The following is a 43,253-nucleotide window of genomic DNA, read 5'->3' on the forward strand; positions in this document are numbered from 1 at the left end:
TCGTTCCGATCGCGATGGAAGAAAAGCTGCGCTTCGCCATCCGCGAAGGCGGCCGCACCGTCGGCGCCGGTATCGTCGCTTCGATCGTCGAGTAATTAGCGGCTGGGCCACCAGGCCCAAGGAAAGGATAGGGACGCCGATCTGGGTGTCCCTCTCGATCTTTGAAACCGGTGGCCCGCTAACGTAACTGAAGGTAAGTCGTGTCCCTCAATGGTGACACGCGGATAACAGACACAAGGATAAAGTCGAATGAACGGCCAGAATATCCGCATCCGCCTGAAGGCGTTCGATCACCGGATTCTCGATGCCTCCACGCGCGAGATCGTATCGACGGCGAAGCGCACCGGTGCCAGCGTCCGGGGCCCCGTTCCGCTTCCGACCCGCATCGAGAAGTTTACGGTCAACCGGTCCCCGCACATCGACAAGAAGAGCCGTGAACAGTTCGAGATGCGCACGCATAAGCGCCTTCTCGATATCGTTGACCCGACCCCGCAGACGGTAGACGCGCTGATGAAGCTCGATCTCGCCGCCGGTGTCGATGTTGAGATCAAGCTCTGAGACCTCGGGTCTTCGGGCTGAGTGAGAAGGATTGAACCGATGCGTTCAGGTGTGATTGCACAGAAGGTGGGAATGACCCGCGTCTATAACGACGCCGGCGAGCATGTCCCGGTAACGGTACTGCGCATGGAGGCCGTCCAGGTCGTTGCCACGCGCACTGTCGAAAAGAATGGCTATACCGCAGTTCAGCTCGGTGCCGGCCAGGCGAAGGTGAAGAACACGTCGAAGGCGATGCGCGGCAACTTTGCCGTTGCCAACGTCGAGCCGAAGGCCAAGGTCGCAGAATTCCGCGTGTCGGAAGATCAGCTGCTCGAAGTCGGCACTGAGATCAAGGCGGGTCACTTTGCAGCCGGTCAGCTCGTCGACGTGACGGGCACGACGATCGGTAAGGGTTTTGCCGGCGCCATGAAGCGCCACGGTTTCGGCGGTCTGCGCGCCACGCACGGTGTGTCGGTTTCGCACCGCTCGCACGGTTCGACCGGCTCGCGCCAGGATCCGGGCAAGGTTTTCAAGAACAAGAAGATGGCTGGTCACATGGGCCAGACGCGTGTCACGACGCAGAACCTGGAAGTGGTTTCGACCGACGAAGATCGTGGTCTGATCCTGATCAAGGGTGCTGTTCCTGGTTCCAAGGGTGCCTGGATCATCGTGCGCGACGCCGTCAAGTCGGCCGCGAAGTAAGGGAGCCAGATCAATGGAATTGAACGTCAAGACCCTCGAGGGAAAAGACGCCGGGAAGGTTTCCCTTTCGGACGCGATTTTCGGCCTCGAGCCCCGCGAAGACATTCTCGCCCGCGTCATCCGCTGGCAGCTTGCCAAGAAGCAGCAGGGCACGCACAAGGCTAAGGGCCGCGCTGAAGTTTCGCGCACCGGCGCCAAGATGTACAAGCAGAAGGGTACGGGCCGCGCCCGCCACCATTCGGCTCGCGCTCCGCAGTTCCGCGGCGGCGGCAAGGCTCACGGCCCGGTCGTGCGCAGCCACGAGCATGATCTTCCCAAGAAGGTTCGTGCACTCGGCCTTCGCCATGCCCTTTCGGCCAAGATCAAGGCCGATGACGTCATCGTCATCGACAACCTGGTTGCCACCGAAGCCAAGACCAAGGCTCTCGCGTCCGTTTTCGAGACGCTCGGCCTGACCAACGCCCTCTTCATCGGCGGCGCAGAGCTTGATGGCAACTTCAAGCTCGCAGCTCAGAACATCCCGAACATCGATGTTCTGCCGATCCAGGGCATCAACGTTTACGACATCGTGCGCCGCGGCAAGCTCGTGCTTTCCAAGGCTGCGGTTGAAGCGCTAGAGGAGCGATTCAAGTGACCGATCTTCGCCACTACGATGTGATCGTCTCCCCGGCGATCACCGAAAAGTCCACGCTGGTATCCGAAAACAACCAGGTTGTTTTCAATGTCGCCAAGCAGGCGACGAAGCCGGAAATCAAGGCTGCTGTCGAGGCGCTGTTCGGCGTCAAGGTTACGGCCGTCAACACTCTGCTGCGCAAGGGCAAGACCAAGCGGTTCCGCGGTTTCGTCGGCAAGCAGAAGGACGTGAAGAAGGCTGTCGTAACCCTGGCTGAAGGCCAGACGATCGACGTCTCCACCGGTCTCTGAGGTATAAGAAAATGGCATTGAAAACATTCAATCCGATCACCCCGAGCCAGCGCCAGCTGGTCATCGTCGACCGCTCGGCCCTCTACAAGGGCAAGCCGGTCAAGGCGCTGACGGAAGGTCTGACCAAGAGCGGCGGTCGTAACAACCTCGGTCGCATCACCGCCCGCTTCATCGGCGGCGGTCACAAGCGCACCTATCGTCTGATCGACTTCAAGCGTCGCAAGTTCGACGTCGAAGGCACCGTCGAGCGTATCGAATACGATCCGAACCGCACGGCGTTCATCGCGCTGGTGACCTATGCTGATGGCGAAAAGGCTTATATCCTCGCTCCGCAGCGCCTCGCTGCCGGTGACAAGGTCATCGCTTCCGAGAAGGCTGTTGACGTCAAGCCCGGCAACACCATGCCGCTGCAGTTCATCCCGGTCGGCTCCATCATCCACAATGTGGAAATGAAGCCGGGCAAGGGTGGTCAGATCGCTCGCTCCGCCGGTGGCTACGCACAGCTCGTCGGCCGCGACCAGGGCATGGCGATCCTTCGCCTGAACTCCGGTGAACAGCGTCTCGTCCATGGCTCCTGCCTTGCTTCGATCGGCGCCGTCTCCAACCCGGATCACGCCAACATCAACGACGGCAAGGCCGGTCGTACGGTTTGGCGCGGCAAGCGTCCGCATAACCGCGGCGTCGTCATGAACCCGGTCGACCATCCGCACGGCGGTGGTGAAGGCCGCACCTCTGGTGGTCGCCATCCGGTGACACCCTGGGGCAAGCCGACCAAGGGCAAGCGCACCCGGTCGAACAAGTCGACCGACAAGATGATCATGCGCTCGCGTCATCAGCGTAAGAAGTAAGAGAGGAAGTCTCCAATGGCTCGTTCAGTATGGAAAGGTCCGTTCGTTGACGGCTATCTTCTCAAGAAGGCTGAGAAGGTTCGTGAAGGCGGACGTGCAGAAGTGATCAAGATCTGGAGCCGTCGCTCCACGATCCTGCCGCAGTTCGTCGGTCTTACCTTCGGCGTCTACAACGGCAGCAAGCATATTCCGGTCAGCGTCAATGAAGACATGGTCGGCCACAAATTCGGTGAATTCTCTCCGACCCGCACCTACTACGGTCACGGCGCGGACAAGAAGGCGAAGAGGAAGTAACAATGGGCAAGGCAAAAGCCGAACGCCGGCTGAAGGACAACGAGGCGCAAGCAGTCGCCCGCACGCTCCGCGTCAGCCCCCAGAAGCTCAACCTGGTTGCTGCGGCTATCCGTGGCAAGAAGGTCGAGCGCGCACTCGCTGAGCTGGAGTTCTCCCGCAAGCGCATCGCAGGCGCCGTCAAGAAGACGCTCGAATCTGCGATCGCCAATGCCGAGAACAACCACGATCTCGACGTCGACTCGCTTGTCGTCGCCGAGGCCTATGTCGGCAAGTCGATCGTCATGAAGCGTTTCCACGCTCGTGGCCGTGGTCGCGCGTCGCGCATCGAAAAGCCCTTCGCGCACCTGACGATCGTCGTTCGTGAAGTGCAGGCAGTAGAGGAGGCCGCATAATGGGTCAGAAAATCAATCCAATCGGTTTCCGTCTTGGCATCAACCGTACCTGGGATAGCCGCTGGTTCGCGGACAATGCCGAGTACGGCCAGCTGCTGCACGAAGACCTGAAGATGCGCAAGTTCGTCATGAGCGAACTGAAGCAGGCCGGGATCTCCAAGGTGGTCATCGAGCGTCCGCACAAGAAGTGCCGCGTCACGATCCACTCGGCACGTCCGGGCCTCATCATCGGCCGCAAGGGCGCAGACATCGACAAGCTCCGCAAGAAGCTGTCGGACATGACGAATTCGGAAACGCACCTCAACATCGTCGAAGTGCGCAAGCCCGAAGTCGACGCGACGCTGGTCGCTCAGTCGATCGCCCAGCAGCTCGAGCGCCGCGTGGCTTTCCGCCGCGCCATGAAGCGCGCCGTTCAGTCCGCGATGCGTCTTGGCGCCGAAGGCATCAAGATCACCTGCGCCGGCCGTCTCGGCGGCGCTGAAATCGCCCGTACGGAATGGTACCGCGAAGGTCGTGTGCCGCTGCACACGCTGCGCGCCGACATCGACTACGGCACGGCTGAAGCAGAAACCGCATTCGGCATCTGCGGCATCAAGGTCTGGATCTTCAAGGGCGAAATCCTTGAGCACGATCCGATGGCTTCCGAGCGCCGTGCGATGGAAGGTGACGCCCAGGGTCCGGCAAGCCGTGACCGTGACCGCGACAGAGACCGTCGCCGCGACAACGCTTGATAGCGCGCGTGGCAGAGAAGTTCGGAGAATAAGAAAATGTTGCAGCCAAAGCGTACCAAGTACCGCAAGCAGTTCAAGGGCCGCATCAAGGGCGTCGCCAAGGGCGGTTCTGACCTGGCATTCGGCGAATTCGGCCTGAAGGCTCAGGAACCCAACCGCGTCAACGCGCGCGAGATCGAAGCGGCCCGCCGCGCGATCACGCGTTATATGAAGCGCGCCGGCCGTGTATGGATCCGCGTGTTCCCGGACGTTCCGGTAACCGCAAAGCCGACCGAAGTCCGTATGGGTAAGGGTAAGGGCTCCGTTGAATACTGGGCATGCAAGGTCAAGCCCGGCCGTATGATGTTCGAGATCGACGGTGTCAGCGAAGAAATCGCCCGCGAGGCGCTTCGTCTCGGCTCTGCCAAGCTCTCGGTCAAGACGCGCTTCGTTCAGCGCATTGCAGAGTAAGGGATTGAGCTCATGAAAGCCTCAGATGTTCGCGGGTTCACCGCCGACCAACTCAAGGACGAGCTTGCCAAGCTGAAGAAGGAGCAGTTCAACCTGCGCTTCCAGAAGGCGACCGGCCAGCTCGAAAAGTCCTCGCGCATCAACGAAGTCCGCAAGGACATCGCCCGCGTGAAAACCATTGCCCGCCAGAAGGCGGCAGAAGTTAAGGCCTAAAGGAAGAAAAATATGCCGAAGCGCATCCTGCAGGGCGTCGTCGTTGGCGACAAGAACGAGAAGACGGTAGTGGTTCGTGTCGAGCGTCGTTTCGCTCACCCGCTGCTCCAGAAGACCGTTCGTCGTTCCAAGAAGTACAAGGCCCACGACGAGAACAACCAGTACAAGATCGGCGATACCGTATCCATCGAGGAATGCGCGCCGATTTCCAAGGACAAGCGTTGGACGGTGATTTCCGCCCAGGGCAAGTAACAGAATTTTGTGCGAGGCCTTGCGTCTCGCCGAAATATCTGTATGAAGCAGCGTCAGAACGCTCGAATGCCGGGCGTTCTTTTGCTTTGAGCGCACGGAAGGTCCCGTTCGGGAAACCACCCTGGCACGATCGATCCCGCGCTATTCAGCTATTGCCGCGTCTGTGTTGCCGTCATGGCAGCTCGGCCGGCGAAAATTTTCATAAGCCGGAGTAGGGGGCTAGCCCAACCATTCCGGTAAACCAAGAAGGCGACCTGATATGATTCAGATGCAAACAAACCTCGACGTCGCGGATAATTCCGGCGCACGTCGTGTCATGTGCATCAAGGTGCTGGGCGGCTCGAAGCGCAAGTATGCCTCGATCGGCGACGTCATCGTCGTTTCGATCAAGGAAGCGATCCCGCGCGGCCGTGTGAAGAAGGGTGACGTGATGAAGGCGGTTGTCGTTCGTACCGCCAAGGATATCCGTCGTCCGGATGGCTCCGTCATCCGCTTCGACACCAACGCAGCAGTCCTCATCGACAACAAGAAAGAGCCGATCGGCACCCGTATCTTCGGACCGGTTCCGCGCGAACTTCGCGCCAAGAACCACATGAAGATCATCTCGCTGGCTCCCGAAGTACTGTAAGGAGCGAAGCGATGCAGAAGATTCGTAAGGGCGACAAGGTCGTCATGCTCGCTGGCAAGGACAAGGGCCGCACCGGCGAAGTTGTCCAGGTCATGCCAAAGGAAGATCGTGCCGTCGTTCGTGGCGTCAACGTCGTCAAGCGCCACCAGCGCCAGACGCAGACCCAGGAAGCCGGCATCATCAACAAGGAAGCCTCGGTTCACCTGTCCAACGTTGCAATCGTCGACAAGGACGGTAAGCCGACCCGCGTCGGTTTCAAGGTTGTTGACGGCAAGAAGGTCCGTGTGGCCAAGCGTTCTGGAGAAGTGATCGATGGCTGAGGCAAAATACGAGCCACGGCTCAAGAAGGAATATGTCGAGCGCATCCGCAAGGCGATGCAGGAGCAGTTCTCCTACGCCAACGAGATGATGATTCCGAAGCTCGACAAGATCGTGATCAACATGGGTGTTGGCGAAGCGACCGCTGACTCGAAGAAGCCGACGGTTGCTGCCGCCGACCTCGCAGCGATCGCCGGCCAGAAGCCGGTCATCACCCGCGCACGCAACTCTATCGCAGGCTTCAAGGTCCGCGAACAGATGCCGATCGGCGCCAAGGTTACCCTTCGCGGCGCCCGCATGTACGAGTTCCTGGACCGTCTCGTGAACATCGCGCTCCCGCGCGTTCGCGACTTCCGCGGCCTGAACCCGAAGAGCTTTGACGGCCGTGGCAACTTCGCCATGGGCATCAAGGAGCACATTGTGTTCCCTGAGATCAACTACGACAAGGTTGATCAGATGTGGGGCATGGACATCATCGTTTGCACGACGGCGACGACCGACGACGAAGCACGGGCTCTTCTGAAAGAGTTCAGCTTCCCGTTCCGTCAATAACCGTAACGACGAGCGTAGAAAAGGAACCTGACATGGCGAAGACAAGCGCAGTTGAAAAGAACAAGCGCCGCCGTACTACGGTCGCCAACCAGGCCGCTAAGCGGGCTGCGTTGAAGGCGATCATCATGAACCAGGCTCTTCCGATCGAAGAGCGGTTCAAGGCCTCGATCAAGCTGGCATCCCTGCCGCGCGATGGATCGAAGACCCGTATTCGCAACCGTTGCGAAGTCTCGGGGCGTCCGCGCGCATATTACCGTAAACTGCGCATGTCGCGTATCGCGCTGCGTGAACTCGGCAATCTCGGCAAGGTGCCGGGCATCGTCAAGTCGAGCTGGTAAGGAGCAGGTTACATGACAATGACTGATCCGTTGGGCGATATGCTCACCCGCATCCGCAACGGCGCTTCCCGCCGCAAGTCGTCGGTCTCGACGCCTGCGTCCAAGCTCCGTGCGCGTGTTCTCGATGTCCTGCAGTCCGAAGGCTACATCCGTGGCTATTCCGTTGTCGATTTCGGCAATGGTAAGTCGGAACTCAGCATCGAGCTGAAATATTATGAAGGCGCATCGGTGATCCGTGAGATCGGCCGTGTGTCCAAGCCGGGCCGCCGGGTTTATGTCTCGGTCAAGTCCATTCCGCAGGTCGCGAACGGTCTCGGCATCACCATCCTTTCGACTCCGAAAGGTGTGATGGCTGATCACCAGGCTCGCGAACAGAACGTTGGCGGCGAGGTTCTTTGCTCGGTCTTCTAAGATCGGGCAGGGGTCTCCATAGCGAACAGACAGGATAGAAACATGTCTCGTATCGGTAAAAAGCCCGTTCAGGTACCTGCTGGGATCACGGCTACGGTCGATGGTCAGAAGGTGACTGCAAAGGGTCCGAAGGGCGAGCTGTTTTTCGTTGCTAACGACGAAATCAGCCTCAAGCTCGAAAATAACGCGGTCGTCGTAACGCCGCTCAGCCAGACCAAGGATGCACGTTCGAAGTGGGGCATGTCCCGCACGATGATCGAAGGCATCTTCAAGGGCGTCAAGGACGGTTTCGAGCGCAAGCTTGAAATCAACGGCGTTGGTTACCGCGCCTCCATGCAGGGCAAGAACCTGCAGCTGGCTCTCGGTTTCAGCCACGACGTGATCTATGAGCCGCCGGTCGGTATCTCGATCGCTGTTCCGAAGCCGACTGAAATCATCGTCAGCGGCATCAACAAGCAGCAGGTCGGCCAGGTTGCCGCCGAAATCCGCGAATATCGCGGTCCCGAGCCTTACAAGGGCAAGGGCGTCAAGTACGCCGACGAGCGGATCGTCCGCAAAGAAGGCAAGAAGAAGTAAGGATCACGCGAAATGGCTAGCAGGAAAGAAGCACTTGCACGTCGTGCCAACCGCGTGCGCCGTCAACTCAAGTCGGTGGCCAATGGCCGTCCGCGCCTGTCGGTTCATCGCTCCTCGAAGAACATCTACGCCCAGGTCATCGATGATGTGGCCGGCAAGACGCTCGCGTCTGCCTCCACCCTCGAAAAGGATCTGCGCGGTTCTCTGAAGACCGGTGCCGATACCGCCGCCGCTGCCGTCGTAGGCAAGCTCGTTGCCGAGCGCGCCTCCAAGGCCGGTGTTACGGAAGTCGTGTTTGACCGTGGCGCCTTCATCTATCACGGCCGCATCAAGGCTCTCGCCGATGCAGCCCGCGAAGGCGGTCTCACCTTCTGATCAGTTTCCGGCCGGATGCTTTTAGCGCCGGCCGGATTTTCGCCGGACCGCAGGCACTCTCCGGAAGGGGAGTGCTGATGCGGTCCACATTTGTTTGCCGATTGCACCCGGAAAAGAAAAAGGAAGAGGACAATGGCACAGGAAAGAAGGCCGCAGCGGGAAGACCGCCAGAGCCGTGAAGAGCGCGATAGCGAGTTCGTCGACAAGCTGGTCGCGATCAACCGCGTCGCCAAGGTCGTCAAGGGCGGCCGTCGTTTTGGTTTCGCAGCACTCGTCGTCGTCGGCGACCAGAAGGGCCGCGTCGGCTTCGGCCATGGCAAGGCACGCGAAGTGCCGGAAGCCATCCGCAAGGCAACCGAAGCTGCAAAGCGCGAACTGATCTTCGTACCGCTGCGTGACGGCCGTACGCTGCATCACGACGTTCATGGCCGCCACGGCGCCGGCAAGGTTCTGCTGCGCTCGGCCAAGGTCGGTACCGGCATCATCGCCGGCGGTCCGATGCGCGCCGTATTCGAAACGCTCGGCATGCACGACGTCGTCGCCAAGTCGACCGGTTCGTCGAACCCTTACAACATGGTTCGCGCCACCTTCGACGCTCTGAAGCACCAGGTTCACCCGAAGGACATCGCAGCTCAGCGCGGCATCAAGTATGCAACGCTGCAGGCTCGTCGTAGCGCCTCCGGCAACGCCTCTGAAGAATAAGAGGAGTTTGACAGATGGCCAAGGCTACCAAGAAAGCTGAAGCGAAGACTGTCACGATCGAACAGATCGGCAGCCCGATTCGCCGTCCGGATGTTCAGCAGCGCACGCTGATCGGTCTCGGACTGAACAAGATGCACCGTCGCCGCACGCTGGAGGATACTCCTTCGGTTCGTGGCATGATCCGTGCTGTCCAGCATCTCGTTCGCGTCGTCGACGAGAAGTGAGACGGAGGAAACGCTCATGAAACTTAATGAAATCAAGGACAACGAAGGCTCGACCCACAGCCGCAAGCGTCTCGGCCGCGGTATCGGCTCGGGCTCGGGCAAGACCGGTGGTCGCGGCGTGAAGGGTCAGAAGTCCCGCTCGGGCGTCGCCATCAACGGCTTCGAAGGCGGCCAGATGCCGATCTATCGTCGCCTGCCGAAGCGCGGCTTCAACAACATTTTCGCTTCCGATTTTGTTGTCGTGTCGCTCGGCCGTATCCAGGCGGCAATCGACGCCGGCAAGCTCGACGCCAAGGCGACCGTTGATGCAGCTGCCCTCAAGGCCGCTGGCGTCATCCGTCGCCCCAAGGACGGCGTTCGCGTTCTCGCCGATGGCGAGCTCAAGGCCAAGGTGACGATCGTCGTTGCAGGCGCCTCCAAGCCTGCCGTCGAGAAGATCGAAAAGGCCGGCGGCACCGTGACGCTGCTTTCGGCTCCGGCTGCAGCCGAATAATAATCTGATGATATATCGCCCGGGGTGCTTCACACCGGGCGATTTTGCTCCCATATGTGGGCCTCACAAAAACTTGGCTGGCGCGCCCGCGTCATGCCGGTAAGACTAAAACGAGGGTGAGGCATGGGGTTGCATTGCAATCCGTTCTGAACCCGGTTTTGAATAATTTTCATACTGATTCCGGGGCCGGCCTATCCCCCAGAGACGCCGGAATTGGTAGCGCGGAGAAACGCATGGCTTCTGCAGCGGAACAATTGGCATCCAACCTCAATTTTTCGACCTTTGCCAAAGCCGAGGATTTGAAGAAGCGCTTGTGGTTCACACTGGCAGCTCTCCTCGTCTACAGGCTCGGCACCCATATTCCGCTTCCGGGCCTCAATCCCGAAGCCTATGCCCAGGCTTTCCGCGGCCAGGCAGGCGGCATTCTCGGCCTTTTCAACATGTTCTCGGGCGGCGCCGTTCAGCGCATGGCGATCTTCGCGCTCGGCATCATGCCCTATATCTCTGCTTCGATCATCGTGCAGCTCATGACCTCGGTCGTGCCGGCGCTCGAAAACCTCAAGAAGGAGGGCGAGCAGGGCCGCAAGATCATCAACCAGTATACCCGCTACGGCACCGTCATCCTCGGCGCGCTGCAGGCCTACGGCATTGCCGCCGGCCTTGAGAGCGGCCAGGGCCTCGTCGTCGATCCGGGCTGGTTCTTCCGTGTTTCGACCGTTCTGACGCTGCTCGGCGGCACGATGTTCCTGATGTGGCTCGGCGAGCAGATCACCTCGCGCGGCATCGGCAACGGCATCTCGCTGATCATCTTCGCCGGCATCGCCGCCGGTCTCCCGACGGCCCTTGCCGGCACGCTCGAGCTCGGCCGCACCGGCGCGCTGTCGACCTTCCTCATCCTGCTCGTCATCATTGTTGCGATCGGCGTCATCGGCGTGATCGTTTTCGTCGAGCGCGCGCAGCGCCGGCTGCTGATTCAGTATCCGAAGCGCCAGGTCGGCAACCGCATGTTCCAGGGCGATACCTCGCACCTGCCGCTGAAGCTCAACACCTCGGGCGTCATCCCGGCGATCTTCGCCTCCTCGCTGCTGCTGCTGCCGGCAACGCTTGCGGGCTTTGCCAACACCACGGCTATGCCTTCCTGGGCGACGTCGATCGTCGCGGCGCTGGGCCACGGCCAGCCGCTCTACATGGTGCTCTACGCGGCGCTTATCGCCTTCTTCGCCTTCTTCTACACGGCCATCGTCTTCAATCCGAAGGACACGGCCGACAATCTGAAGAAGCATGGCGGCTTCATTCCCGGCATCCGTCCGGGCGAGCGCACTGCCGAATATATCGACTACGTGCTGACCCGCATCACTGTGATCGGCGCAATCTATCTCGTCTTCGTCTGCATCCTTCCGGAGATCTTGGTGTCGCAAACCGGCATCCCATTATCCCTTGGTGGGACTTCGCTTTTGATCGTGGTTAGCGTAACTCTTGATACGGTTGCACAGATCCAGGGTCACCTGATCGCGCAGCAATACGAAGGCCTGATCAAGAAATCGAAGTTGCGTGGAGGAAAGAGGGGGCGATGAGACTTATCCTTTTGGGGCCGCCGGGCGCGGGTAAGGGAACCCAGGCCCAGCGGATCGTGGAAAAGCACGGCATTCCGCAGCTTTCCACGGGAGACATGCTGCGTGCAGCGGTCAACGCCGGTACGGATGTCGGCAAGCGCGCCAAGGCGGTCATGGACGCCGGCAAACTCGTATCGGATGAGATCGTCATCGCCATCGTTTCCGAGCGAATCGATCAACCCGATTGCGCCAACGGCTTCATTCTTGACGGTTTTCCGCGGACGCTCGTCCAGGCGGATGCCACCGAGGCGATGCTGAGGGCAAAGGGTCTCGGCCTGTCCGTCGTCATCGAATTCCGTGTCGATGATGCCGAACTGATCCGCCGTGTCGCCGGTCGTTATTCCTGCGCACAGTGCGGCAGCGTCTATCACGATAGCGATAAGGTTCCGGCTGCCGAAGGCGTGTGCGACAAGTGCGGTTCGACGCACTTCAAGCGCCGTCCCGATGACAATCCGGAGACCATGACGGCTCGGCTGCAGGTCTACTACAAGGAAACCTCGCCGCTGATCGGTTATTACCATGCCAAGGGCAAACTCAAGTCCGTGGACGGCATGGCAGACATCGATCAGGTGACTGCCGAGGTCGAAAGCATTCTTTCCAAGCTTTAAGGCTTTGAAAATAAACTTGGCGGAACGGTTGCTTTTCAGCAGTGATTCCGCTAAACACCGCGCCAACTCGCGACATTCCATGCGATCGGCGCGGATTTCCCAGGGAAGTCCGGGTGCGGTCGTTTTGACATGTTACGGACGTAAATCTGAACGGGCGGTTCTAAAGACCGCATAACGAAGCCCACTTGCCGGATGGCAACTGGAATGCAAGGAGAACAGGCGTGGCACGTATCGCTGGCGTCAACATCCCGACTGCGAAGCGCGTTGTTATTGCGCTGACCTACATTCACGGGATCGGTCCGAAATTCGCACAGGAAATCGTCGAGAAGGTCGGTATCCCGGCTGAACGTCGTGTGCATCAGCTGACGGACGCAGAAGTCCTTCAGATCCGCGAAGCCATTGACCGCGACTATCAGGTCGAAGGCGATCTTCGTCGCGATACCGCGATGAACATCAAGCGCCTGATGGACCTCGGCTGCTACCGCGGCCTGCGTCATCGCCGCGGCCTTCCGGTCCGCGGTCAGCGCACGCACACCAATGCCCGCACCCGCAAGGGCCCGGCAAAGGCAATCGCTGGTAAGAAGAAGTAATTTCCGGGTAACCGGGGTAGGGAGGCTGGCGGTCTGCGCCGGCCTCTTTTGAGTTTGGAGCGGGACCATATAGGCGCCGTTCCGGTGTAGCCGCTGGCATTACGGCGGTGAAGAGATCAACGAAAGGAATACCATGGCTAAGGAAGCCGTCCGCGTTCGCCGTCGCGAGCGCAAGAATATCTCGTCGGGTGTCGCTCACGTCAACTCGACCTTCAACAACACGATGATCACCATCACCGACGCGCAGGGCAATGCGATCGCATGGTCGTCGGCTGGCGCAAAGGGCTTCAAGGGCTCGCGCAAGTCGACCCCGTTCGCCGCCCAGATCGCTGCCGAAGACTGCGCCAAGAAGGCCCAGGAACACGGCATGAAGTCGCTGGAAGTCGAAGTCTGCGGTCCGGGTTCGGGTCGTGAATCGGCTCTGCGCGCGCTCCAGGCTGCAGGTTTCATGATCACGTCCATCCGCGACGTGACCCCGATCCCGCACAATGGCTGCCGTCCGCGCAAGAAGCGCCGCGTCTGATCATCGCTCTCGTCACCGGTGAGCGCCTGCGCGCTCCCGGTGGTTTTCAAGCTCGGTTGCCACGATTGGATGGTGGCAACGAACGGAAGGCAAACTCATGATTCAGAAGAACTGGCAGGAACTGATCAAGCCGAACAAGGTGGAGTTCTCCTCGAGCTCGCGCACCAGGGCGACGCTCGTTGCCGAACCGCTGGAGCGCGGCTTCGGCCTCACCCTCGGCAACGCGCTGCGTCGCGTTCTGCTCTCCTCGCTGCGCGGTGCTGCCGTCACGGCGGTGCAGATCGACGGCGTGCTGCATGAATTCTCCTCGATTCCGGGCGTCCGCGAAGACGTGACGGACATCGTGCTCAACATCAAGGAAATCGCCATCAAGATGGATGGCGACGACGCAAAGCGCATGGTCGTGCGCAAGCAGGGCCCGGGCGTTGTTACGGCTGGCGACATTCAGACGGTCGGCGATATCGAAATCCTCAACCCCGAGCATGTCATCTGCACGCTCGACGAGGGCGCCGAAATCCGCATGGAGTTCACCGTCAACAACGGCAAGGGCTACGTTCCGGCCGAGCGCAATCGTGCGGAAGATGCTCCGATCGGTCTCATCCCGGTCGACAGCCTCTACTCGCCGGTCAAGAAGGTGTCCTACAAGGTTGAAAATACCCGCGAAGGACAGGTTCTCGACTACGACAAGCTGAACATGACCATCGAAACCGATGGCTCGATCACCGGCGAAGACGCCGTCGCTTTTGCGGCGCGCATTCTCCAGGATCAGCTTGGCGTCTTCGTCAACTTCGACGAGCCGCAGAAGGAAACCGAAGAGGAAGCAGTCACCGAACTCGCTTTCAACCCGGCTCTCCTCAAGAAGGTAGACGAACTCGAACTGTCGGTCCGTTCGGCAAACTGCCTGAAGAACGACAACATCGTCTACATCGGCGACCTCATTCAGAAGACCGAAGCAGAAATGCTCCGCACGCCGAATTTTGGTCGCAAGTCGCTGAACGAAATCAAGGAAGTTCTCGCTTCCATGGGCCTGCACCTCGGCATGGAAGTGCCGGCATGGCCGCCCGAGAACATCGAAGATCTCGCCAAGCGTTACGAAGACCAATACTGAGAAAACAAAAGGCAGGCTCTTTCGGCTGCCTTTCCCCGTCAAACAGCAGGCCGATCGCCTGCATGTGCCAGGAAACGGCAGGCCCATTTAGCGTAAGGGCACCTGCATTAAAGGAGAATAGCAATGCGCCATGGTAAAGCCGGCCGCAAGCTGAATAGAACTGCAAGCCACCGCAAGGCGATGTTCGCCAACATGGCGGCTTCGCTGATTACCCACGAGCAGATCGTCACGACCCTGCCGAAGGCCAAGGAAATCCGTCCGATCGTCGAGAAGCTCGTCACGCTCGGCAAGCGCGGCGACCTGCATGCTCGCCGCCAGGCGATCTCGCAGATCCGCGATGCTGCCGTCGTTTCGAAGCTGTTCGACACGATCGCAACGCGTTACGCCACCCGCAACGGCGGCTACCTGCGCATCATGAAGGCCGGCTTCCGCCAGGGCGACAATGCCGCCATGGCCGTTGTCGAATTCGTTGATCGCGACACCTTCGCCAAGGGCGCAGCCGACAAGGCCCGCGTCGCTGCCGAAGAACAGGCCGTCGCCGCTTAATCTTCCGCTTCGGCGGAAACAAGACAGCCGGGCTGCAAAGCCCGGCTGTTTTTGTTTGTGCGCCGGCGGACAGCCGTCGCTTGATCATTCGATATCTGCACCTCGGCCGTCCAACCGGCGGAAATTGAGATAGGACAGGTCATTGCGCGCAATTATTCAAACTCGCTCTCGAGCGCAGTTCCTGCGTCTCGCAGCCCTGCTTCTTGTCATCGTCCTCGGGCTGGCGCTCCGGCGCTTTGGCTATGCGGCCGATCTGCCCTTCGTCGTCGTCAAATATGGCGGATCGGCGCTCTGGGGCGCGATGGTCTATCTGCTGGTGTCACTCATAGCCACAAGATCACGGTGGGCGGTCATTGCCGTCATAGCGCTGCTCATCGCGATCTCCGTGGAACTGTTCCGCCTCTATCATACGCCCTGGCTCGACGCCTTTCGGCTGACCACGGCGGGCGCCCTGTTGCTTGGCCGGATATTTTCGTTTTGGAATATGCTGGCTTATGCCATCGGCATCGCCGCAGCCTGCGCCTTCGATCCCGCCCGTCGGTGAAGCGTCCTCGGCGGTCGTTTGCGCCTCACGAAGCCGACGCGACTGCGCGATTGCGCGCCCGTCCCTGGCCCTTCTTCCTGTTGCGTGCGATCGGCCGGTAGGAGCGGTAGAGGATGAGCGCGATGATCAGCCCGACATAGATATATTGCTCGAGGTCGAGGATCTTGGTCGAGAGCGCGAAATGCAGCGCTCCGCTGGCGGCAATGATGTAGATCAGGCGATGCAGCCAGATCCAGTTCTTGCCGAGGCGGCGGATCGAGAAATTATTGGATGTCAGCGCCAGCGGAATGAGCATGGCAAGGGCTGCCATGCCGAACATGATGAAGGGGCGCTTCAGCACGTCGTTGATGACGGCAGAGATATCCATCGCCTGGTCGAGCACCATGTAGACGGTGAAATGCATCAGCGCGTAGTAGAAGGTCAGCAGGCCCAGCGCGCGGCGATAGCGCAGATAATTCCAGCCGAAGAGCTCGCGGGCCGGGGACACGGCAAGTGTTGCGATCAGGAAGCGGATCGTCCAGATGCCGAGGAAGAGCTCGAAGGTCTTGACTGGATCGGCGCCGAGCTGATCGGTCGCGCCGAGATAGAAAGTCCAGGCCGCAGGCACCAGCCCGACGACGTAAAGCAGCCAGACGGAGGCGGGTTGCCAGCGCTTGGGGATGGCGAGCGACAGTTCCGCCATCAGAAATTCGCCTTCAGATCCATGCCGGCATAAAGACCCGCCACCTCGTCGGCATAGCCGTTGAAGGGCAGGGTGGGATGGCGGCTCGCACCGAAGAAGCCGCTTTCGCCGATGCGACGCTCGCTCGCCTGGCTCCAGCGCGGATGATCGACATCAGGGTTGACGTTGGCGTAGAAGCCGTATTCCTGCGGATTGGTCACCTGCCAGGTATTCTTAGGCTGCTGGTCGGTGAGCGTGATCTTGACGATCGATTTGATGCCCTTGAAACCGTATTTCCACGGCACGACGAGGCGGATCGGCGCGCCGTTCTGGTTCGGCAGCGTTTCGCCATAGAGCCCGACGGCAAGCAGCGCCAGCGGATGGCGCGCTTCGTCGAGGCGCAGACCTTCGACATACGGCCAGTCGAGCGACTGGAAGAAGCCTTTCTGCCCCGGCATTTCTTGCGGCCGCACGACGGTTTCGAAGGCGACGTATTTGGCGCTGCCGAGCGGTTCCACCTTGTCGAGCAGCGATGCCAGCGGAAAACCGTCCCAAGGGATGACCATTGACCAGGCCTCGACGCAGCGCATTCGGTAGGTTCGTTCCTCGATCGGGAATTCCTTCATCAGCGCCTCGATGTCGAAGGTGCCGGGCTTGTTGACCATGCCGTCGACCTTGACCGTCCAGGGCAGCGGCTTGAAATCGCCGGAAAGAGCTGCGGGATCGCCCTTGTCGAGGCCGAACTCATAGAAGTTGTTGTAGGTCGTGACATCCTTGATCGGTGTCGGCTTCTCGTCGACCTTGTACTTGCTCTGGACGGCGGAAAGCGCTGCCGCACTCGCCTTGCCGGCGCTGTAGAGCGCCACGGCGCCAAGCGCTGCCGCGCCGAGGAATTCACGACGCCGCACATAGATCTGGCGCGGCGTTATCTCCGATGACGCGATCTTCGGTGGGCGATAGCTTGGCATGACGAAACCTCCTGGGCGAATCTCTGAAATATAGTCTTAAACGAACCACCCGCACACTCGGATGAGTGTCTAAGCCTTGAATATTACCGACGGGAAGCCAATTTTTTGTGTTCGGCCGTGATGGAATAGGCTGTAACGAAACATCGCGCCGAACCGTATATGACCGATAGGCTCGTGGCGCTTGGCCGATGGCGTACCGGATTTGAGCTTCCCGGTAGTGACAGCCCCCGTCGATTGGATTAGGACAATTCCAAAAAGCAGCGTTTGCCCGGCCTGCAGGCTCCATGCCGCCCCGCTTCGCCTGATAATTCCGCCACGTTGAGGAAGACACCGATGCCAGCTTACCGTTCCAGAACCACGACCCATGGCCGCAACATGGCGGGCGCCCGCGGCCTTTGGCGCGCCACGGGCATGAAGGATTCGGATTTCGGCAAGCCGATCATCGCGGTGGTGAATTCCTTCACCCAGTTCGTGCCCGGCCACGTGCACCTGAAGGACCTCGGCCAGCTCGTTGCTCGGGAAATCGAAGCGGCCGGCGGTGTCGCCAAGGAATTCAACACCATCGCCGTTGATGACGGCATCGCCATGGGTCATGACGGCATGCTCTATTCGCTGCCCTCGCGTGAGCTCATCGCCGACAGCGTCGAATATATGGTCAATGCCCATTGCGCCGACGCCATGGTCTGCATCTCCAACTGCGACAAGATCACTCCCGGCATGCTGATGGCGTCGTTGCGCCTCAACATTCCCACAGTCTTCGTCTCCGGCGGTCCGATGGAAGCCGGCAAGGTCGTGCTGCACGGCAAGACGCATGCGCTCGACCTCGTCGATGCCATGGTCGCCGCGGCCGACGACAAGATCAGCGACGAAGACGTCCAGACCATCGAACGCTCGGCCTGTCCGACTTGCGGCTCCTGCTCCGGCATGTTCACCGCCAATTCGATGAACTGCCTGACGGAAGCGCTCGGCCTGTCGTTGCCCGGCAACGGCTCGACGCTCGCCACCCACGCCGACCGCAAGCGCCTCTTCGTCGAGGCCGGCCATCTGATTGTCGATCTCGCCCGCCGCTATTACGAGCAGGACGACGTCAAGGCGCTGCCGCGCACGATCGCTTCCAAGCAGGCTTTCGAGAATGCCATGGCGCTCGACATCGCCATGGGCGGCTCGACCAATACGGTCCTACACATCCTTGCCGCCGCCCATGAAGGCGAGGTCGATTTCACCATGACCGATATCGACGCGCTGTCGCGCCGCGTGCCGTGCCTGTCGAAGGTCGCGCCCGCCAAGAGCGATGTGCATATGGAAGACGTCCACCGCGCCGGCGGCATCATGTCGATCCTCGGCGAGCTCGACAAGGGCGGTCTCTTGAACCGTGATTGCCCGACCGTGCATGCCGAGACGCTGGGCGACGCGATCGATCGCTGGGATATCACCCGCACCAATAGCGAGACTGTCCGCAAATTCTATCGCGCCGCTCCGGGCGGCATCCCGACCCAGGTCGCCTTCAGCCAGGAGGCCCGCTGGGACGAGCTCGACACCGATCGCCAGAACGGCGTCATCCGTTCGGTCGAACATCCCTTCTCGAAAGATGGTGGCCTCGCCGTGCTCAAGGGCAACCTTGCGATCGACGGCTGCATCGTCAAGACGGCCGGCGTCGATGAATCGATCCTGAAATTCTCCGGCCCCGCCCGCGTCTTCGAAAGCCAGGATGCCTCCGTCAAGGCGATCCTTTCCAACGAGGTCAAATCCGGCGACGTCGTCGTCATCCGCTATGAAGGCCCGAAGGGCGGCCCCGGCATGCAGGAAATGCTCTATCCGACGAGCTATCTGAAGTCGAAGGGCCTCGGCAAGGCCTGCGCCCTCATCACCGACGGCCGCTTCTCCGGCGGCACCTCCGGCCTGTCGATCGGCCATGTCTCACCGGAAGCGGCCAATGGCGGCATCATCGGCCTGGTGCGTGAAGGCGACATGATCGACATCGACATCCCCAACCGTACGATCAGCCTGCGCGTCAGCGAAACCGAACTTGCCGCCCGCCGCGCCGATCAGGACGCCAAGGGTTGGTATCCGGTCGAAGTCCGCAAGCGCAACGTCACGACCGCGTTGAAGGCCTACGCCGCCTTCGCAACGAGCGCCGATCGCGGCGCCGTGCGCGATCTGAACGCCCGTTGAGGCAACTCAACCGACGACCTGCCGATTAAAAGTCAGCGGCTCTACCAACCGGTCGCTTTCAAAGCGGCCGGTTGATGTTTTTATAGGTCTCGCCGAGTTGCTTCAGCCGCTCGTCATAGGCAGCCTTGATGCAGGTCGCATCCGCCCCGCATTCCTGCCGTTTCTTCAGCCAGGCCGTCTGTTCGTCCTGCAGCGTGCCGCGCGAGCCCATCGCCAGCAGGCCGGAGAGCAGCTCGAAGATCGTCACCATCTTCACGTCGGCATCGTTGAGCGCGCGGTTGTCGCAGATCGCCTTTTCATCCGGCTTCAATTCTCTCGCGTCGCAATCGAAACTGGCCGCCTGTGCCACGGGCGATGCGAGGAGCAGGATCGCAAAGCCGAAGGCTGCCGTCATCATTCTTGTCATCATCATGCATATGTTCCCGTTGGTGCCGTTCAGGCGAGCCTGCTGAGTGCCAGAGCCAGGAAGATGATGCAGGCGAGCCAGACGGCAAGGATGAAGATCATTCCGAGACGACTGGAAGGGCGCTCGATGCGCTTTGCCGCCTCCGTGCGAAGCTCGATCATCACCTCCACCGGCACGAGCCGGATAGCCAGCATGATGCCGAGCGGCACGATCAGGAGATCGTCGAGATAGCCGAGCACGGGAATGAAATCGGGGATGAGATCGATCGGCGACAGCGCGTAGGCGGCAACGGTGCCGGCCACCGCTTTGGCATGCCAGGGCACGCGTGGATCGCGAGCGGCAAACCAAAGGGCCACGATGTCACGCTTCAGTGACTTCGCCCAGAGTTTGGCTTTCGATATCAGTTGCATGGCCAATCTTCCTGAATCAAATTCACAATGACTTCAACCGGTTTCCGAGGCGTCCTCTCGCCTTATTCTTCCATGCTTCCGCCCTCTTTCCTTTCTAGCGTCGGGCCGCAGAACAGGACGATTTTAGGCCGGTCGGCCTAAAATCTGAATCCTGTTCGCAATTAAATAGTTAGAGCATGATGTCGTCCGAAAACCGCTCACATTTTTCGGCATCATGCTCTAAAACGTTCCTCAAGAGGATTCAAAAGGGATACCCATGCAAGGCCTGTTCAAGCGCGCGTCCGTCTCGCTCTTCGCTCTCATGCTCATTCTGCCGGCCGCGGCCCATGCGCAGACTGCAAAGACCGTCCCAGAGAGCCAGATGCAGATGCAGCTCTCCTTCGCGCCGCTCGTCAAACAAACGTCAGGCGCCGTCGTCAATGTCTATGCGGAAAAGATCGTCCAGCGGCAGTCGCCCTTTGCCGGCGATCCTTTCTTCGAGCAGTTTTTCGGCCAGCAGATGCCGAACCGTTCGGAAAAGCAGTCCTCGCTGGGCTCCGGCGTCATCGTCGAGGCGAACGGCACTGTCGTCACCAACAATCACGTCGTCGAAGGCGCCGACGACATCAAGATCGCGCTGTCGGATGGCCGCGAATTCCCTTGCAAGGTGGTGCTGCGCGACGACCGCGTCGATCTTGCCGTCCTGAAGATCGATACCAAGGAAAGCTTCCCGACATTGCCGATCGGCAATTCCGATTCGGTCGAGGTCGGCGATCTCGTGCTGGCGATCGGCAATCCCTTCGGCGTCGGCCAGACGGTGACGAGCGGTATCGTCTCGGCACTGGCCCGCAACCAGGTGGTCAGGAACGAGTTCGGCTTCTTCATCCAGACCGATGCCTCGATCAATCCCGGCAATTCCGGCGGCGCCTTGATGAACATGAAGGGCGAGCTGATCGGCATCAACACGGCGATCTTCTCCCGCGGCGGCGGCTCGAACGGTATCGGCTTCGCCATCCCCGCCAATCTCGTCAAGGTCTTCCTCGCCTCGGCCGATGCCGGCGTCAAATCCTTCGAGCGGCCCTATGTCGGCGCCAGTTTCGATGCCGTGACTTCTGAGGTGGCTGAAGCGCTCGGGCTGAACAAGGCCCGCGGCGCGCTCGTCGTCAAGGTCTCGGAAGGTGGACCGGCGGCCAAGGCCGGGCTGAAGGCCGGGGAAATCGTCACCGCCGTCGACGGCATTTCCGTCGAACATCCGGATGCGCTGCTCTACCGGCTGACGACGGCCGGTCTGGGCAAATCGGTCAAGCTCACCGTCGTCGAGAACGGCCGCGAGGAGCAGCTGCCGCTGTCGCTCGACCGCGCCCCGGAGACCTCGCCGCGCGACCAGCGCACGATCGGCGGCCACACGCCGTTTACCGGCGCCGTCGTCGAGAACCTGTCGCCGCGGGTTGCCGACGAGTTGCGCATGCCGCCGGAATCGGCAGGCGTCGTCGTCTCCGAGGTGAAAGAGGATTCGCCTGCCGCGCGTTTGGGCTTCGAGCCGAAGGATATCATCGTCTCGATCAACGGCACGGATGTGAAGTCGACCAGCGAACTGTCCGAGATCGCCGATAGCGACCCCGGCCTCTGGCGTGTGGAAATCGAGCGCGACGGCCAGCGCATCCGGCAGTTTTTCCGATGAGCAACGATCTCTTCGCGCCGCGTGTTCCGGAGGAGGTCGCCGCCAGGCGGCCGCTTGCCGACCGGCTGCGGCCGAAGACGCTTGCCGATGTCACCGGTCAGGAACACCTGACCGGTGAGGATGGCGTGCTGAAAAGAATGATCGAAAGCGGCTCGCTCGGCTCGATGATCTTTTGGGGGCCGCCAGGCACCGGCAAGACGACGGTGGCGCGGCTGCTTTCGGGCGAGGCCGGGCTGGCCTTCGAGCAGATATCGGCGATCTTTTCCGGCGTCGCCGATCTGAAGAAGGTGTTCGAGACAGCCCGCCTGCGGCGCATGGACGGCCGTCAGACGCTGCTCTTCGTCGATGAGATCCATCGTTTCAATCGTGCCCAGCAGGACAGTTTCCTGCCGGTCATGGAGGACGGCACCGTCATCCTCGTCGGCGCCACCACCGAGAACCCGTCCTTCGAGCTCAACGCCGCTCTCTTGTCGCGGGCCCGTGTCCTCACCTTCAAGTCGCATGACGAGGAGAGCCTGGAGGAACTGCTGAAGCGCGCCGAGGCGATCGAGCAGAAGCCGCTGCCGCTGACCGAGGAGGCGCGCTTCAGCCTGATCCGCATGGCCGACGGCGACGGCCGGGCGGTGCTGACGCTCGCCGAAGAGGTCTGGCGCGCCGCGCGCGAGGGCGAGAGCTTCGATACCGAGGGCCTGACGCGCATCGTCCAGCGCCGTGCCCCAGTCTACGACAAGGCGCAGGACGGGCACTACAATCTGATCTCGGCGCTGCATAAATCCGTGCGCGGCTCGGATCCCGATGCAGCGCTCTATTATCTCGCCCGCATGTTCGATGCCGGCGAAGACCCGCTCTATCTCGGCCGGCGGCTGGTGCGCATGGCGGTGGAGGATATCGGTCTTGCCGATCCGCAGGCGCTGGTGATCTGCAATGCCGCCAAGGATGCCTACGACTATCTCGGCTCGCCGGAAGGCGAACTGGCGCTGGCGCAAGCCTGCATCTATCTCGCCACCGCGCCGAAATCGAATGCCGTCTACACCGCCTTCAAGGCGGCCGGCCAGGCGGCAAAGCAGAACGGTTCGCTGCTGCCACCCAAGCATATCCTCAATGCGCCGACCAAGCTGATGAAGGGAGAAGGTTACGGCGAGGGCTATCGTTACGATCACGACGAGCCGGATGCCTTTTCCGGCCAAGATTATTTCCCGGAGAAGATGGGCCGCCAGACCTTCTACGATCCGCCGGAGCGCGGTTTCGAGCGCGACATCCGCAAGCGGCTGGAATGGTGGGCGAAACTTCGCAAGGAGCGCAATCCGCGCTGACGGGTTTATGCCTGTTGGGTTGGCGAAGGGGGCTCACCCGCCAAGAGCGATCGCTATTGCAACCAGAAGCAACCCGAGAGAAGTCATCGTCATCCCTGCGCGAAAAGGCCTGCCTCCCGAAAATCTCGCCCACGCATAGCCCGTCACAAACAGCAGCATGATGAGAAACAGGTTGCTGACTCTCAGAGCTAGGTGCGCGCTGTCGATGAGAAGGAAAGGGGTCACTGCCGGAATGGAGGTGATCGAGACCAGAAAGAAGACCGCAATGGCGGCACAGAGATCACCTTTCGATAGGGACACCTTCACAGGATCGGCCCGAGATGCAAGCGTCAGGAGTGATCGATAGAGCGTGTCCGCGTCCGCGGCCTTTGCAGAAAACGGTGCTTCTTCGATCGGGAATTCTTTCGCGAGCATCTCAAGCGCCGCAGCTTCGCTTCTGGCGGCTTTAATTTGCCGAAAAAGGCGCAGCCGTCTGCTTTTGTAAAACGTCGTACCCAGAATGAACAACACGGCATCAATGATCCCCCAAGCGACGTTGCATCCGATTGTTGCGACGATCAACTCGTGGACATCTAACCCTTCATCCTCAAAAACGAGCCTTGAACCTACCGTAAATGTCAGCGCCATGATCAATCCGAAAAGGACTTCACCGAGCGCATCGCCGGGATCGATGATATGGGTGATACGACCGATCGGGCTCGAAGTCATGGACTGCCCCCAGGTGATGAAGATCATGGCCCGCTGTTCCTCACGCTCTAGCAGAGCATGAATGAGGAGCCGACTTGCAACTGGCGGCGCGGGGCAAGCCTCGCGACCACAGAACTGTGACCGACGTCGCGGTCTGATTCATTGATCGCAATCAACGATCGGCAGGATTGGGCGTCTCGTGATCACGGTTTTTCGACAGAGCAGCTTCAGCGCTTGCTTTTGCGCGTCCGAAAGATGCGTGGGTGCTGTAAAATTCAGGAGGGCCGCGGCGTCTTCTGATTTGCGGGCGCCGCGATCACCTTGACGGCGGATTCCGCAAGCCCGTGATGGCCCTCCATGTCTACGACGACATGCCAGTGGCCGCTTTCCGGCACGGCGATCCTGATCGGCGATTTGCGCGCCACGCCACCGATATATTTGAAATCGAGAACCTCGGTGAACCGCTGAAAATTCGGTGACGTCATCAGCCGGACATTGTTCACCGCATTCAACGACACCTCGACGATCGTTCCGGCCCGTTGTTCCTTGATATCGTAATGGGTAAAGCGGAAATTCGGTTTCGGCATTGGTCTCGTGACATCTGAAGTCTCTGCGCCAGTATTTTAGCAACATGCCAGTTAAGGAAAGGTTGGAATTGGTCTCTTCGTTCTCCCGCCGGGAAAACGGCAGGAGAACGCGATTTAATGGATATGCGCCGCGCCGCGTGCAAAGGGCATAAATTCGAGCACAATCCCCGCAGCCGCCCTGTGGATATCGGCCAAGCGGCAGTTGCATTCCGAGGCGGCAAAGTGGAGGGCGGCCGCCTCATTGATGAAGCGCCCGCCGACCAGGCCCTCGCGATCGTGGACGATCCAGCGGCCGCTTCTGTCGGGGCCGACAGTGAAGCGTGAAGAAGAGGAGGCCGTTATCATGAGCCAGCCTCAGAGCCAGCCGAAAATGACGTAGAGCTCGACACAGGCAAGCACCACGCCGAAGACGATGAACGCCTGGGCGGTGCGCCTCTCGCGCATCTGCCGGCTGCCGCGCGTGATCCTGTAGGGGCGAAGAGGCCGGAAACCGGAGGACATGAGATTTCGCATGGCTTTTTGACCTTTGCAGTGATGGCGAAAGGCTACTGCCGCTTGCGATAGGAAATCCATTCGGAGAGAGGGGCGAAAATATAGAAATGGCATAAAGGCCGATGGCAGAAATTTCGAAGCGCGGTGTCGGAAACGCATGATCGCCGCCGTCCTTGCGATATCGAAGCAAACATGGGAGCAAGGACATGTCGAAGATGACGCTGATTTCGATGATCGCAACGGCTGCCGCATTCCTGGCCGCACCCGATATGTCAGGTGCTGAAAGTGGAAGGCCTGTCATCGAGGACAATAAGGCCGTAGCGCCGATGGTCAGGAAGGGAAGCGTGCCGGTCAACGGCATCGATTATTACTACGAGATCCGCGGGGAGGGCGAACCGTTGCTGCTCCTTCACGGCGGCCTCGGGCAGATCGAGATGTTCGCGCCGGTCATGCCCATCTTCACCGACCACCGCCAGGTGATCGCCGTCGACCTGCAGGGCCATGGCCGCACGCCGCTCGGCAAACGGCCGATCGAGCTTCCGGCGATCGGCGCCGATCTCGCGATCCTGGTGAAGCAGCTCGGTTACGACAAACTCGACGTCTTCGGTTATTCCTTTGGCGGCGGGGTGGCGCTGAACATGGCGGCGAAAGCGCCCGACCAGGTGCGCCGGTTGGTGATACTCTCTGCACCCTATGCGCAGAACGGCTTCTTCCCGGAGATGCTGCCGCAGCAGGCGGCCGTCGGCGCCGGCATGGCCGAGATGATGAAGGACACGCCGATGTTCCTCTCCTACAAGGCGGTGGCGCCTGACGTTTCCGAATTTCCGAAGCTGCTCGACGCCATGGGCGCGCTGATGCGTGAACCCGCCGACTACAGCGATGCGGTCGCGAAGCTCACCATGCCGGTCATGCTGATCTATGGCGATGCCGACATGATCCGCCCCGAGCATATGGTCGACTTCTATCACAAGCTCGGCGGCGGTCTGCGCGATGCGGGCTGGATGCGGGAAAACATGTCGAAGAACCGGCTGGCGATCCTGCCCGATCTCACCCATTACGAGACCTTCGCCTCTCCCCTCATGGCGAATATGGCAATGACCTTCCTCGATGGCGGCGGCAAGGCGCCGAATTGGGCCGAGCAGGTCGGAAAGTAAGTCAAGGCGGCCGGGTTTCTCCCGGCCTTTCTTTTTCTCCGCAGTCAGCGGCCGCGCTGGTTTTCCCGATCCAATTGCGTCACCAGCGCCAGGATCGTTTCCGAGACTGGGGTCGGAACGGCACTGAGGCGCCCGAGCGCCACCACCATGCCGACCAGCGGCGTGATTTCGAGCGCCTTGCCGCCGATCAGATCCTGCAGCATCGATGTGCGCACGGCGCCGATATGGCGCGATTGTTCGAGCCGCTGCTCGACGGTCATGCTGAAACGCGCGCCCAAGGCCTCGCCGACGGCGCGGACCTCGTTCATCACTTTACCGACTGTGGTCGAAAGTGCCGGATCCGCCATGATGTCGGTCATCAGCGCCCTGGTCAGCGCGCTGATCGGGTTGAAGGCGGTATTGCCCATCAACTTGCTCCAGATCTCGTCACGAATAACAGCCGTCGTCGTGATGTTGAGGCCGGCGTCGGTCAACACCGCGGCGATCGCCTTGAGATCGGCCGACATCTCGCCTGAGGGCTCGCCGAGCACGAAGCGGCCGTTGTTGGCAAGCTGGATCTCGCCGGGATTGATGACCTCTGCCCCTTGATAAGCGACGCAGCCGATCACCCGTTCCGGCCCGATCAGTCGCCAAAGCCTGCCGCCGGGATCGAGCTCGTCGAACTGCAGCTCGGCATGCCGGCTCAGGATATCGCGGTGAAAATACCACCACGGAATGCCGTTGAGGATCATGACGACGCGGGTGCCTTCCTTGAGGAGGCCTGCAATACCTTCGGCAGCGGGTGCCAGCTGATGCCCCTTGAGGCCGGTGATGACGAGATCCTGCGGCGGTAATGTCCTGGGATCGTCGGTTGCGGTGAGGCGGACATTGAGCGACCTTTCCGCACCGGCTTCGCGCAGGCCGAGACCATTGTCGCGGATGGCGTCGAGATGGGCTCCACGCACGACGACGGAGATGATGGCGTCGTTTCCGGCGTGGCTTGCAAGCTTGACGGCGATAGCGCCGCCGAGCGCCCCGGCGCCATAGATGCAGATGGACTTGATGGACATGCTCGCCTCTTCAGGGTGGTGATCGAACCTAGATCTAGGCCATTCCATACGCGAGGCGAACGCTAATTTGCCGCATGCTGCACTTTCCTGCACTCACGGCGCGCAGCCGCCTCATCCCGGAGATCCGGGAAGCAGCGGCTGCCCCACCTTGGTCTTCAGGCCGAGCCTGTTGCCTCGCTTGGAAAATCCGTGGACAAAGCGAGCTGGCGCCAGGCGGCAAGTTCCTTTTCGACGCTGGCGTGTTGCTCCTCGATGACGGCCACCGTATCGCTGCCGAACGGCATGCGCAGCGGCGGATTGGGCGTATTGGCGAGCGTCATGATGCCGGCGGCAAGCTTGGCGGGATCGCCGGGCTGGGTATGGTTGGCATCAACAGCGAAATTGCGCATGTTGCCGGCCGGCGTGCCTTCGTAATCGGCGATGGAGGCAGGGCTGACCGCCAGCGATGTGTCGGCGAGGAAGTCGGTGCGGAAGAAGCCAGGCTCGACGATCGTCACTTTGATGCCGAAAGGTTCGAGTTCGGCGGCCATCGATTCGGACAAGCCTTCGACGGCGAACTTCGTCGAGCCGTAGACGCCCCAGCCGGGATAGCCGAAATAACCGCCAATTGAGGAAAAGTTCAGGATGTGGCCGGAGCGCTGGCGGCGCATATGGGGCAGCACGGCGCGCGTCACCTTCAGCAGACCGAAGACGTTGGTGGCATAGAGCCTCTCGATCTCTTCGGCCGTGGCTTCCTCGACAGCGCCAAGCAGGCCGTAGCCGGCATTGTTAGCGAGAATATCGATGCGGCCGAAGCGGGCGATGCCGGCAGCCGCAGCCTCTTTCGCCTGCGCCTCGTTGGTGACGTCGAGGGCGACGGCAAGCAGGTTCGGGTGGTCGCCCAACTGCTCGGTCACGGTCTTCGGGTTGCGGGCGGTGGCGATGACGGCATCGCCTGATGCGAGGGCTTCTTTGGTCATCAGCGCGCCGAAGCCGCGGGATGCACCAGTGATGAACCAGACTTTCATGACGAATTCCTTTCGAACTATTCGGTTGGCGGTGGCATCTCTGTGCCGACGAGGTGAATTTGACTGAAAATTCGTTGCTGTATAAGATTTGTTATTCTTGAAGCTATGATGAGCTTTATTCAGTAATGCGCGCCACCGAACTCTCCGAACTCGCGGCTTTCGCCGCCGTCGCGCGGCACAAGAGCTTTCGCAAGGCAGGCGAGGAGCGGGGCGTCACTGCGTCCGCGGTCAGCCATGCCGTGCTCAATCTCGAAGACCGGATCGGCATCCGCCTGCTCAACCGCACGACGCGCAGCGTCTCGCTGACGGAGGCCGGCGAACTGTTGATCTCGCATCTTGACCCGGCCTTCGGCGAGATGGCGGCGGCGCTCGATGCGCTGAACCGCTACCGAGACACGCCCTTCGGCAAGGTGCGGATCAACGTGCCGAATTCGATCGGCCCCTTCGTCATCGGCCGCATCATCGGTCCGCTGTTGACAAAGAACCCCAATTTGCAGCTGGAGATCAACGCGACCGATAGGTTGGTCGATATTGTCGAGGAGGGTTTTGATGCTGGCATCCGCTTCGGCGAGCGCGTCACCGAGGGCATGATCGCGCTGCGCATCAAGCCGCGCATCCGTCTGGTCGTCGTCGGTTCGCCCGCCTATTTCGAGACCCGGCCGAAACCGGCGACGCCGCATGAGCTCAAGCGCCATCTCTGCATCCAGAACATGTTTCCATCAGGTGCGCGCTATGCCTGGGAGTTCGAGAAGGATGGCCAGACCGTGAGCTTTCAGCCGACCGGGCCGCTGTCGCTCGACGATCACGAGCTGATGATGCAGGCAGCACTTAGCGGTGTTGGCCTTGCCTATATCTGGGAGCCGCGCGTGGAGAAGGCGATCGCCGGCGGCGAACTGATCCAGGTGCTGGACGACTGGTGCCAGCCGGAGGAACCGCTCTATCTCTACTATCCGAGCCGCCGCCATATGTCGGCGGGTTTCAGGGCTGTTATCGACGCGATAAGAGCGGAGTAAAAAAGGTCGGGATTGGCATCCGTCACCCTTTTGACTCCCATGGGCGAACTGGCCAATGATGCTGCCGTGACCCGCATCATCGGGAGAGGTTGATGAACGATCGGATTTTGTCTGCCGGTAATCGAAGGCTCGCAAGGCGGCTCGGATGTCTGTTGCCTGCGCTTACTGCGATGGCGTTGCTGGCATCCGGCGTGTCTGCGCAGGACATTGGGCCGCAAAGCCAGGCCTCGCGTGAGCAGGTCGAAAAACTCGTCGGCCTTTGGAAGAAACACTTTGCCGGCGCCGACAGCCTGCAGCAGCGGCGGACGGCCTTCAGAACGCTGATGGAGACGACGCCGGGACCGACGCGCATCCAGGTCCGGCAGGTCGATGCCGACGGCGTCGATGCCGAACTGATGTGGCCCGCCCGACTTCATCACCCGATCGGCCAAAGGGTGATCCTCTATATCCATGGCGGCGGCTTTTCCAGCGGCTCCATCCGCACGCACAGCCTGCTTGCCGGCTCGCTCGCCAAGGCCGCATCGAGCGACGTTCTTCTCGTCGATTATCGGCTGATGCCGGAATATGGCTATCCCGCGCAGATCAACGACACGCTGACCGCCTACCGCTGGCTTCTCGACAACGGCTATCGGAGCGAGAACATCATCGTCGCCGGAGACGGCGCCGGCGGCAATATTGCGATCGAGACAGTGCTGCGGCAGATGCAGGTCGCAAAGCCGTTGCCGGCGGCTGTGATTGCGCTCAGCCCCATTACCGATCTTGCCGCGACGGGCGGATCGATGACATCGAATGCCGAAAGCGATCCGCTGGTCGGCAAGGACTGGATCGAGACCTTGCGCAAGACCTATCTCCGCACCCGGTCTCCGACCGATCCTCAGGCCTCGCCGCTCTATGCCGACATGACTGGCTTTCCGCCGCTGCTGCTGCAGGTCGGCTCCGGCGAAGTCCTGCTGGACGATACGTTGCGGCTCGCCGACAAGGCGCGCCAGGCGGGGGTGGACGTCACCACCGAGGTCTGGCCGGGCATGCCGCATCAATGGCAGCTGTTTCCCTCGCTGCTCGACGATGCCGACCGATCGAGCCAGAACATCGCCGAATTTGCGATCCGGCATTTTGCGGACAAACCACAGGAGTAGGGCCGCAGGGGAATAGGGGGCGCAGGAGCAGGCGCCCTCGGTCATCGCATCATTGCGATGTGCCACGAGACGGTGAGGGCGCCAGAGGCCGCTCCACCTCCCGGCCGACGCTGAGTGTCTTTCGCATATTCGGCTCCAGCCGCTCGATATAGGCGTGGTCGGGTGCAGCGCCCAGCGCATCCAGCATTTTCGAGAAGAAACACCGGGCCGCGGCCGCAGCCGTGACGTCGAAGACATCGGCATCGCTCAGTCCGTGTTTTTTCAACCCGTCTATATCCTGCTGGGTGACCGACGTCGCATCGCGCGCCACTTTGGCGGCAAAGGCCATGATCGCGCGTTCGCCGGCATCGATCGGCGCCTTGTCCGTCTCGTTGACAACTGCCGTCAGCCCGTCGCTGGTGAAACCCTCGCGCAGCAGCACCGAGCCGTGCGCCAGCATGCAATAGGAGGATTTCAGCTCCTTGGCTGCCGCCAGCGTCACCAGTTCATAGCGCCTGAGGCTCATATGGCTGCGAATGCTCGAAAGCAGCGCCGCCCAGCTCTCCATCACCTCCGGCCGGTGGCCGAAGGCCCGGTACATGTTCGGCAGATATCCATAATTCGCCTCGGCCGACGCATACATCGACGTCGTCTTCTCGCTGGCGGATGCATTGGGGGTGTGAATGAAAGCCATGGCGTGATCCTCCTCTATTGCGAGAAGGATAGGGTAGATATGGCGGACAGCAATCCTGAAACGTCAGGCCGCGTCATTGGTCGCGGAAGCGTTACCGCTTCTCTTGATGGGAAGGGTTACGGTGAATGTCGACCCGCATCCTTTTGCGCTTCGAACCTCTATCGAGCCGTTATGCAGCTCGACGATCTGCTTCACCAGATTGAGGCCGATACCCGTTCCGGCAATCCCGATCGACGTCCGGGCACGAAAATAGCGCTGGAACAGCCGGGGCACGTCTTCCGGATCGATCCCCACACCGTCATCGCTGACCGAAACTTTGACGTTTCCTGTCTCTGCCCATGCCGTGACGCGAATTTCGGAGGTTCCAGGCGCGTATTTGACGGCATTGGAAAGCAGGTTGGTAAAGACCTGTGCCAAAGTGCGGGGATCGCCATCGATGAACTCGGGAAGCCCATCTATGTCCAAAACAAAGCTGTGCGTCTTTGCGATCGTCGACTGCCGCTCGCAGCAGGTTCTTATCAATGATCTTAATGCGCAAGCGGTGTAGCTGATATCGATCTTGCCGGTATCGAGGCGTCCGGCCGACAGGATGCTCTCCATGAGATCGACAATCCGGTTCACCGATGCGCGGATCTGATCGACCTTGTCGCTGAGAAATTCGGGTTCGACCGCCCCTCGTTTACGCAGCAGCCGCTGGGCAGCGGCGTCGATGATGGCAAGCGGGGTCCTGAATTCATGCGATGCCATCGCCACGAACTGCCGCTGCAATTCGTTGATGTTCCGCTCCTGCGTGAGCATGCGTTCTAGTTCCCGCGCTTGCCGCTCGACTTCCGCCGTACGACTCTTCACCGTCGCTTCGAGCTGATCGTGATGCCGGCGCAGCTCTTCGGCAAGGCGCACGGTCTTGGTGACGTCTTCATGGGTGGCGACGTATCCACCGTTTTGCATCGGATTGTGGGTGATCTTGATAACCCGCCCATCGGTGAGCACGATGTTCTGGCTGGCTACCGTACCGCGGGCCGTCGCTTCGAAAACGACATCAAAATAGGTCGCGGTATCGGCCGGGCCATTTCCCTCCCGGCTGCGATAGGCCAGGATATCCACGAGTGGCGTCCCCGGTTGCGTCAGCAGGTCCGGCAGATTGTACATCCGCGCGTAGGAGGGGTTGCACAATATCAGGTTCTTGACGGAATCGAACATGCACAGCCCATGCGGCATGTTGCTGAGGGCTGCGTCGAACCGGCGATGTTGTTCGGCCAGGCTGTCTTCGACGCGAATGAGCGTCGAGATGTCTTCATAGCTGAGGATCCAGCCTCCATCCTTCGATGGCGCGCAGGTCAATGAGATCATCCGTCCGTCGGAAAGTACGAACTGAGACGTATGCGGTTTGCCGATCGCCGATCGCCGGGATGCCACCGCACGGCAGTCGGCGCCCAACAATCCGTCGATAGCCATTCCCTTGCGGATGGCGCCTTCCGGAAGGCCGAGAATATCAAGCGTGCGGGAATTGAACGCCGTTACCGCACTGGCAGGATCGAGCAGGACAATGCCCTGAGGCAGGCTCTCCAGAATGGATTCAAACGAGTGTGGCATCATCCGGTCCTGCTTCAGATCTGGTGCGTTGCACGTCTGCGTAGCATTGGTCAGAAACGATAAAGTTTCGCTAATGTCTGTCGGTGGGAACTGCTCGACGGAAAGCTGGGGGAATACGGCTCTCCGGCATTCTTCTATCTTTCTCAGATAGGCGAACCAGCGTTCAGGGGGAAGTTGCTTTGCGTCTGCCTGCAGGCCGCGGCGAACCGTAGGTCGACTTCAGGTGGAACGCCAGGCTGAGCAACAGATAGTCATCCTTGTTGTCGATGTCCTTGCCCATCAACAACTGCGCCCGCTGCAGCCTTTGATAGAGGGTGTTGGTGTGTATGCCGAGGCAGGCCGCTGCCTTGGACGCTGATTTTCCGCTCTCGATGTAGGTTTCCAGGGTCCTGAGAAGGGCGTCGCCGTTTGCTTCCTTCTCGAAGGGAGCGAGTATCTGATCGGCGAATTCGAGGATATCAGCCGCGGATTGTTTGCGCAGCAGTCTGTCGATGCCGGTCTCGCTGTGCATGAGGATGCCCGCCCGATGCCGCATGCTCATGAGATGCGCGGCCTCGACAGCCTGTGCGGCGCCTTCCGGATAAGGATGGGGTGCGCTTTGAATGAGGCTCGCCCCGCAGCACCATCCCTCAGCTACCGCCTGATCTCCGATGGATGCCAGATTCGTCCGCAGGGCCTCCTCGGTGGCAGCGCAAAACAGCAGGAAGACGCCTTCATCGGTATAGAATGACAGCTGGTTGCGGATCGTCGCCGCCTTCAACGCCTGCTGCAGCGTTCTCTGCAGGAACAGGCTCTGGTTCTGGGCGCTCCCTTGCTCATGCCTGATAAAGATGATCTGGCAGTACTTCCTGATCTGGAAGCCGAACCGGACGGCGCCACCCGATGTGGCCTGATCATCCTTTCCTAAAACCTCGAAGTGCTTCCGTTTCCTGCTGTTGAGGATATCGTCGTGTGAGGCGCTGCGGACAATTTCGAGCGCGACGAAAGCGGAAACCACGCCGAGGATCGCCGCGCAATAGCCTGCATTGTCGCCGCGCTCGGAACGAAAGGTTCCGACGACGTCGTCGGCGACACGGACGGGATGCACGAATATGCTTTCTCGCTGGCGCAGGCCACCGTCGAGGAGTGAGGCCGGCACGTCCTTCGTCGTCTTCGGCTCCTTCCATCCCTTGGAGCCGAACGTCGTTCCAAAAATATCGGCATAGTGGAAATCGATGCCGTAATGGGTCGCGATCTCGTCCAGATGTTCGCCGAGCGGCCGGTGGTGCGTGAAGATGGACAGGATGTCGTCATGGGCCGAGAGCGAGCGCGCCAGCTCTGCGTTGCGCCTTTCGATCTCCAGCCGCATCCGGTTGATGCTTTCATTCGACCGAACGGCCTGCTCGTAGGCCTGCGACTTCTTGTAGGCGATGGCAAGCTGCGTCGCCACGGCCGCAAGCAGGCCTACGCTGAATGCGCCATAGGCGGAGCCCTGCCGAAACGACATGACGGTCAGCGTTCCCAGCGTCGTCGTGTCGGTCCTGATGGGAACGCAGATGAGGCTGTGAGAGAGACGCTGTTCGGATAGGAAGCGAACGTTTGGCGCACGCAGATTCGCATGGGCATCTCTGATATCGGCGGCCGAGTTCAGCAGGACGGGTGTTCCGGTCGAGAAGACGCTGCCGGAGATCGATTCCTGAGGCGTGATGCGATAATTGTAATAATCGTCGTCGAAGCCGACTTGTGACACCGGAATGAGGAGACCTGAGGCCTCGTCGTAAAGTCTCAGGACGCCCGCGTCGCTCTCGGCTATCACGCTCAGCGTCTGCTCGAGCGCGTTGACGTTGATCTCGTTCGGATCGAGGGAGTCGAGGACATTGCGATTGATGGCGTTCATGGCCTGGACGGCGCGGTTCTGAAAGCGGATGACTGTGCTGAGTACGATCTCCTGCAGATGCGCAAGGGCGATTTCAGCGTGGGCACCGGGTATTCGCACCTCGCAGATGGCCCCGGCAAAATAGGAAATATCGGCGATCAATATGGCGTCGTCGCCGTCGCGGTGATGGCTGAATCCGATCGCAGGTTCCGGCGCGTCGGTCTCCGAAACCATCGGCCGGCCCGTAACCCGCCGCCAGCTGATGCGAGGTCGATCCCGCAGGCGCAAAAGCGAAGCCTCGATTTCGTCCATGATCGTCATGTTGGCAACCTTGTGTCTTTTCACATAAATAAACCGAGCATGATGTGTGTTTCAACATCCAAAAGCGACTGCTCACATATTAAGCATGTTTTATAAACGCTCAAAAAAGGGGAGCATTCCATGCTTAGTCAAATCAAGCGAAGGCACGTCATTGTTGCGATGCTGTTTGTCTGCTGGGTCGTCGGTTTCCTCGACAAGACCGCGATCAACATCGCCATCATTCCGATCGTCGACGAGTTCCACCTGACTTCCGAACAGTCCGGGATGATCATCAGCGCATTCTTTCTCGCCTATTCTCTGACGCAGCTCGTCGGAGGATACCTTGTCGATCGGCTGGGAACCCGATCGGTCTTGACCTCCGCAGTCGGTATCTGGTCCCTCGGCACGGTCGCATGCGGCGCTGTCAGCTCCGCCATGGGGCTCGCCGTGTCGCGCGTCCTGGTCGGAATGGGCGAGGCTGTCTTCCCGGCGGGAAGCTCGGTCGCCATAACCGAGAACTTCAAAAAGGAGAGCATGGCGAGGCCGAAATCGGTCATTCAGTCGGGAGCCTCTGTCGGCTTTGCCGTAGGCTCGCTGGTAACCACGGCCTTGATCGCCTACTTCAACTGGCGCTTCATGTTCGTCACCCTCGGCTTGGTCGGACTGGTTCTTGCGATCGCGCTCTATCTGGTCATGAAGCCAGTCGCCGGCGCGGCTTCGATCTCCGCCGGCCCGAAAACGGCAAAGTCGGAAAAAGCTCGGATCACGGCGTTGCTCAAGAATGCACTGACCTGGAAGATCGCCCTCTGCTACTTCTTCACCAACATCGTCTTTTGGGGTCTCCAGTCCTGGCTCCCGTCCTATTGGGTGAAGGTCAAGGGCATGAGCATGATGTCGATGGGCGCCTATTCGGCAATCCCGCCGACGCTCGGCTTCCTGTCCTTCCTGTTCTGCGGCTGGCTGCTCGACCGCTATTTCCACAAGAAGGAAAAGTATCTCATCTGCATCGGCGCCCTGGTGTCGGCGGCGTTCATCTATCTGATGGCCAACGCTTCCTCCATCCCGCTGGCCTTCTTCTATCTCACGGTTTCAAACGTCTTCCTGAACGCGATCTCGATCAGCGTGTTCGTGACGATCATGAAACATTACCCCAGCCACTCGGTGGGGACAGCGACGGGCCTGATCAACTCCCTGGCCCAGATCGGATCCTTCGTCTCGCCGACAGCGATCGGGGCCATCCTGCACGCCACAGACCAGAATTATCAGACAGCCTTCCTGGCGATCATCGGCTGCGCTGTCGTGACCTTCGCCGTGGCGGCGACGCTTCCGACCGGAAGCAAGGACGAACTGGTCGCCGATCAAGCAATTCCAGGACTGGTGAAATGACATATATCGACATCATCGAGCGCGTGCTCACCGACAAGGCGGAAGGGCTGCAGTCGGCAGCCAATGAAATCTGGTCTTTCGCCGAAATCCGCTATGAAGAGTACAAGTCGGCCGCATTGCTCGCCGACCTTCTCGAAGCGGAGGGGTTTGCCGTCGAGCGCCGGGCCGGCGGCATCGAGACGGCTTTCGTCGCAAGCTACGGCGAGGGACAGCCGGTCGTGGCGATCCTGGGCGAGTTCGATGCGCTTCCCAATCTCAGCCAGGAGGGCGAGGTCGTCGGATATAAGCCCATCATCCCCGGCGGCAACGGCCATGGATGCGGGCATAATCTGCTGGGTGTCGGTTCGCTGGCCGCTGCCATGGCGCTCAAGGCCTGCAAGGAAGAACTCGGGCTTGCCGGTACGGTCCGCTTCTACGGCTGCCCTGCCGAAGAGGGCGGTGGCGGCAAGGCCTTCATGGCCCGCGAGGGATTGTTCGATGGCGTCGACGTCGCCTTCACCTGGCACCCGTGGGATGAAAACCTGGCCTATCATGCAAGAATGCTGGCGACGAACCAGGTCTATTTCAGCTTCCGTGGCGTCAGCGCGCATGCGGGCTTCGAGCCCCATCTCGGGCGGAGCGCGCTCGATGCCGTCGAGCTGATGAATGTCGGGGCGAACTTCCTGCGCGAGCACATCGTCCAGGACGGCAGGATTCACTATGCGATAACCGATACCGGCGGAAAGGCGCCCAATGTCGTGCAGTCGCAGGCCGAAGTGCTCTACAAGGTCCGCGCGCCGCTGATGGATCAGGTGCGCGACATTACCGAGCGGGTCAAGGACGTGGCGCGCGGAGCGGCGCTGATGACCGGAACGGAGGTCGAGATCACCTTCGATGCAGCCTCTGCCGACCTGATCCCGAACGCCACGCTGGCAGGCGTCATTCACCAGGAACTCGGCAAGATCGGCGGAGCGTCCTTCTCCAACAGCGAGAAGGCGTTCGCGGCGGAGATCCAGAAGACTTTTCCCAAGGACGTTCAAGCGCGCATCGAGAAGCGCGGAACGATCCTCTCCGCACATGTCAACGAGTTTGAGGAAAAGCCGACGTTCCTGCACGGTTCGACCGATGTCGGCGACGTCAGCTGGATCGTTCCCACCGGACAGGTCTACATGGCGACATCAGCCTACGGAACGCCTCCGCATAGCTGGCAGATGGTTACGCAAGGCAAGACCTCCTACGCGCATAAGGGAATGCTTCAGGCCGGCAAGGTCATGGCCGCCGCCGCCGCCAGATGTCTCCAGGACAGCGAGTTGATCGTCCAGGCGAAGCAGGAACACGTCAGGGAACTCGGAGGCGCTTCCTACAAGCCTCTCATCCCGCTCGAGACGAAGCCGATGAAGGTCCGCTAGGCAAATGCGGACGGTTATGTGAGCCATGGAATAGTTACGAGCAACAGCGAGCGGCGAGGGGACTTCAGCCGAGTTTGGCTAGTTGCTCCTCCAGCAGATCAAGGCTGTCCTCTCCGACCTCGTTGACATCATTCGGCATGGGATCGCCGGTCTCCTGGTAAACAAGCCAGGCGACGTACATGGCCGCCGTCGCAGGGCGGCCCTGGCTTCGGACGCGTCGGGTTCGATGCGCTCGATGTGTGCGACGAAAGCCGCGGCAACGGTTGCCAAGCGCCGTGCTTGTTCGCGTTGCGGCAGGCCGGTCAACTCGGCGCGCAGTTTCATGTCTCCATGCTCTCCACTGAGTTTGTCGCAAAGTTTTTAACACAGATAGAAGCCCTTCCGGCTTGTCCCAGAAGGTCTGCCGATTGCGGCGCATTGCTCGTGTTTAGATCGGTCGAAAAAATCGAACGATGGCGCGTAACGGGTCGTCCTTTTAGAACGTTCCAATTCTAGAATGAAGGGTTCTGCGACAATTAGAAAGTCATTACGCCGAAAATAGCCAATAAATGGCATCAGATTAAGATTTCTCTTGACAGAATTGGAACGTTCCAAATATTTAACGATCAATCAACGTTTGGTGTTCGGAGGAAGAGGTGACGAAGGCGCGGGTGACCGTCATCGATATCGCAAAGGCGGCTGGCGTCTCCAAATCGACGGTTTCGCTCGTGCTTCAGGGCTCTTCCCTGGTCAATGAGGGGACGCGGTCCAAGGTCAATGCGGTGATGCGCGAGCTGGGCTATGTCTACAATCGCGGCGCAGCCAATCTTCGCCAAGCCGGCGCCAAATCGCGGATCATCGGGGTCGTCGTGAACGATCTGACGAACAGCTTCTTTGCGGAGCTGGCAGTCGGCGTCGACATGGTCGTTCAGTCGGCCGGATTCGTGCAGTTCCTGTCGAACACCAGTGAGAGCATCGACAGGCAGCGCGAGGTCGTCGCATCGATGCGGGAACATGGCATTTCCGGGCTCATCGTGTCGCCGGCGCGCGCCACCGATGCTGCAGACTTCAAGCCGCTCGTCGCGGCAGGCATACCGGTGGTGGTCGTCGTGCGAAACCTGCCCGGCGCCAAAGTCTCGTCGATCGTCTCCGACAACCGGGCCGGCATGATGTCGGCGGTCAAACATTTGGCGGGGCTTGGTCACAAGCGCATCGCTTTTCTCGGCGGTTTTCCCGACACCGCCGTCTTCGACGACCGCCTTGCCGGTTACCGAAGCGGCATGGAAGCAGCCGGGCTCGACTACCACCAAGAACTTGTCGTCTCGTCGGCGCCGTCGCGCGCCGGCGGGGTCGAGGCGATCGGAAAAGCGCTCGTTCTTACCGACAGACCGACGGCGGCCGTCTGCTTCAACGATGCCGTCGCCTTCGGTGTTTGCGACGGACTGCGCGCGCGCCGTCTGGAGCCCGGCTCCGACTTCGCGGTCGTGGGTTTCGACGACGTCATAGAGGCTCAGGCGGCGGTTCCGGCGCTGACAACGGTCTCGGTCGATCCGCAAGGCATTGGGCGCCGCGGCGCGCAGATGCTTCTCAAGCAGATCAACGCGGGCAAGGCCGAGGCGGAGACGGTGACAACAGCCGTTCGGCTGGTCGTCCGCGAGAGCTGTGGAGCCGGCATGAGCGTCAAAATCAAACAGGACTCTGTCTAATGCCAACGAAGAAGCATCTCACCCCAACCGAAGCGGCCGCGCTGATCCCGGATGGCGCTGTTGTCACGGTGTCGTCTTCGAGCGGTCTCGGCTGCCCGGATCTGATGCTGAAGGCGATCGGCGAACGTTTCGATGCGACCGGCCATCCCAAGGATATTACCACCCTTCACCCGATCGCTGCCGGCGATATGAGCGGCATCAAGGGCGTCGACTATATCGCCAAGAAGGGACTGCTCAAACGCATCATCGGCGGCTCCTATCCCTCCGGTCCGTCGTCATCAGAGCCGCCACTGATCTGGCAGATGATCACCAGCAACGAGATCCCGGCCTACAACATTCCCTCCGGCATTCTTTTCGACATTCATCGTGAAGCCGCCGCCAAGCGACCAGGCGTCCTGACCAAGATCGGCATCGATACATTCGTCGATCCAGAGCGGCAGGGTTGCGCGATGAACGGCCTGGCGTCGGAACATCCGGTGGTCAAGCGTGTCAGCTTCGAAGGCGACGACTGGCTGTTTTTTCCCGCGATCGTCCCCAAGGTCGCCATAATCCGCGCCACCACGGCCGACGAGCGCGGCAACCTCACCTACGAACATGAAGGCGCCTATCTCGGCGGACTTGATCAGGCCCTGGCCGCCCGCAACAATGGCGGCATCGTCATCGCCCAGGTCAAGCGGATCACCAAGGAAGGCTCGCTGAAGCCGCATGACGTCCGTGTGCCCGGAATGCTGGTCGATTATGTGGTCGTCGATCCGGAGCAGAAGCAGACGACGCAGACGCAGTACGATCCGGCGATTTCGGGGGAGATCTTCCGCCCGCTCGATAGTTTCAGCGTCCCGGAGTTCAATGTTCAGAAAGTCATCGCGCGCCGTGTCGCGCAGGAACTTCAGACGGGAAGCTGCGTCAATCTCGGCTTCGGCATCTCGGCCAACGTGCCGCGCATTCTGCTGGAGGAGGGGCTCCACGGCGCAGTCACCTGGGTGATCGAGCAGGGTGCCGTCGGCGGCGTGCCGCTGCTCGACTTCGCCTTTGGCTGCGCCTCCAACGCCGACGCCTACATGCCGTCTCCCTATCAGTTCACCTATTTCCAGGGCGCAGGCTTCGATGCCTCGCTGCTGTCCTTCCTTGAGATCGGCAAAGACGGTTCGGTCAATGTCTCCAAGCTCTCCTTCCGGCCGCATGTGACGGCTGGCGCCGGAGGCTTCGTCGACATCACCGCGCGGGCGAAGAAGATCGTCTTCTCCGGCATGTTCAACGCCGGAGCGAAGCTTTCGATCGCCGATGGCGCGCTACTGATCGAGAAGGAAGGCAAGTTGAAGAAACTCGTCAACGAGGTCGAACATGTCACCTTCAGCGGTAGGCGCGCGATCGAGCAAGGGCAGGATATCACCTATGTCACCGAGCGGTGCGTGATGAAGCTGACGCGCGATGGCATCGTCCTCACCGAGATTGCCCCTGGCGTCGATCTCCAGTCCCACATCCTCGATCAATCGGAGTTTCCATTGATCGTCGCGCCTGATCTGAAGGTCATGGACGCGGCGCTCTTCGCGGAGGCAGCGATCGGCCTGTCGCTTCCAGAAAAAAAGGCACGCACGCTGGAGGGCAGCTTCCATGGCTAGCGGATCCGTCAGAATTGACGTCGATGGACATGTTGCGACGCTGACGATTTCTCGTCCGGAGAAGCTGAACGCGCTCGACCTGGACATGCTGAAAGCGCTGGCGGATGCGGCTGACGAGGTGGAGGCGAACGCCAATGTGCGCGCTGCCATTCTCACGGGCGAAGGAAAGGGCTTTTCCGCCGGTGGCGATATCAAGGCCTGGGGCGGAATGTTGCCTCAGGAGTTCGGTCATCTCTGGGTTCGCCACGGCCACCGTATTTTCGAAAGACTGGCGACACTCAGGGTGCCGTTGGTCGCGGCTCTGAACGGCCACGCTCTCGGAGGAGGGCTTGAGCTTGCGGGCGTCGCGGACATTCGCCTCGCCGAGCAGCACATCAAGATCGGCCTGCCGGAGACCGGCCTTGGCATGGTGCCGGGCTGGTCCGGGACGCAGCGTCTTGTGCGCCGGTTCGGGGCGCAGGCCGTCCGGCGTATGGCCCTGGGTGGCGAGATATTCACCGCCGAGGAGGCACGCCTTCTCGGGATCGTGGACGCGGTTGTTCCCACAGGAAACGCGCTGGCCGCTGCCAAGGAATATGCGCAGCGGATTGCTGCAAGGGGGCCGGCTGCGACCGAGATCGCGAAGTTGATGATCGCATCGGCGAACGGCGAAGACAACGGAACCGCGGTCGAAGCCCTGGGCTCGATCCTCGCTGCGAAGACCGGCGATCTGAAGGAGGGCGTCGCATCATTCAGCGAGAAGCGCCCGGCAACGTTCAAGGGAGAATGGTAATGACGGTCCTCGTCAACCCCACGGCACTGAGCAACCACAGAGCGCGTGATTTCAAGATGCTCATCGACGGCAAATGGGAGGCAGGCTCCTCCGGTCCGATCGAGCGTGTCGCGCCAAGCCATGGTGTCGTGGTCAGCCGCTTCCCGACGGGCAGCAGCACGGACGCCGAGCGGGCGATCGCCGCGGCACGCAGGGCCTTCGACCTTGGGCCGTGGCCGCGGATGACCGCTTCCGAACGTTCCGCCATCCTGCTCAAGGCCGCCGATCTGATTGCGACGCGTGCGGAGGAGCTGGCATTTCTCGATGCGATCGAGGCGGGAAAGCCGATCACGCAGGTGCGGGGAGAAATTGCCGGATCCGTTGACATATGGCGCTACGCGGCAGCGCTCGCACGTGACCTCCACGGCGAAAGCTACAACACGCTCGGCGATGGCACATTGGGGGTCGTGCTGCGCGAAGCGATCGGCGTGGTGTCGATCATCACGCCCTGGAACTTCCCGTTCCTGATCGTCGGCCAGAAGCTGCCGTTTGCCTTGGCCGCCGGCTGCACCACCGTCGTCAAGCCCTCGGAACTGACCTCGGGATCGACGCTCGTGCTGGGAGAAATCCTGCAGCAGGCCGGCATTCCCGATGGTGTCGTCAATATTGTCACCGGCCGGGGACCTGAGGTCGGCGCGGTCATGACGTCGCATCCTGACGTCGATATGGTGTCCTTCACCGGCTCGACCGGCGTCGGCAAGCTGACCATGGCGAATGCCGCCCAGACGCTGAAGAAGGTTTCGCTGGAGCTGGGTGGGAAGAACCCGCAGATCGTATTCCCGGATGCCGATCTTGATGCATTCATCGATGCCGCGGTCTTCGGCGCATATTTCAATGCCGGCGAGTGCTGCAATGCCGGCTCACGGCTGGTCCTTCATAAATCAATCGCTGCCGATGTCGTCAGGCGGATTGCCGAATTGTCGAAGGCGGTGAAGGTCGGCGATCCCCTCGACCCTTCGACGCAGGTCGGTGCCATCATCACGCCGCAGCATCTGGAGAAGATATCGGGATATGTCGCCGGCGCCAGAAGCAGCGGCGCCCGCGTCGCTTATGGCGGCGAGACGCTCGATCTCGGCATGGGGCAGTTCATGTCGCCGACGATCCTCGAAGAGGTCACCCCTGATATGGCCGTGGCGCGTGAGGAAGTCTTCGGGCCGGTCCTGTCGGTCCTGACATTCGAGACATCAGCCGAAGCCATCAGGATCGCCAATTCCATCGACTACGGCCTGTCGGCCGGTGTCTGGAGCCGCGATTTCGACACCTGCCTGACGATCGGGCGGTCGGTGCGGGCGGGCACGATCTGGATGAACACCTTCATGGACGGCGCCTCGGAGCTTCCCTTTGGCGGTTACAAGCAAAGCGGCCTCGGCCGCGAGCTCGGCCGTCATGCGGTCGAAGACTACACGGAGACCAAGACGCTGAACATGCATATCGGCAAACGCACCAATTGGTGGATGCTGCAGACGGAAAAGCCGGCTTAGCCGGCGGCCGAACTACGCTCGAGGAGGGCGGGTGATTGGTGCGGGAATGGGTCCCGCATCTTCCAAACTGGAACTGGGAGGTTCTTCGATGAACAGGTTTTTGACCACGACCGCAATGATCGCATTGGCTCTGGCCAGCGCTAGCGTGTCCGTACGCGCAGCCGACGTGAAGGAAGTGCAGATGCTGCACTGGTGGACGTCGGGCGGCGAGGCAGCGGCGCTGAATGTTCTGAAGCAGGATCTGTCGAAGGAAGG

The 43,253-nt window shown here is 60.7% G+C and carries 53 protein-coding genes and 2 pseudogenes; 42 read left to right on the forward strand and 13 right to left on the reverse strand.

Features of this window, described 5'->3' with window-relative positions; all coding sequences use genetic code 11:
• The 29 genes and pseudogenes from FHT75_RS34165 to FHT75_RS34305 all read left to right on the forward strand — a co-directional run.
• Positions 1-95, forward strand: a pseudogene (locus tag FHT75_RS34165) (elongation factor Tu); the annotation flags it as partial.
• A gap of 154 nt (positions 96-249) precedes the next feature.
• Positions 250-558 (forward strand): 30S ribosomal protein S10, encoded by a 309-nt coding sequence (gene rpsJ / locus FHT75_RS34170; RefSeq protein WP_003547547.1) that lies wholly within the window; start codon positions 250-252, stop codon positions 556-558.
• A 39-nt stretch (positions 559-597) separates the two neighbouring features.
• A complete protein-coding gene (gene rplC / locus FHT75_RS34175; protein WP_028757604.1) occupies positions 598-1,239 on the forward strand; it encodes a 50S ribosomal protein L3 in 642 nt (213 codons plus the stop codon).
• Positions 1,240-1,252: 13 nt separating this feature from the next.
• Entirely contained in the window at positions 1,253-1,873 is a 621-nt protein-coding gene (gene rplD / locus FHT75_RS34180; protein WP_029868123.1) for a 50S ribosomal protein L4, read from the forward strand.
• Positions 1,870-2,163, forward strand: a complete 294-nt coding sequence (locus FHT75_RS34185; RefSeq protein ID WP_003547550.1) for a 50S ribosomal protein L23 — start codon at positions 1,870-1,872, stop codon at positions 2,161-2,163. The genes rplD and FHT75_RS34185 overlap by 4 nt, the downstream gene beginning before the upstream one ends.
• Positions 2,164-2,174: 11 nt before the next feature.
• The gene (gene rplB, locus FHT75_RS34190; RefSeq protein WP_003573799.1) at positions 2,175-3,011 is read left to right on the forward strand and encodes a 50S ribosomal protein L2; all 837 of its coding nucleotides are present in this window, start codon (positions 2,175-2,177) and stop codon (positions 3,009-3,011) included.
• Positions 3,012-3,026: 15 nt separating this feature from the next.
• Positions 3,027-3,305, forward strand: a complete 279-nt coding sequence (gene rpsS / locus FHT75_RS34195) for a 30S ribosomal protein S19 (RefSeq protein ID WP_003573797.1) — start codon at positions 3,027-3,029, stop codon at positions 3,303-3,305.
• Positions 3,306-3,307: 2 nt separating this feature from the next.
• A complete protein-coding gene (rplV, locus tag FHT75_RS34200) occupies positions 3,308-3,697 on the forward strand; it encodes a 50S ribosomal protein L22 (protein WP_007626081.1) in 390 nt (129 codons plus the stop codon).
• Positions 3,697-4,428, forward strand: coding sequence for a 30S ribosomal protein S3 (gene rpsC / locus FHT75_RS34205; protein WP_003587196.1), 732 nt, complete (start codon positions 3,697-3,699; stop codon positions 4,426-4,428). Before rplV ends, rpsC begins: the two co-directional genes overlap by 1 nt.
• Before the next feature lie 36 nt (positions 4,429-4,464).
• Entirely contained in the window at positions 4,465-4,878 is a 414-nt protein-coding gene (gene rplP / locus FHT75_RS34210) for a 50S ribosomal protein L16 (protein ID WP_003573792.1), read from the forward strand.
• Between the two features lie 12 nt (positions 4,879-4,890).
• Positions 4,891-5,091 carry a 50S ribosomal protein L29 gene (rpmC, locus tag FHT75_RS34215; RefSeq protein WP_003547556.1) on the forward strand — a complete coding sequence of 67 codons (201 nt, stop codon included), beginning with the start codon at positions 4,891-4,893 and terminating at the stop codon, positions 5,089-5,091.
• Positions 5,092-5,103: 12 nt separating this feature from the next.
• Complete coding sequence (rpsQ, locus tag FHT75_RS34220; RefSeq protein ID WP_003547557.1) at positions 5,104-5,343, forward strand: 30S ribosomal protein S17; 240 nt, start codon at positions 5,104-5,106, stop codon at positions 5,341-5,343.
• Between the two features lie 259 nt (positions 5,344-5,602).
• Positions 5,603-5,971: a 50S ribosomal protein L14 gene (gene rplN / locus FHT75_RS34225; RefSeq protein ID WP_003573790.1), complete on the forward strand. Its 369-nt coding sequence runs from the start codon at positions 5,603-5,605 to the stop codon at positions 5,969-5,971.
• An 11-nt stretch (positions 5,972-5,982) separates the two neighbouring features.
• Positions 5,983-6,291, forward strand: coding sequence for a 50S ribosomal protein L24 (gene rplX / locus FHT75_RS34230; RefSeq protein WP_003587195.1), 309 nt, complete (start codon positions 5,983-5,985; stop codon positions 6,289-6,291).
• Positions 6,284-6,841, forward strand: coding sequence for a 50S ribosomal protein L5 (gene rplE / locus FHT75_RS34235; RefSeq protein ID WP_003573788.1), 558 nt, complete (start codon positions 6,284-6,286; stop codon positions 6,839-6,841). The genes rplX and rplE overlap by 8 nt, the downstream gene beginning before the upstream one ends.
• A gap of 32 nt (positions 6,842-6,873) precedes the next feature.
• Complete coding sequence (gene rpsN, locus FHT75_RS34240; RefSeq protein ID WP_003573787.1) at positions 6,874-7,179, forward strand: 30S ribosomal protein S14; 306 nt, start codon at positions 6,874-6,876, stop codon at positions 7,177-7,179.
• 12 nt (positions 7,180-7,191) lie between these two features.
• Complete coding sequence (gene rpsH / locus FHT75_RS34245; protein ID WP_003547562.1) at positions 7,192-7,590, forward strand: 30S ribosomal protein S8; 399 nt, start codon at positions 7,192-7,194, stop codon at positions 7,588-7,590.
• A gap of 42 nt (positions 7,591-7,632) precedes the next feature.
• Positions 7,633-8,166, forward strand: coding sequence for a 50S ribosomal protein L6 (rplF, locus tag FHT75_RS34250; RefSeq protein ID WP_029868125.1), 534 nt, complete (start codon positions 7,633-7,635; stop codon positions 8,164-8,166).
• 12 nt (positions 8,167-8,178) lie between these two features.
• Positions 8,179-8,541, forward strand: a complete 363-nt coding sequence (rplR, locus tag FHT75_RS34255; protein ID WP_183845735.1) for a 50S ribosomal protein L18 — start codon at positions 8,179-8,181, stop codon at positions 8,539-8,541.
• Positions 8,542-8,673: 132 nt separating this feature from the next.
• Positions 8,674-9,243, forward strand: coding sequence for a 30S ribosomal protein S5 (gene rpsE / locus FHT75_RS34260; protein WP_003573784.1), 570 nt, complete (start codon positions 8,674-8,676; stop codon positions 9,241-9,243).
• A gap of 14 nt (positions 9,244-9,257) precedes the next feature.
• Entirely contained in the window at positions 9,258-9,467 is a 210-nt protein-coding gene (gene rpmD, locus FHT75_RS34265) for a 50S ribosomal protein L30 (protein WP_003547566.1), read from the forward strand.
• 16 nt (positions 9,468-9,483) lie between these two features.
• Positions 9,484-9,960: a 50S ribosomal protein L15 gene (gene rplO / locus FHT75_RS34270; RefSeq protein WP_029868127.1), complete on the forward strand. Its 477-nt coding sequence runs from the start codon at positions 9,484-9,486 to the stop codon at positions 9,958-9,960.
• A gap of 233 nt (positions 9,961-10,193) precedes the next feature.
• Positions 10,194-11,534: a preprotein translocase subunit SecY gene (gene secY, locus FHT75_RS34275; protein ID WP_029868128.1), complete on the forward strand. Its 1,341-nt coding sequence runs from the start codon at positions 10,194-10,196 to the stop codon at positions 11,532-11,534.
• Positions 11,531-12,181: an adenylate kinase gene (locus FHT75_RS34280; protein WP_029868130.1), complete on the forward strand. Its 651-nt coding sequence runs from the start codon at positions 11,531-11,533 to the stop codon at positions 12,179-12,181. The genes secY and FHT75_RS34280 overlap by 4 nt, the downstream gene beginning before the upstream one ends.
• Positions 12,182-12,402: 221 nt before the next feature.
• The gene (gene rpsM, locus FHT75_RS34285; protein WP_003573772.1) at positions 12,403-12,771 is read left to right on the forward strand and encodes a 30S ribosomal protein S13; all 369 of its coding nucleotides are present in this window, start codon (positions 12,403-12,405) and stop codon (positions 12,769-12,771) included.
• Positions 12,772-12,904: 133 nt separating this feature from the next.
• A complete protein-coding gene (gene rpsK, locus FHT75_RS34290) occupies positions 12,905-13,294 on the forward strand; it encodes a 30S ribosomal protein S11 (RefSeq protein WP_003547577.1) in 390 nt (129 codons plus the stop codon).
• 97 nt (positions 13,295-13,391) lie between these two features.
• Entirely contained in the window at positions 13,392-14,402 is a 1,011-nt protein-coding gene (locus tag FHT75_RS34295) for a DNA-directed RNA polymerase subunit alpha (RefSeq protein ID WP_003547579.1), read from the forward strand.
• A 123-nt stretch (positions 14,403-14,525) separates the two neighbouring features.
• Complete coding sequence (gene rplQ, locus FHT75_RS34300; RefSeq protein ID WP_003573769.1) at positions 14,526-14,948, forward strand: 50S ribosomal protein L17; 423 nt, start codon at positions 14,526-14,528, stop codon at positions 14,946-14,948.
• Positions 14,949-15,090: 142 nt separating this feature from the next.
• Positions 15,091-15,492: a DUF2809 domain-containing protein gene (locus FHT75_RS34305; protein ID WP_183845736.1), complete on the forward strand. Its 402-nt coding sequence runs from the start codon at positions 15,091-15,093 to the stop codon at positions 15,490-15,492.
• A 25-nt stretch (positions 15,493-15,517) separates the two neighbouring features.
• Here the strand turns inward: FHT75_RS34305 and msrQ are convergent, their stop codons facing one another.
• Positions 15,518-16,174, reverse strand: a complete 657-nt coding sequence (msrQ, locus tag FHT75_RS34310) for a protein-methionine-sulfoxide reductase heme-binding subunit MsrQ (RefSeq protein WP_047619862.1) — start codon at positions 16,172-16,174, stop codon at positions 15,518-15,520.
• Complete coding sequence (gene msrP, locus FHT75_RS34315) at positions 16,174-17,121, reverse strand: protein-methionine-sulfoxide reductase catalytic subunit MsrP (RefSeq protein ID WP_183845737.1); 948 nt, start codon at positions 17,119-17,121, stop codon at positions 16,174-16,176. The genes msrQ and msrP overlap by 1 nt, the downstream gene beginning before the upstream one ends.
• Before the next feature lie 333 nt (positions 17,122-17,454).
• Here msrP and ilvD point away from each other — a divergent pair, with 333 nt between their 5' ends.
• Positions 17,455-19,293: a dihydroxy-acid dehydratase gene (gene ilvD, locus FHT75_RS34320; protein ID WP_063473380.1), complete on the forward strand. Its 1,839-nt coding sequence runs from the start codon at positions 17,455-17,457 to the stop codon at positions 19,291-19,293.
• Positions 19,294-19,351: 58 nt separating this feature from the next.
• Here the strand turns inward: ilvD and FHT75_RS34325 are convergent, their stop codons facing one another.
• Both FHT75_RS34325 and FHT75_RS34330 read right to left on the reverse strand, forming a co-directional pair.
• Positions 19,352-19,705, reverse strand: a complete 354-nt coding sequence (locus tag FHT75_RS34325) for a lysozyme inhibitor LprI family protein (protein ID WP_183845738.1) — start codon at positions 19,703-19,705, stop codon at positions 19,352-19,354.
• Between the two features lie 23 nt (positions 19,706-19,728).
• Positions 19,729-20,109, reverse strand: a complete 381-nt coding sequence (locus FHT75_RS34330) for a YkvA family protein (protein WP_097596331.1) — start codon at positions 20,107-20,109, stop codon at positions 19,729-19,731.
• A gap of 256 nt (positions 20,110-20,365) precedes the next feature.
• Between FHT75_RS34330 and FHT75_RS34335 the strand changes: the two genes are divergently transcribed.
• Both FHT75_RS34335 and FHT75_RS34340 read left to right on the forward strand, forming a co-directional pair.
• A complete protein-coding gene (locus tag FHT75_RS34335; RefSeq protein ID WP_097596330.1) occupies positions 20,366-21,769 on the forward strand; it encodes a DegQ family serine endoprotease in 1,404 nt (467 codons plus the stop codon).
• Positions 21,766-23,082, forward strand: coding sequence for a replication-associated recombination protein A (locus FHT75_RS34340; protein ID WP_097596329.1), 1,317 nt, complete (start codon positions 21,766-21,768; stop codon positions 23,080-23,082). Before FHT75_RS34335 ends, FHT75_RS34340 begins: the two co-directional genes overlap by 4 nt.
• 33 nt (positions 23,083-23,115) lie before the next feature.
• Here the strand turns inward: FHT75_RS34340 and FHT75_RS34345 are convergent, their stop codons facing one another.
• From FHT75_RS34345 to FHT75_RS34360, 4 genes are all read right to left on the reverse strand, one after another.
• On the reverse strand, positions 23,116-23,790 hold the full coding sequence (locus FHT75_RS34345; protein WP_047619905.1) for a VIT1/CCC1 transporter family protein: 675 nt from the start codon (positions 23,788-23,790) through the stop codon (positions 23,116-23,118).
• 254 nt (positions 23,791-24,044) lie between these two features.
• Positions 24,045-24,356, reverse strand: a complete 312-nt coding sequence (locus tag FHT75_RS34350) for a DUF1883 domain-containing protein (protein ID WP_047619875.1) — start codon at positions 24,354-24,356, stop codon at positions 24,045-24,047.
• 114 nt (positions 24,357-24,470) lie between these two features.
• Positions 24,471-24,701 (reverse strand): hypothetical protein, encoded by a 231-nt coding sequence (locus tag FHT75_RS36165; protein ID WP_246713036.1) that lies wholly within the window; start codon positions 24,699-24,701, stop codon positions 24,471-24,473.
• A 9-nt stretch (positions 24,702-24,710) separates the two neighbouring features.
• Entirely contained in the window at positions 24,711-24,869 is a 159-nt protein-coding gene (locus tag FHT75_RS34360) for a hypothetical protein (protein WP_155295777.1), read from the reverse strand.
• A 185-nt stretch (positions 24,870-25,054) separates the two neighbouring features.
• Here FHT75_RS34360 and FHT75_RS34365 point away from each other — a divergent pair, with 185 nt between their 5' ends.
• Positions 25,055-26,002 carry an alpha/beta fold hydrolase gene (locus tag FHT75_RS34365; protein WP_183845740.1) on the forward strand — a complete coding sequence of 316 codons (948 nt, stop codon included), beginning with the start codon at positions 25,055-25,057 and terminating at the stop codon, positions 26,000-26,002.
• A 44-nt stretch (positions 26,003-26,046) separates the two neighbouring features.
• On the opposite strand, the gene FHT75_RS34370 is transcribed toward FHT75_RS34365, so the two are convergent.
• Positions 26,047-27,051 carry a ketopantoate reductase family protein gene (locus FHT75_RS34370; protein WP_183845741.1) on the reverse strand — a complete coding sequence of 335 codons (1,005 nt, stop codon included), beginning with the start codon at positions 27,049-27,051 and terminating at the stop codon, positions 26,047-26,049.
• 155 nt (positions 27,052-27,206) lie between these two features.
• Positions 27,207-28,058, reverse strand: a complete 852-nt coding sequence (locus FHT75_RS34375; protein ID WP_183845742.1) for an oxidoreductase — start codon at positions 28,056-28,058, stop codon at positions 27,207-27,209.
• A gap of 125 nt (positions 28,059-28,183) precedes the next feature.
• Here FHT75_RS34375 and FHT75_RS34380 point away from each other — a divergent pair, with 125 nt between their 5' ends.
• A complete protein-coding gene (locus FHT75_RS34380; RefSeq protein WP_183845743.1) occupies positions 28,184-29,071 on the forward strand; it encodes a LysR family transcriptional regulator in 888 nt (295 codons plus the stop codon).
• Positions 29,072-29,163: 92 nt separating this feature from the next.
• The gene (locus tag FHT75_RS34385) at positions 29,164-30,207 is read left to right on the forward strand and encodes an alpha/beta hydrolase (RefSeq protein WP_183845744.1); all 1,044 of its coding nucleotides are present in this window, start codon (positions 29,164-29,166) and stop codon (positions 30,205-30,207) included.
• A 49-nt stretch (positions 30,208-30,256) separates the two neighbouring features.
• Here FHT75_RS34385 and FHT75_RS34390 read toward each other — a convergent pair whose 3' ends face one another.
• The 3 genes from FHT75_RS34390 to FHT75_RS34400 all read right to left on the reverse strand — a co-directional run bounded on the left by FHT75_RS34390 (position 30,257) and on the right by FHT75_RS34400 (position 34,649).
• Complete coding sequence (locus FHT75_RS34390; RefSeq protein WP_183845745.1) at positions 30,257-30,880, reverse strand: carboxymuconolactone decarboxylase family protein; 624 nt, start codon at positions 30,878-30,880, stop codon at positions 30,257-30,259.
• A 63-nt stretch (positions 30,881-30,943) separates the two neighbouring features.
• A complete protein-coding gene (locus tag FHT75_RS34395) occupies positions 30,944-32,476 on the reverse strand; it encodes a PAS-domain containing protein (RefSeq protein WP_183845746.1) in 1,533 nt (510 codons plus the stop codon).
• Positions 32,477-32,636: 160 nt separating this feature from the next.
• On the reverse strand, positions 32,637-34,649 hold the full coding sequence (locus FHT75_RS34400) for a helix-turn-helix domain-containing protein (RefSeq protein ID WP_183845747.1): 2,013 nt from the start codon (positions 34,647-34,649) through the stop codon (positions 32,637-32,639).
• Between the two features lie 120 nt (positions 34,650-34,769).
• Here FHT75_RS34400 and FHT75_RS34405 point away from each other — a divergent pair, with 120 nt between their 5' ends.
• From FHT75_RS34405 to FHT75_RS34440, 7 genes and pseudogenes are all read left to right on the forward strand, one after another.
• Positions 34,770-36,014: an MFS transporter gene (locus tag FHT75_RS34405; protein WP_183845748.1), complete on the forward strand. Its 1,245-nt coding sequence runs from the start codon at positions 34,770-34,772 to the stop codon at positions 36,012-36,014.
• Positions 36,011-37,402, forward strand: coding sequence for an amidohydrolase (locus FHT75_RS34410; RefSeq protein ID WP_047619896.1), 1,392 nt, complete (start codon positions 36,011-36,013; stop codon positions 37,400-37,402). Before FHT75_RS34405 ends, FHT75_RS34410 begins: the two co-directional genes overlap by 4 nt.
• A 635-nt stretch (positions 37,403-38,037) precedes the next feature.
• Positions 38,038-39,087 carry a LacI family DNA-binding transcriptional regulator gene (locus FHT75_RS34420; RefSeq protein ID WP_047619897.1) on the forward strand — a complete coding sequence of 350 codons (1,050 nt, stop codon included), beginning with the start codon at positions 38,038-38,040 and terminating at the stop codon, positions 39,085-39,087.
• Positions 39,087-40,706 (forward strand): acyl CoA:acetate/3-ketoacid CoA transferase, encoded by a 1,620-nt coding sequence (locus FHT75_RS34425; protein WP_063473391.1) that lies wholly within the window; start codon positions 39,087-39,089, stop codon positions 40,704-40,706. The genes FHT75_RS34420 and FHT75_RS34425 overlap by 1 nt, the downstream gene beginning before the upstream one ends.
• Positions 40,699-41,478, forward strand: coding sequence for an enoyl-CoA hydratase/isomerase family protein (locus FHT75_RS34430; RefSeq protein WP_047619901.1), 780 nt, complete (start codon positions 40,699-40,701; stop codon positions 41,476-41,478). Before FHT75_RS34425 ends, FHT75_RS34430 begins: the two co-directional genes overlap by 8 nt.
• The gene (locus FHT75_RS34435; protein ID WP_063473392.1) at positions 41,478-42,998 is read left to right on the forward strand and encodes an aldehyde dehydrogenase family protein; all 1,521 of its coding nucleotides are present in this window, start codon (positions 41,478-41,480) and stop codon (positions 42,996-42,998) included. The genes FHT75_RS34430 and FHT75_RS34435 overlap by 1 nt, the downstream gene beginning before the upstream one ends.
• 88 nt (positions 42,999-43,086) lie before the next feature.
• Positions 43,087-43,253 (forward strand): annotated as a pseudogene (locus FHT75_RS34440) (sugar ABC transporter substrate-binding protein); the annotation flags it as partial.

The organism is Rhizobium sp. BK112 (assembly GCF_014193215.1).
Lineage (GTDB): Bacteria > Pseudomonadota > Alphaproteobacteria > Rhizobiales > Rhizobiaceae > Rhizobium > Rhizobium anhuiense.

Coding starts and splice junctions, on each gene's coding strand:
- msrP (WP_183845737.1), bottom strand. CDS start 17,121: ATGCCAAGCTATCGCCCACCGAAGATCGCGTCATCGGAGATAACGCCG.
- rplE (WP_003573788.1), top strand. CDS start 6,284: ATGGCTGAGGCAAAATACGAGCCACGGCTCAAGAAGGAATATGTCGAG.
- FHT75_RS34330 (WP_097596331.1), bottom strand. CDS start 20,109: ATGCAACTGATATCGAAAGCCAAACTCTGGGCGAAGTCACTGAAGCGT.
- FHT75_RS34360 (WP_155295777.1), bottom strand. CDS start 24,869: ATGCGAAATCTCATGTCCTCCGGTTTCCGGCCTCTTCGCCCCTACAGG.
- rpsJ (WP_003547547.1), top strand. CDS start 250: ATGAACGGCCAGAATATCCGCATCCGCCTGAAGGCGTTCGATCACCGG.
- FHT75_RS34410 (WP_047619896.1), top strand. CDS start 36,011: ATGACATATATCGACATCATCGAGCGCGTGCTCACCGACAAGGCGGAA.
- rplC (WP_028757604.1), top strand. CDS start 598: ATGCGTTCAGGTGTGATTGCACAGAAGGTGGGAATGACCCGCGTCTAT.
- FHT75_RS34430 (WP_047619901.1), top strand. CDS start 40,699: ATGGCTAGCGGATCCGTCAGAATTGACGTCGATGGACATGTTGCGACG.
- rplP (WP_003573792.1), top strand. CDS start 4,465: ATGTTGCAGCCAAAGCGTACCAAGTACCGCAAGCAGTTCAAGGGCCGC.
- FHT75_RS34350 (WP_047619875.1), bottom strand. CDS start 24,356: ATGCCGAAACCGAATTTCCGCTTTACCCATTACGATATCAAGGAACAA.
- rplR (WP_183845735.1), top strand. CDS start 8,179: ATGGCTAGCAGGAAAGAAGCACTTGCACGTCGTGCCAACCGCGTGCGC.
- rplD (WP_029868123.1), top strand. CDS start 1,253: ATGGAATTGAACGTCAAGACCCTCGAGGGAAAAGACGCCGGGAAGGTT.
- FHT75_RS34280 (WP_029868130.1), top strand. CDS start 11,531: ATGAGACTTATCCTTTTGGGGCCGCCGGGCGCGGGTAAGGGAACCCAG.
- rplB (WP_003573799.1), top strand. CDS start 2,175: ATGGCATTGAAAACATTCAATCCGATCACCCCGAGCCAGCGCCAGCTG.
- rplV (WP_007626081.1), top strand. CDS start 3,308: ATGGGCAAGGCAAAAGCCGAACGCCGGCTGAAGGACAACGAGGCGCAA.
- FHT75_RS34385 (WP_183845744.1), top strand. CDS start 29,164: ATGAACGATCGGATTTTGTCTGCCGGTAATCGAAGGCTCGCAAGGCGG.
- FHT75_RS34425 (WP_063473391.1), top strand. CDS start 39,087: ATGCCAACGAAGAAGCATCTCACCCCAACCGAAGCGGCCGCGCTGATC.
- FHT75_RS36165 (WP_246713036.1), bottom strand. CDS start 24,701: ATGATAACGGCCTCCTCTTCTTCACGCTTCACTGTCGGCCCCGACAGA.
- FHT75_RS34375 (WP_183845742.1), bottom strand. CDS start 28,058: ATGAAAGTCTGGTTCATCACTGGTGCATCCCGCGGCTTCGGCGCGCTG.
- FHT75_RS34365 (WP_183845740.1), top strand. CDS start 25,055: ATGTCGAAGATGACGCTGATTTCGATGATCGCAACGGCTGCCGCATTC.
- FHT75_RS34340 (WP_097596329.1), top strand. CDS start 21,766: ATGAGCAACGATCTCTTCGCGCCGCGTGTTCCGGAGGAGGTCGCCGCC.
- rpsN (WP_003573787.1), top strand. CDS start 6,874: ATGGCGAAGACAAGCGCAGTTGAAAAGAACAAGCGCCGCCGTACTACG.
- FHT75_RS34335 (WP_097596330.1), top strand. CDS start 20,366: ATGCAAGGCCTGTTCAAGCGCGCGTCCGTCTCGCTCTTCGCTCTCATG.
- rpsC (WP_003587196.1), top strand. CDS start 3,697: ATGGGTCAGAAAATCAATCCAATCGGTTTCCGTCTTGGCATCAACCGT.
- FHT75_RS34370 (WP_183845741.1), bottom strand. CDS start 27,051: ATGTCCATCAAGTCCATCTGCATCTATGGCGCCGGGGCGCTCGGCGGC.
- FHT75_RS34295 (WP_003547579.1), top strand. CDS start 13,392: ATGATTCAGAAGAACTGGCAGGAACTGATCAAGCCGAACAAGGTGGAG.
- rpmD (WP_003547566.1), top strand. CDS start 9,258: ATGGCCAAGGCTACCAAGAAAGCTGAAGCGAAGACTGTCACGATCGAA.
- FHT75_RS34435 (WP_063473392.1), top strand. CDS start 41,478: ATGACGGTCCTCGTCAACCCCACGGCACTGAGCAACCACAGAGCGCGT.
- FHT75_RS34400 (WP_183845747.1), bottom strand. CDS start 34,649: ATGACGATCATGGACGAAATCGAGGCTTCGCTTTTGCGCCTGCGGGAT.
- rpsS (WP_003573797.1), top strand. CDS start 3,027: ATGGCTCGTTCAGTATGGAAAGGTCCGTTCGTTGACGGCTATCTTCTC.
- rpsE (WP_003573784.1), top strand. CDS start 8,674: ATGGCACAGGAAAGAAGGCCGCAGCGGGAAGACCGCCAGAGCCGTGAA.
- rpsH (WP_003547562.1), top strand. CDS start 7,192: ATGACAATGACTGATCCGTTGGGCGATATGCTCACCCGCATCCGCAAC.
- FHT75_RS34405 (WP_183845748.1), top strand. CDS start 34,770: ATGCTTAGTCAAATCAAGCGAAGGCACGTCATTGTTGCGATGCTGTTT.
- FHT75_RS34345 (WP_047619905.1), bottom strand. CDS start 23,790: ATGACTTCGAGCCCGATCGGTCGTATCACCCATATCATCGATCCCGGC.
- secY (WP_029868128.1), top strand. CDS start 10,194: ATGGCTTCTGCAGCGGAACAATTGGCATCCAACCTCAATTTTTCGACC.
- rplQ (WP_003573769.1), top strand. CDS start 14,526: ATGCGCCATGGTAAAGCCGGCCGCAAGCTGAATAGAACTGCAAGCCAC.
- ilvD (WP_063473380.1), top strand. CDS start 17,455: ATGCCAGCTTACCGTTCCAGAACCACGACCCATGGCCGCAACATGGCG.
- rplX (WP_003587195.1), top strand. CDS start 5,983: ATGCAGAAGATTCGTAAGGGCGACAAGGTCGTCATGCTCGCTGGCAAG.
- msrQ (WP_047619862.1), bottom strand. CDS start 16,174: ATGGCGGAACTGTCGCTCGCCATCCCCAAGCGCTGGCAACCCGCCTCC.
- rplN (WP_003573790.1), top strand. CDS start 5,603: ATGATTCAGATGCAAACAAACCTCGACGTCGCGGATAATTCCGGCGCA.
- FHT75_RS34390 (WP_183845745.1), bottom strand. CDS start 30,880: ATGGCTTTCATTCACACCCCCAATGCATCCGCCAGCGAGAAGACGACG.
- rpsQ (WP_003547557.1), top strand. CDS start 5,104: ATGCCGAAGCGCATCCTGCAGGGCGTCGTCGTTGGCGACAAGAACGAG.
- rpsK (WP_003547577.1), top strand. CDS start 12,905: ATGGCTAAGGAAGCCGTCCGCGTTCGCCGTCGCGAGCGCAAGAATATC.
- FHT75_RS34325 (WP_183845738.1), bottom strand. CDS start 19,705: ATGATGATGACAAGAATGATGACGGCAGCCTTCGGCTTTGCGATCCTG.
- rpmC (WP_003547556.1), top strand. CDS start 4,891: ATGAAAGCCTCAGATGTTCGCGGGTTCACCGCCGACCAACTCAAGGAC.
- rplF (WP_029868125.1), top strand. CDS start 7,633: ATGTCTCGTATCGGTAAAAAGCCCGTTCAGGTACCTGCTGGGATCACG.
- FHT75_RS34395 (WP_183845746.1), bottom strand. CDS start 32,476: ATGATGCCACACTCGTTTGAATCCATTCTGGAGAGCCTGCCTCAGGGC.
- rplO (WP_029868127.1), top strand. CDS start 9,484: ATGAAACTTAATGAAATCAAGGACAACGAAGGCTCGACCCACAGCCGC.
- FHT75_RS34380 (WP_183845743.1), top strand. CDS start 28,184: ATGCGCGCCACCGAACTCTCCGAACTCGCGGCTTTCGCCGCCGTCGCG.